The following is a 57,671-nucleotide window of genomic DNA, read 5'->3' as shown; positions in this document are numbered from 1 at the left end:
ATCGTTATAGGAAGCCACCGATGTAAAACTAGAAGACACCAATAAAGGCTCTCAATCTTAATTGAGGGCTTTTTATCTACGAAATTTTAAAAATAACCGTTCATTTTTTATATTGAATTAGATCTGCTTACTATCTATAGCTATTTAATTAGATTGACATTTTGCCTCGTTAATTATATTATAATTTTATTTTAATAAAGATGAATAACAACTTTAACTTGTACAAGAAAGAACATTGCTTATGAATTTATCTGGTTTATTCAAAATCAACCGAAAACGTGCAACTTTTGTCCTTTTATTATATTTTGTTTATGCAATTACCGGGACAATTGACTTTTACTTGTTTCAATTCGCTGTCAATGCTTTAGGAGCTGGAAATTTATCAGAATATATTAAGTGGCAGGTCTTTGAATTCATACCTGCTTTTCTCGGGATTACTATTTTGCCTTTGGCGACATACTTGTTTAACCAACAAATTCAAGACTATATTGATAAATTGAGATCAAAAATGGTTAGCCATTTTTATGCTGAAAATGACTTGAACGTGGCACAAATGCAAAATAATTTGCAAAATAATCTCGACATTTTAACGATAGATTATGCTCTGCCCTGGATAGATATTGTCAGCAATTTTTTAATCATTCTATTGTCCGTTGGGGCTCTTTTCAACTTAAACTGGACATTTGTCTTATTAACTGGGATTCTCGTTTTGATTAATTTGTATTTGCCCAAAGTAATGCAAAAAAAGACTTCTCAAGCTAGTACGCAAGTGGCTCAAAATAATGGTTCTTTTTTGACTGTGATTGGAGACTGGATTAGTGGCTTGAATGAATTGCGGCGCTACCATGCTGTTTCAATACTTAATCGGGAACTGGCAAAGTATGGTGAACAGTTGGAAAAGTCAAAGGTTCATCAGACTAAAACAAGAACATTTTCAAATACTGTTAATGGCTTTGGCAACACGATTGGTCAGCTTTCAATTGCTTTTTTGGCAGGTATTTTGTTCCTTTTAGGTCAGATTAAAATTGGTACGGTATTAGCTGCGACTTCGTTTGCCTATAGCATATTCTCGGCCGTCTCAGCAATTACAGTCGCCATGGTTAAGCTTAAATCAACTAAGACAATTAATGAAAACACGCAAAAAATGATTGCAGGGGTTGAAAAAGATAAAAGTTCTTCAGCTGAACTGATAAGTCAGATTGAAGTTAAAAATTTGGTACTTAAATACGACCATAGCCCAGAAATTGCCTATCCTAATTTTACGATTAACAAAGGTGAAAAAATTTTACTCACAGGCGACAGTGGTACAGGTAAGTCAACTTTATTGAAAGCCATTTTAGGTGAAATTAAACCTTATCGCGGTGAAATTATCTATAAAAATGATGCTGGCGATCAAATCACCCCGGATTTAAAGCAAATTGGCTATTTGGCGCAAGACCCGAAACTGTTTCCGGGCACGATTGCTGATAACATTGTGATGTTTCATCATGAACTTTTTACCAAAGTACCACAATTGTTAAATAAGGTTCAGTTAGAAGCCGATGTGATAAGATTCCCTGCGGGTGTTGAAACAGTAGTTGATTTGGATCAAGATAATTTATCTGGTGGTCAACGACAAAAGGTGATCTTGGCTCGTGAAGAAGTCTTTGATAATAACTTTGTTTTAATGGATGAAGCAACCAGTGCTATAGATAGCAAAGCAACCAAGAAAATTATTGAGTATTTGGTTTCGACTGACAAAACCATCGTTCTAATTGCACATAACTTGCAGCCAGAAATTCAGCAGCTGTTTGATAAAAATATTTATTTAGTAAATAACCAGGAAGGCAAAAAATGAATCTGAAAACTTTTTACCAGACCAATCGCTTGCGCTTTGTCCTCATTATCTTTCTTAGTTTAATGAATCCGGTTGCGATAATTACTGCTTCGTATCTGAACATGTGGCAACTTACGTCCCTTCATAACCACGACTCTAGAGCCTGGTTGGTAATTCTTTTGGTCACGCTATTAGCATATCTGCTCTCATATTTTTTTGATATGGGTTCGGATAATTTACTCGCAAGACAAGTGCAAGAGTTTAATGGTGGACTGCGAAAGAAGATTGTTAATCATGTATGCCGTGATCAAAGAGATTATCAGGTTTCAGAAGTTGAGAATAGATTAACTAATGATTTAAACACAGTAAATGACCAATACTTTAATTTAATACCGCTTATTTGCAATTTTACGGGTTATACTGCCTTTACAGCGATTGCACTCTTAACGATGCATTGGAGCTTGCTTTTTTTAACACTAATTTCGATTGCTGTTTCAATACTTCTACCAAAGGTAATGGATAAACCGATTCAAAAAGCAACAGAAAAATTATCAAGTCAAAACAAACAATACTTGGACTTGATTGAGAAATGGCTTAGTGGAATTGCTGAATTGGAAAGATATTTCGCCGGTGAAAAATTATTCAACGTGATGCACAAAGGCGCAAAAGATTTGGAAAGAGCAAATCTCAATTTGACCAAAAAGCAGCAAATTTTGGCAATTATTACCGGAAGTGCTTCTCAAATCATGGTTATAGTTCTGTATGTCTGGACAGGTATTTTAATCAATAAGGGCTCAGTTACATTCGGGGCTGTTGGGGTTATTGGTAGTTTCAGCACATATATTTCTTTTGGAATAAAGTATTTGCCCTACTACTTTGGTTTAATAAAAGGAACAACTAGTCTAAGAGAACAAATTACCGCTGCTACGTCGTCGATTGAGGTTGATAACAGCACGCAAAATGCCCCATATTCATTATGTACGAACAACTTGGAAGTTAATTTTGAAAATGGCGAAGCCCTAAAGTTCCCTGATATCAAGATTAATTATGGCGAAAAAATTCTGTTGACGGGTGATAGCGGTACTGGTAAATCGACCTTGTTAAAGTTGCTTTTAGGAATTATTCAGCCTAGTTCAGGCAAAATTCAATTTATGGACAAACAGGGTAGAGTTGTCACACCTGACCTGTCGAAAATTGGTTATATTGCGCAAGACCCCGTTTTGTTTCCTAGCACGATAAAAAACAATATTACGATGTTTGATGATAAGTTAGATGGTTTGGTGGAAAATGCAGTCGAGGATGTTGGCTTAGCGCCAGATATAGCCAAATTTGATGCAGGCCTTGATACTAAAATTAATCTGCACAAGTTAAATGTTTCTGGTGGTCAAAGGCAAAAAATTATTTTGGCCCGTTCCAAAATCCATGACAGTAATATTCTGCTCATTGATGAAGGCACAAGTGCGATTGATAAAACGGCAACAGTGGCAATCTTAAAAAAATTAGTCGAGCTGCCAAGCACCATTATCTTTATTGCGCATAACTTTGACGAGCGAATCACTGGCTTGTTTGATCGCGAAATTCAGTTAAGTAAGTAATTTGGTCCAAAGGTAGAAGCAGCTTAACATTAAGTTGCTTCTATTTTTTATTCTCAAAATTTCATAGCAAAATCATATCCTTTCATGTTTGAATATTGACCTGTTGTTGCAAAAAGTGATATTTACTTCCACTAACTCGGTATTCTAATAATTGAGATTACTGAAAGGAGAAACTATGCTTATTGAAACGCACAATTTAACTAAAAATTACGGTAATCGTCCTGCTTTAAATGGAGTTGATTTAAAAATTGGTAAGGGACAACTCATTGCTTTTCTAGGTACAAATGGAGCAGGAAAATCAACTACAATTAATATTTTGACTGGGTTATTAAAGCCAACTTCAGGTACTATTTCTTATGCAGCTAACCTGAAAATAGGTGTAGTTTTTCAGACTAGTGTTTTAGATGATAAATTGTCAGTTAAAGCCAATCTCTATTTAAGGGCAAGAATGTATAAAGAGTTTTCATCAGATTGGCTCGAAGAACTAGTTAACTTAATGGGGATTAGGAGATTCTTGCACCAAAAATACGGAACATTGTCTGGTGGTCAAAGAAGAAGAGTGGACATCGCCCGATCATTAGTTAATCGTCCCGATATCTTGTTTTTAGATGAGCCAACCACAGGGCTAGATTTACAAACAAGAATAGTGATTTGGCAACTCTTACAAAAGCTGCAAAAAGAGCAAGGACTAACTATTTTCTTGACGACGCATTATCTAGAAGAAGCTGAAAGTGCCGATCAAATGTATATTTTGGAAAATGGGCATGTCTTAGCCAGTGGAACAGTTAAAGAAATTAAAAAGCAATATGCGCCTACTAAATTACTCGTTAATATAAAGAATAAAGCGAAGCTGAAAACAAATCATGCGGTCATTCACCTTAAAAATAACCTAGTTGAAATTGATGCTTTGTCTTTTAAAGAAGTAACGAGCTTCCTAAATCAAAATCTGGATGAAATAACTGATTTTGAGTATCGTAAAGGATCAATCAATGACGCCTTTATTAAAATTACGGGAAAGGAGTTACAGTGATGCTTGCTCTATTACAAAGAAACATTAGAATTTATTTTGGAAATATTTTCGGCGTGATTATGTCTTGCTTAGGGGCATTGATTTCATTCTTTATCTATATTGGCTTTTTACAAAGAACTTTAGAAAAATCTTGGGGTAATATTCCGCATATTACCGAAATCCTCGATTTGTGGATGATTGCAGGTATTGTGACAATTGCGGGAATTACAACGTCTTTTCAGGCGTTAGGGCAGCTCGTTAAGGACAAAGAAACAAGAACAGCAGATGATTTGAGCCTGACCGATACTTCTCTGCCAACGCGAAATTTTGCTTATATTTTAGCAAGTATTTTTGTTAGTTTGATCATGCAAATAGTTACTTTTGCGATAATGAGCATTTATTTTACAGCGGTTGATAAAATTAGTATTCCTAATAATGCATATTTGTTAAGCAGTGGGTTTATTTTGCTGGGTGCTATTTCCGCGACCTTGGTAAACGGCGTAATTACGCTATTTATTCATTCTTATACTACTTTTAGTCGTTTATCATCTATCATTGGAGCAGCGGCAGGTTTTGCGGTAGCGACTTATATGCCATACGGAACATTAACTACTCATGCTCAAACTTTAGTTAAGTTAATACCAAGTAGTTATGAAGCTGCAGCTTTAAGAAGTATATTGCTATACAAAGTAAGCCCGAATTTTTTAACAGGTAATGCAAGAACTCAAATGTTTAATTATCTTGGGGTTTCTTATAAAATTTATGGCTATCGGTTAGCCAGAATGGATAATGCCTATATGTTGTTGGGGATGACAGCACTTTTGACTGTGATGATTATTGTTTTATCATTGACAATTGCTAAAAGTAAAAATAATGTTTGAAGAATTAACCGGTTATTTTAGAAATGTAAAAACTTGGTTAGTAAGTGAGCATTAGTAATATAAAATTTTCATTTATTATCTTATGTTTTGGTTTGCACATTTTGGTGCTTACAATTAACTGTTTACGTGTAAATATGATATTTTTGGGGTATTCTTAAATTTGAACTACCAAAGTAATGAATAGAGTATGAAATCGTCATTCTTACAAGATAGAAAGAAAGTGAAGCATAAGTGAAAATTAAATTTCAAACCGATGCCACTTTAAGCAAAGATGAAATTGAAGTTGCCATTAAAGCTATGCAGGAAACAGAAACTGTCAGTAAATTGATCAGTTATTTAAATAAGTTTAACGAAAGTCAGCGCGCATTAATCCCTGTTAAAACTGAGGATCGCATTATCACCCTTAAACAAAGGGAAATTATCAAAATCGAAGTTCAAACAACGACATTAATCTACTACACAACCAAAAATGTTTTTAAAGCTAAGGGGAGACTCTATCAGGTGCTAACTAATTTGAACGATGATTTTGTTCGAGTGTCTCGCCATGGTCTAATTAATTTAAATTATTTGGAGTCAATTGAGGTCGGCTTTGCGGGAAATATGGTTGCTAAACTAGCCAATAACTTAAAAGCTGATGTTTCAAGACATTATTTGCCAGAATTAGAAAAAAAGGTAGGTCTTTAAAATGAAGCTACTAAAAAAGTGTATTAGTTATTTCTTAACCGGAGTTGGCTTTGGTTCAACCAGCTATTTAGCTATCTTAACTTTTGTCTATCCTAAGGTTGCACCCACCCAAATTAGTTTTATATCCGTTTTCATCATGTCAGGTTTGATTGGCCTTTTGTCGATGATTTTTGAAACAGATCTGCCTTTTACAATTGCGCTGATTATTCACTTAGCGGGCAGTTTTATCTTATTTATTCTAATGATGATAATTAGTAATTTTGCTTTAAGCCAAGTGACAATTGCACTTTTCTTGCTAATCTACCTGATTGTTTGGGCGGTTGTAATCTTGATGCAGGTAAATACTGTTCATAAAATTAATAAACGAATTAAGAAGCGAAATAGCAATAAATCGTAAACAAAGTAGAATAAAAGAGCAAGGTCAACCACCAATTAAAACTGGGCAAACGTAAAAAGCAGGCAAAGCACATTTTTCAGTGTTGAGTCTGCTTTTTTGTTAATTCAAAAGTTAAAGCTACAATTTGTAAACATTATTTACTTATTGAGTGAAATAACTGAGTCACGTAGCTTTAATTGTGGATGATGGACAACCGAAGTAAACTTTTTCCCATCGATTAGCGCTAAGATTCCCTTACCAGCTTCTTCACCAACTGATGTGCGCTGGTAATTCATTGTTGTCAAACTAGGATTTAAGTAAGCTGCAGAGTCAAAATTATCAAAGCCAACAATCGAAATGTCTTGTGGAATTCTAATGTTTTTCTTTTTAAGTTTATCAGTTACTAGTAGAGCCAGCTCATCGTTGTAACAAGCAATTGCTGTTGGTGGCTGACTGCTATTTAAATAATCGTCAATCTTTTTACTAATAATACTGAATGAATCATGCGAACTATACATAATTAAATTGCTATTAGCCAAATTAGCATCATTATTCTGATAGGCCTGGATAAAGCCTTTCATACGTTCTACACCTTGGAGATCATCAGTCTGAAAGATCCCTAATATATTTTTATGGCCTTTATGTAAAAGGTAATTGATTAATTCTTCTTCAGATTCACGATCAGAATTAGTGATTGCAGGGAAATTAAATTCTGGGTATTCTGCATTAATGAATAAAAGTGGAATCTTGCTTTTTGCAATCCTTTGATAAATATCAGAATTTTGACAGGGTTTTGCACTCTCACTTGGCTCAACTATTAGTCCAGCAACTTGTAAGTCAAGCATTTTAATTAAATTAGAGCGTTCAGTTTTTGGATAATTATGAGTGTTAGCTATTAGAAGAGAATATCCTTTAGGATCAATAACGGTATCAATCTGAGAAATAATTTTGGGGAAAATGTAGTCTGCAATATGTGTACAAATTAAACCAATAGTTTTACTTTTAGGATTTACTTGCCACTTCTTGTTCCAATCTTGGATAAACATCCCACTTCCCTGAACTTTATAAATTAGATGCTCGTTTTGTAACTCAGTTAGTGCTTTTCTAACAGCATATCTTGTCGAATGAAAGCGATTAATTAATTCACTTTCAGTAGGAAGTTGTTGATTAACTTGATAATGTCCAAAAGTAATTTCATTTTTTAAAGTCTCCACAATGGCTATGTAATCACGTTTCAAAATATAAACCTCCAAAAAAATAGTTTGATAAAAGAAGCCATTACTCAAATTAGATATAAAAGATTAGATAAAAATTGTAATTCATTAGTCTAATTTTTTAGTATAAAAATAACAGTAGTTTCATAATCATTTCTATTAATTATAATATTAGTCATTTTATGGGATGAATTTTTGGAAAAATACAGCATAAAAAACAAATATTTTTTCTTTATAACAAAATATGCCTTAATATCAACACTTAACTTACATAAATATTATAAAATTTATTCGAATAAATTTCAACAGCTATTGCAGATAACAAATAAAAGTCATATTATGAAAGTGCTTTCGAGAAGGCGAAAATTAAAACTAGTTTTAGATAAAAGGAGGTACTATGAGTGAAAAAGAATAAAATTTCTAGTCGATTTATTTATTTCTTTGGTTCATTTGGTGGAATTTTATTTGGTTATGACATTGGAGTTATGACAGGTGCTTTACCTTTTCTTCAAAAAGATTGGCATTTAACAAATGCAACAGTTGTTGGTTGGATAACTTCAGCTGTTATGTTTGGAGCCATTTTTGGAGGAGCAGTTGCTGGCCAGCTTTCTGATCGTTTTGGACGACGCAAAATGATTTTGGCTTCAGCTATTGTATTTGCAATTTTTGCTTTACTTTCAATGGTTGCTCCGAATAATGGGGCACTTTATTTAATTATTGTCAGAGTCTTATTAGGTCTAGCTGTTGGTGCGGCTTCGGCTTTGGTTCCAGCATATATGTCAGAAATGGCACCTGCAAACGCCAGAGGTAGTCTTTCAGGCTTGAATCAAACAATGATTGTTTCAGGAATGTTGCTATCTTATATAATGGATTTCTTATTAAAAGGGCTTCCACAAGCTTGGGGTTGGAGAATAATGCTTGGCTTGGCCGCTGTTCCCGCAATTATCTTGTTTTGTGGCGTACTACGTTTACCAGAATCACCTCGGTTTTTAATAAAAAATAATCAGGAACAAGAAGCTAAGGCAGTTCTTTCAAGTATTCGGAAAAACCCACAGGAAGTTACCGATGAAATTAATGATATAAAATCCGCTTCACAAAAAGAAAATTCTGCAACTGAAGCAACGACCTGGGGTTCTCTTTTTAGTAGTAAATATCGTTATTTGGTTATTGCTGGTGTCGGTGTGGCAGCTTTTCAGCAATTTCAAGGAGCAAATGCAATCTTCTATTACATTCCGTTAATTGTGGAAAAGGCAACAGGAAACGCTGCAAGTTCAGCATTGTTATGGCCAATCGTTCAAGGTGTGATTTTAGTGATTGGTTCGTTGGTATATATAGCAATAGCTGAAAAATGTAAGCGAAGAACCTTACTAATGCTAGGCGGAACTGTAATGGGTCTTTCCTTTTTACTTCCTTCCGTTATTAATAGTATAGATCCTCATGCAAATCCAATGATGATTGTAGTTTTTCTATGTATCTATGTTGCATTTTACTCATTCACTTGGGCACCTTTAACTTGGGTTTTAGTAGGTGAAATTTTCCCATTGGCAATTCGTGGACGTGCTTCTGGATTAGCCTCATCCGTCAACTGGATTGGATCTTGGGCTGTAGGTCTACTGTTTCCAATGATGACGGCTTCAATGTCTCAAGAAATGGTTTTTGCAATCTTTGGCATTATCTGCATTTTAGGAGTCTTATTCGTTAAATTCTGTGTACCGGAGACCAAAGGATATACATTAGAGCAAATTGAGTCTATTGGAATGAATCACGGAAAAGATCTGATGGAGGACTAAAGAGAAATTGAATATTTCAGAAATTGTGCAACTAATAAAATCAGGTCAAACAGCACTTGGAATTGAATTTGGCTCAACACAAGTAAAAGCAGTATTAATTACAACTGATTTCCAGCCAATTGCATCAGGTAGTTATCTCTGGGAGAACACACTGCAAGATGGAATTTGGACATATTCACAAAAAGAAATTTTAACTGGCTTAAGACAAAGTTATGCACAATTAGCTGCAAATGTAAGCAGTAAATATCATGTCAAAATTGAACATATTGGTTCAATCGGTGTAAGTGCAATGATGCACGGATATTTGCCTTTTGACCAAAATGACAAGCTGCTAGTTCCCTTCAGAACTTGGCGAAATACGATAACTGGAGACGCAGCAAGTGAACTAACCAAATTGTTTAATTTTAATATCCCGCTGCGCTGGAGCATTGCTCACTTGTATCATGCTATTTTGCAAGATGAGAAACATGTAAAAGACATTGCTTATTTAACAACATTAGCAGGTTATGTTCACTGGCAATTATCTGGTGAAAAAAACATCGGTGTAGGCGATGCCTCAGGGATGTTTCCCATCGGTAAGAATGGTCAATTCGATCAGGAATGCTTACAAAAGTTTGGTGCCTTAGAAAAAGTAAAAAAGTACCCGTGGAAGATTGAACAAATTTTGCCACATGTATTAAAGGCAGGCGAAGTTGCTGGTCATTTAACTAAAGAGGGGGCAAATTTACTTGATCCAACCCAGACATTGCAAGCAGGAAGCGTGATGGCACCACCTGAAGGCGATGCAGGAACAGGTATGATTAGTACTAACAGTGTTCGTAAGCGCACAGGTAACATTTCTGTTGGAACTTCTGAATTTTCGATGGTTGTCTTAGATAAGCCACTTAAGAAAGTTCACCGTGACATCGATCTTGTTACAACACCGACTGGGGTGCCTGTAGCCATGGTGCATATCAATAATTGTTCATCTGATATCAATGCATGGGCACAACTTTTCCAGGAATTTGCTGAAAGGGTTGGAATTGACATCAGTACCGATCAGCTATATAGCGCTTTATTTCTAGACGCGACTAAGTCGGATCCCGATGCAGGAGGAATGGTTAATTACAGCTATTTCTCAGGGGAACCAATTACCAAGACGCAAGAAGGCAGACCGCTATTAGTCAGAACACCTAATAGTAAGTTTACATTGGCTAACTTTATGCTGGCTCAGCTATATTCGGCCTATGCACCACTTAGAATTGGGATGGACATTTTGACTAATGAAGAAAATGTCACAACTGATGTCATGATTGCTCAAGGTGGCCTATTTAAAACTCCCGTAATCGGGCAGCAAGTTTTATCCAATATGTTGAACTTACCAATCTCTGTTATGACTAACGCTAGTGTCGGCGGACCTTGGGGCATGGCAGTACTCGCGCAATATGTTGCTTCCGGTGCGTCCGAGCCATTAGAAGATTACCTAGATTCTAAGGTTTTTGTAGATTCCGAAATTATGACACTGAGTCCAGAGCCAGAAGGAGTTAAGGGTGCTGCTAAATACCTTGAGCGCTATAAATTAGCACTTCCTTTGGAAAATGAAGCAAAAGTTTTGAGTGATGAGGCGAAGTAAATGCTGGAACAACTGAAAAAAGAAGTATATGAAGCTAATATGCAGTTACCAAAACTAGATTTGGTTACATTTACCTGGGGCAATGTTTCAGGAATAGACCGCGATCAAGGATTATTTGTCATTAAGCCTTCTGGCGTGGATTATGATAAATTGCAACCTGAAGACCTTGTAGTAGTTGATCTGACGGGTAAAGTGGTTGAAGGTAAATTAAATCCTTCAAGTGACACTCCAACACATACGTATTTATATAATCATTTTCCTAAAATTGGTGGTATTGTGCACACCCATTCGCCGTGGGCAGTAGCCTTTGCGGCAGCTAAAATGGATATTCCTGCTCTTAATACAACGCATGCAGATACTTTTTACACTGATGTACCAGCTGCAGATGCGTTAACTAAAGAAGAAATCGAAGAAGATTATGAGGGCAACACTGGTAAAACCATCGTTCGCACTTTTAATGACCGTCATTTAGATTATGAAGCAACTCCTGGGAGTTTAGTTAGTCAGCATGGACCGTTTTGTTGGGGTGAAACTCCGGCTAAGGCAGTTTACAATGCTAAAGTTTTAGAAGTTGTTGCCGAAGAAGATTATCATACTTTGCAATTAACTAGGTCTGATAGCCATCTTCCTCAGTATTTATTAGATAAACATTATTACCGTAAGCATGGAGAAAATGCATATTATGGTCAGAATAATGCGCAATCAAAAACACATGCTAAAAGAAAGTAAAATTTATTATTTTAATTAAAAAGGAGAGTTTATATTATGTTAGAAGTACCTAAATATGAATTTTGGTTCGCAGTTGGAAGTCAACACTTATATGGTGAAGAAACCTTGAAGGAAGTTGCAGAAGATGCTAAAAAGATTGCAGATGGCCTAAATAAAAATGGAAATTTGCCATATAAGATTGTTTTCAAACAAGTTTTAACTACAGCGGATGAAATAACCAAGTTTATGAAAGAAGCTAACTATGAAGATAAAGTAGCTGGCGTCATTACTTGGATGCACACATTTTCACCAGCAAAGAACTGGATTCGTGGCACAAAACTTTTACAAAAACCATTATTGCACTTTGCAACACAATATTTAGATTATATTCCTTATGACACCATTGATTTTGACTACATGAACTTAAATCAAAGTGCCCATGGTGATCGTGAATATGGTTATATTAATGCCCGTTTACAAATGCACAATAAGATTATTTATGGCCATTGGCAAGATCCAAAAGTAATGAAACAAATTGCTGACTGGGAAGATGTTGCTGTTGCCTATGATGAGTCATTTAACTTAAAGGTTTGCCGGTTTGGCGATACGATGCGTGACGTTGCAGTTACTGAAGGCGACAAGGTTCAAGCTCAAATCCAATTAGGCTGGACAGTTGATTACTATGGCGTAGGCGACTTAGTTGATGAGATGGCTAAAGTTAAAGAATCAGAAGTTGATGATGAATATGCTGATTTAAAGTCTCGTTATATTATGGTTCAGGGCTCAATGGATGAAGCCGCATATGAAAAGACTGTTCGCTATCAATTGAGACAATATATTGCCATGAAACGCTTCTTAGAACGTGGGGGCTATACTGCTGTTACTAGCAACTTTGAAGACCTACACGGTTTAGAACAACTTCAAGGCTTATCGGCTCAGTTATTAATGCGCGATGGTTACGGCTTTGCCGGTGAAGGTGACTGGAAGACAGCTGCATTATTGCGGACAATTAAGATTATGACCCATAATCAAAAGACTGCATTTATGGAAGACTATACGTTAGACTTGCGCCCAGGTCACCAAGCAATTTTAGGCTCACACATGTTGGAAGTTGATCCTTCGATTGCTTCAGAAAAACCACGTGTTGAAGTTCATCCCCTAGATATTGGTGGTAAGGCAGATCCTGCACGTTTAGTCTTTTCTGGCTCTGAAGGCGATGCAATCGATGTCACCTTAGCTGATTTTAGAAATAACTTTAAGTTAGTTACATATGCAGTTGATGCCCATAAGGCTGAAAAAGAAACACCACATTTACCTGTTGCTAAACAATTATGGACTCCAAAAGTTGGCCTTGAAAATGGCTCAAAGCAATGGATTCAAGCTGGTGGTGGCCACCATACAGTCTTCTCATTCGCAGCAACTGAAGAGCAAATAACAGATTTAGCTACTCTATACGGCGTAGATTTATGTAGTATTAATTAGAAGTAACTAATCTGTACAAAGAATAAAATCCCTATATATTTCATGAAAAGCAATTAAATATTTATCTAAATACACTATTTCAATTATCTTGTTGAAGTAGTGTATTTTGCTAAAAAGAACAGGAGAATAAAAATGAAGGTAATTAAAGAATTTTTTGAAAAATATCAAGATCACGATGTTACCAAGGTAACTTTGGAAAATGACAATGGTGTTGCAATTTCGTGCTTATCAATGGGTGCAACTTGGTATGAGTTTTTAGTGCCACAAGAAAATGGCCAACAGAAAAATTTGATTATGAATTTTGCTCATTGTGCTGATTATTATGCAAATGGACTTTGTTGTTGTCAGGGAATTGGTCGTGTAGCTGGCCGAATTAAAAAAGGTCAATTCACTTTAAACAACAAGCAAGTTCAAGTACCAACAAATGAGAATGGAAATACTCTCCATGGTGGTAAAGGCGGTTTTCGCTTTCTGAATTGGTCGGTAGCAACAGAGCAGACCGATGATAGTGTCAGCGTCATTTTCAAAAAGATAATCGATGAAAACACGGATGGTTTTCCTGGCGACTTTAAAGCGACAATCACTTACACGTTAAATAATCAAAATCAGGTAACAATTTCTGAAAAGGCAATTAATGGTGGAAAGGCGACACTATTTAATCCAACTATTCATGTTTACTTCAATTTAAGTGATGCATCCAATCTAGATTCACATGAAATTAAAATCAATAGTCAGAAATACTTACAACTAGATTCTCAGTTGATTCCAACAGGCAAAATGTTACTGACCGCCAATACCCCATATGATTTTCATGAATTTAAAAACCTAGCTACTGCAATTAGAGAAAACGCTGGTTTTGATGATGCATTTGTTATTGATGGACCAGAAAATGAAATGAAGGAAGTAGCAATCCTGCGTGAAAAAGAAAGTGGTCGTCAAGTTAAGATTACTAGTGAATCAAACTGTCTAGTGATGTATACGATGTCGCAAGAACAACCAGGAGTCAAGTTTGTGCGCGATCAGGGGATTGTTGCTCAGCCAAGTGAAGCAGTTGCGTTAGAAGCGCAGGTTTTGCCTGATGCGATAAACCACGGTAACTTTGGCAATATTATTCTGCCGGCAAATGAAACTAAAACACATAAGATTATTTTTAGTTTTAGTAATTAATGGGCAGGCAATTTAGTTAAAACATTTTGGAAAAGCTGCCTTTAATTTGAATAACTATTGTTAATTCCAAAAGTTAGGATAATTCAATAGATCTTAGCTGAGGACTAACGCCGATATAAACTTGGTGTTAGTCCTTTTTTAACCATGATTATTTTAATATAGATGGCACAAACGATTATAAGATAGTTTGATCATAATAAAAGTCTCAAAGTTGTTTTAACTTCGAAGTCCATGTCAAAACTATAATTTAGCTCTTTTTTCAAAAGCATAATAAGATCCAGTACGTAAACAACGTGTGATGATATTGGCAATTTCATCAACTGGTGCGGAAGGGTTTGTCTCAATCCACCAGAGTATAACTTGCATTGCCGAAGAAGCAAATAGGTTAGCCTGTAATTGATGATATACGGTTAATTCTTTATCCAATGAATAAACATTTTCCTTAAATTTTTCGGCGAAGATTGTTTGCATTTTGTTAAAAACTTCATCTTCTAAGTTAGGTGACCACATGACTTTTAGCCATTCGCGATGATGATAAATTGGTAATAAAGCCTTGGGAAGATCTGCCTCATATCTTTTTAAGTCATAGTTTTTATTCATAAAAGAAAGATCGAGTCGCTGCGAAAAGTTCTCCAAGGTGCTATCGATAAAATGCTGTCGTAAATCGTATTTATCATTGTAATATTTATAAAAAGTCGATTTATTAATCATCATTGCATCTGTTAAGTCAAGAATTGTAATTTTAGAAAAGGTTTTTTGCTTAATGCAAGACACAAACCCACGCTCAATCATTATCTTTGTTTTCTTAATTCGTAAATCTGTTTTGTTCATTATTATTTCCCATTTCACTACTTGGATAAAGTCGATTTTTTAAGTTAAACAACGAAAGCACTATTATAGTTGATTAAACAACTTTTATCATCATTCTTCTGGTTTTTCGCTCCTTGTTTTAATGATACAACTAAGTTAGAAGAAAAGAGGTAAAAAATGAGTCATATCAACAAAATGGCCAATCAAATTAAAGCTTTGATTGGTGGCGAGTCCAACATTCAAGCAATCACGCATTGTTCAACTCGCCTTCGAATTAATGTTAAGGATACTAAACTAGTTAAGTTAGCCGAAATAAAAAAGATTGAAGGAGTGGTCGATGCTTTATTTAGTAATGGTCAGCTTCAAATAATAATTGGAACCGAAGTCCCTCGGGTTTATGATGCCTTCATGTCTGGGCTATCTGAAAAAACAAGCCCACAAAAAGATGAGCATACTAAAAACAAAGAAGGAATTTTTTCTAGCATAATCGATTTTATTTCTAGTAGTTTTACGCCGATATTGCCTGCCATAATTGGTGGAGGGCTACTTAAGGGAATAATTGCCATTTTTGTAGCATTTAATTGGCTTTCTGAGAAAAGTATAGATTACCAAGTATTGGCTTTAATTGCAGACGCAAGTTTTCAATTTCTTCCAGTTTTATTAGCTTATACTTCAGCGAAAAAGTTAAAGGCTAACCCCTACATTTCAGTCACTTTGGCTGGTGTTTTGCTGAGTCCTACTTTTCTTGGTATGATCAATAATCAAACAAAAATCGTATTATTTGGATTGCCAATTAGGTCAGTAAATTACACGTCAAGTGTTATTCCAATTTTATTAATTGTTTACGTACAATCAAAAATAGAGAAGTTTCTTAATCAAAAACTTCCATCCACAATTGGTATGTTTTTGACACCAACTATTTCAATTTTTATCAATGCGGTATTGGGCCTAATCATTTTAGGACCAATAGGAGCTTATATAGGAGATTATCTTGGTATGGCAATAGGCTTTATGAATAGTCACGTTCCCTGGCTTGCACCAACCATCTTGGGAGCTTTTTCACCACTATTTGTTATGCTGGGTGTTCATTATTCCCTTTTTCCAATAGCATTACAATCAATTTCACGTTTTGGCTATGATTCCTTTTTGACGCCTTCAGGTTTGGTGGCTAATATGGCTCAGGCCGGTGCCGGCTTTGGTGTTGCCATTAGAGCCAAAAATCAAAAGTTAAAGTTTACAGCATATTCTACTTCAGTAACTGCTTTACTAGGAATTACTGAGCCACTATTATATAGCGTAAATTTGAAACTCAAAAAGCCGTTATATGCAGCAATTATTGGTGGAGCTGTTGGAGGTTTATATGCCGGAATAACTTTTGTAACAGCTACTGCAATGGCAAGCCCTGGTATTTTAGCTTTGGCTTTATTTGCTAAAACACTTAGAAACTTACTTAATGCTGTAATTGCAATGGTAATTTCATTTACAGTTTCATTTGTATTATCTTTAGTATTTGCTCGAACAGATGGGCAAAAAAAGAAAGTCAAAAATGGTAAATCTGAGACGCTAGTTAGTGCCACTGACGGAAAAATTGTTCCTTTAGCTAATGTTAATGATCCACTATTTTCGACTGAGAAGATGGGTAAGGGCGTAGCTATTAATTCAGCTAATGGCGATATTTATGCCCCGATTGCAGGTACAATTACAGCAGTTTTTCCTTCTAAGCATGCTTATGGAATCAAAACTGCAGATAATCTTGAAGTTCTGATTCATCTTGGAATTGACACAGTTGAGTTAAAGGGAAAATATTTTACATCTTTTGTTAAACAAGGACAAGAAGTAGACCAAGGTCAAAAAATAGCTCATTTTGAGTCTAATTCAGTTAAAAAAGCCGGTTATAATCCCATAGTTATAATAGTAATAACAAATGATCAAGGTCAAATACCGCAAACTTGTGTAAGTGCTAACCAAAAAGTAACTAAAGGAACTCCCATTATTAAGCTAGAAAAGAAGTAACTATAGTGTATCAGATGAGAATATATACAATTAAATCAAAAGACAATGCCGAACAATATTTTAATGTTCAGTGGTCAAGACATATCGTTAGTTTAAGAAAATTTAATATTGTAGCTTGTTCAGTCTTTTTAGAAAATAAGCCAGATGCAAATGACTGCTATCGGATTGTTGCCATAGTTAAGGGAAAGAGTGAAGAGCAACTTTCGACTTCTAATGATGAATTTATGCAAAGTAATGAATTTAAACAAGATATGCAAGACTTTCCAATGCAGACAATTAAAAATGTTGAAACAATCAATTTGACTAGAAAGGAACTATAGCAGAAATAATGAAGAATGATTTTTTATATGGTGTAGGAACATCTGCTAGTCAAATCGAAGGCGCCTATATGGCAGACGGTAAAGGTTTAAGCATGGCAGATCTTTTACCGGTAAACAAAAACGAACGATTTAAATGTGTTAAAGATGGTAGTTTTGCTTTAGCTAATTATGATGCTAATAAAAAATATTATCCCGCACATAATGCAATTGATTTTTTTCATACATATGAGGAAGATATTGAACTTTTAGCTGGATTAGGCATTAATTCTTTCCGTTTATCCATTATGTGGTCACGAATTTTTCCTACAGGAGAGGAAAACGAGCCCAACCAAGAGGGGCTTGACTTTTACGTTAAAGTCATTGATGAATGTCTTAAAAACCATCTTGAGCCAATTGTGACTATCAGTCATTTTGATACTCCAGTTGAACTAATAAAAAAATACGGTGGCTGGTTTAATAGAAAACTGATTGAAGCATATTTAAGGCTATGCAAAGCGCTTTTTAGGACTTTTCAAGGAAAAGTTCATTATTGGATTACTTTTAATGAGATAAACATGATTTTGCAATTACCGTTTGTGGGTGGGGGGCTTTGTTTTAAGACCAGCGAGAATAGAGAGCAAAAAATGTATCAGGCAGCGCATTATCAACTAGTGGCTTCCAGTGCTGCAACTAAGTTAGCTCATCAAATTGATTCTAAAAATAAAATAGGCTGTATGCTTGCTGCTGGTGAAGTTTATCCTTATTCTTGTAACCCACAGGATGTTTTTGCAGCTTTGCAGAAGAATCGCGAACAATATTTCTTTTCTGATATTCAAGTACGTGGATATTATCCCTCATATGCTAATGAACTATTTAAACAAAAAAATATTAAGCTAGATATCCTGCCCCAAGATGAAGAAATACTAAAAAATACTGTTGATTTCGTCTCTTTGTCATATTATTCAAGTCGCTGCACTACAACAGATCCACAGGTACAAAAAAATGTTACTGATGGTAACGCATTTGAGTCTGTCAAAAATCCATATTTAGATACCTCTGAGTGGGGATGGCAAATTGACCCACTAGGTTTTCGGATTACGCTAAATAATTTATATGATCGCTACCAAATACCGATGATGGTGGTCGAAAATGGTTTAGGCGCAGTTGATACTTTAACTAGTGACCGTAAAATTCATGATTCTTATCGTATTAATTATTTAAAGAATCACTTAAACGCGCTGCAAGAAGCAAGAAAGGATGGTGTAGACCTATTGGGTTACATGGCATGGAGTGGAATTGATGCAATTAGTGCATCTACCGGCGAAATGCGCAAACGGTATGGCTTTATATATGTCGATTATAATGATAGAGGCCAAGGCTCAGGTAAGAGGTTTAAAAAAGATTCATATTACTGGTTTAAAACTTGGCTGGCAGAGGAACGTTAGTCTTAATTAAAAATGAGCTTAAACAAAAAAGAAGCTTCACGCTGTGATTCTATAGTGACGGTAAGCTTCTTTTTTACATATTTTTTTAGCAGAAAAACTAATTTTTCAGCATTAATCTAATATCTTTATTTAACCCTTAATTTGATCGTAAATTACGTTAGCGACATGTTTGCCGGAATAGAATACAAAGCCAGCTTCAGTTCCTGGCATATTTGGACCATATGTATCACCAATTAACATTCCCGCTGCATCGTTACCCGCAGCGTATAATCCTGTAATTGGTTTACCATCTTTATCCAATACCTTGTGCTCAGTATCAGTTTTGAGACCACCCATTGTACAAAAGGCGCCGATTCCTAACTCAATTGCATAAAATGGTCCATTTTCGACGGGTATCATGAAGTCCGCTTTTTTACCAAAGTCTAAATCTTGACCATCATGAGCAAGTCGATTATAACGCGTAACGGTCTTTTCTAAATCGACCAACCCGATCTTTTGGGCCAGTTCGTGAACTGAATTTGCCTTAGTCAGGTAAGGTGCATTCTCGGCAAAGGCTTGCTGAATTTCTTCCTTAAGGTGCGGTAAACGAGTATCGTGGTAATCCCAAGTACCCATTGGCTTATAAATGTGTTCGTCATTCAAATAATCAATCGTGCTTTGATCCAAAATGGTAAAGACCTTGCCCTGAGTAAAGAGGGCATTGCCAGCTAGGGCGAAGTTATCGACAACCTCTTCGTTAACAAACCGCTCGCCGTTTTCGTTGACCCAAAGAAGAGATTGCTGGTCTGCTGCTCCGTTTAATTCGGAATAACGGTAAACGTAACCTGGCTTGGTGTGGTCTTTGAGGTAACCTCCAAAGAGCATGGCAGTTCCCATCGCATATTTTTGTGCACCAGCAGCCCAAGCAAGTTTTAAACCATCTCCCGTATTCTTTTCAGAATTAACAGGGATTAATTGGTCCGGGTCATAATGGGTTTCGTTTTTAATTAATTCTTGATTGTTTAAATAGCCACCGGTTGCTAAAACTACTGCCTTAGTGGCAACGGTCTTTTGACTATGAGTAGCGAGATCTTCTAAAACTACGCTGGTAACTTGACCATCTTGATCTAAAATAACTTTGGTTACAGTAGTTGAGGTAACTACATCGGTTCCTTGCTCTTTTGCTTTCGGTTCTAAAACGTTGTGGATAACAGCCTTGCCTAATCCTTTGAATAAATGCCATGTGCGATAGCCGCTGCCTAAAGGAGCAACATCAAGATATTCTACGCCAAGATCTTTTAACCATTTAATGATATCTGCCGAAGCAGCAATGTATTCCTGCCAGACTTTTGTATCTGCACGATAATGAGAATAATTTAATTCCTCATTAAGGACATCTTCTTTAGTCAGCTTAACATGATGCTCTTTTTGCAAATATGAATCTACTGCAAATGCGCCTTCAATGTATTCACCACTGCCGCCAGTATTGTGCCCTTTTTCAACTACTAAAACTGACAATCCCCGGTGACTTGCCTGATAAGCGGCTGTAAAGCCAGCAGCACCGCCACCAACAACTATAACATCATAATCATTTTTGATTTCCATATCAAAATCTCCTTTTCTCACCAAAAATTATAACCGCTTACAGCGTCAGTATGTTATAGTTATTTCAGTCGAGACTAGGACATTAAAGTACGGGTAAAACAAATGGATAGTGAACAAATAAAAGTATTTTTAGCGGTTGCTCAACAAGGTAGTTTTGGTCGAGTTGCTGAGCAGCGTTATGTAACGCAAAGGGCAGTTTCGCGCCAAATTTCACGATTAGAAAATGAAATTGGCGTAAAACTGTTTAACCGTACTAATAATCGCATCAGTCTTACACCAGCTGGTAAATATTTTGCTGGGCGAGCACAAGAGTATTTAAATAATTTTGATCTAACGGTTTCTGAATTGAAGCACATCTCTAAGTCAACGGAGCAGACGCTATCAATTGGCTACTTTTCGATTTTTGACGCATACATTATGGAAAAAGAGATTATTAATTATCGGAAATTGCAATTGTCGCCGAAGATTTCCTTTTTTACGATGGAAGAAAGCGTTGAGCACTGCCTGGCGGATTTGGTATTAAACAAGCTCGATTGTGCATACATTAACCATTATGGTAGTTATGATATTCCACAGGCAGAATTGTATGAATATGTTTCGGTGTATTCCAACGAAATGGTATTAGGAATCAGTAAACAGAATAAGTTAAGTCAGAAAAAATATATTGATGAAAATGATTTAGACGGCGCGACGCTTTTTTATTACAGTAGTGAAAACTCTGATTTTATGCGCAAGACATTTGCTGCTACTTTAAATAAAAATGAGCATAATTATCAAATTGAACGTGTCTCTTCAATTGAGCAGCTACTAACAAACACTGCGTTAAACCAGGGGATTTCTTATATTCCCCGAGGACTAATTGATTACATCATGCAGCCTAACTCGGAAATTGTGTACCGGCAGTTTCGTTCACAACAACAAAATCAAGAGTATGCGATGCAATTAATTTACTTAAAAAATAATCGCTCTCGTGCACTTAAAAGTTTTGTGCAATCGTTAAAGCAGTTCAGGATATAAAAATAAGCTTTGCCCACTTTTGGACAAAGCTTTTTTATTCTAGTTTTTTATTCTTTTTTTGGACATAAAGGTAAACGGGCCAGCCACTCAGCGTTAATAAAATGCCAATGATTGCTAAAATTGGCTGTGTCAAAGTTGTGGTAATAACAACAAACAATGCACCGCAGATTGCCAAAATCGGTGGTAGCGGGTACCAGGGGATTTTATATGGCCTTTCTAAATCTGGATGTTTTTTGCGCAAAGCAAAGACGCCAGTAAACAAGAGAATTGAAAAGATCCACGAAACGTAAACTAGCATGTCAGTTAGTGAATCAAAGGTCCCTGAAAAAATCATAATGGTTGCGATGATGCATTCAAATAACATGCTGTTAGTTGGAACGATTGTTTGATTATTTAATTTGCCAAAATAGTTTGAGGCTGGCAGTTTCTTTTCTTTACCTAAAACATAGGGCATTCTGGAGCCTAATAAGAGGTGGCCGTTAATGGCACCAAAAACCGATACTAAAATTCCGGCAGCGATAATGGTTCCACCTAGGTGGCCGAATAACTTTTGGGCCGTTAACAAGGCAGTACTTTGATTGCCGACTACTTGATTCCACGGAATAACTTTGACATAACTCCAATTTAGTAAAGTATAAAAAATGGTTACACCAAACAAACCCCAAATGATGGCCTGGGCTAAGGTCTTAGCGGGATTCTTGATTTCACTTGCAAGGTTACCTATACTAAGCCAGCCATCATAGGCAAAAAGAACTGCTAGCAAGGCTTGACCAAAAGCTGCCGTGCTACTGGCGGTAGTCAAATGAGGGCTAGGCGCACCTGCTAGTTGATTAGGACCTTGATAAAAAAGCGCGAAAACGATAATAGCAATAATTGGTAACAGTTTAATTACCAAAGCTATTTTTTGCACCTGTGAACTTAACTTGGAGCCTAACCAGTTGATTACTAGCACTGTTAACATGACAAGCAAAGCAATAAGTGTTGTCGAACAATTTTTAAATTGTGGAATTTCTTTTAGTTGCGTTGCAAAGACAATTGAGAGGGCAGCAATGTTGGCTGGATAATAAATGATAATTAGGGACCAGCCAAATAAAAAAGAAACTTGCGGACCGTAAATCTTTTCGAGATATTTCACTGGACCACCATCTTCAGGATAAACGGAAGCAAGTTCTGCAATACTGAGGCCGGCCATTAATGTGATAAAACCAGCAAGTGGCCAAACTAAAATACTGAGCCAGGCATTGTGTGTTAGCGATGAGATATTTGCAATTTTGAAAAAAGCACCGCCCCCAATCATGGTTCCCATGACTGTTGCCAAAGCAGCGAAAAAGTTGAGTTGTCTTTTCATAATAATTACCCTATTTAAAAATTACAATAATTAATTGTAATTATAGGCTATGCTGTCCGAAATAAAAAGTTTGCTTACATTTTTTTCAATTTATTTTTAAGATTAAATATAATAATACTTAAATCATTAATTTGAAAGCAATTTCAAGTGTGCTATTATTCTTTTAGAGAGCTATTTGGCAAGGTTGCCTTTGGTAATAAGGAGAGAAAATGACTAAGATTACTGTTATTGGTAGTATTAATCTAGATACCAATTTGCGCGTTAAGCAAATGGTTAAACCAGGCGAAACGATTCATGCAAAAGAGCATTATTCTGCTGCTGGTGGCAAGGGTGCAAATCAGGCCGTTGCTGCTGCTCGCTCAGGCTGCGAAGTTAACTTTATCGGCGCGGTTGGAAATGATGCACCCGGAAAAGAAATGCTAGGGCTTTTAAAGCAAGAAGGAATCGATACTTCTGGTGTAAAAGTGATTAACAATGAATCAACGGGCCAGGCATTCATCACCGTTGATGATGCTGGGCAAAACTCAATCACAATTTATTCTGGAGCTAACTCTGGCTTTAATGCTGATGATGTAGCTGAAAAGCGTGACTTATTGGGCCAAAGCGATTATGTGATTGCCCAATTTGAGACGCCGGTTGAAGCCACAATTAAGGGCTTTGAAATTGCACACGCAGAAGGAATAAAATCTATTTTGAATCCGGCGCCAGCGATGACCGAAATTCCTTCTGCTTTGTTAAAGCAGACTGATCTTATCGCACCAAATGAAACTGAGGCGGCTACAATTACCGGTGTTCAAGTACGTGACGAAGAAAGTGCTAAAAAAGCAGCAGCGAAGTTGCATGCTCTTGGCGTCGAAGCGGTGATTATCACCATTGGTTCAAAGGGTGCCTTTTATGATTACAATGGTCAAAGTGAATTGGTGCCAGCGTTTAAGGTTAAAGCCGTTGATACTACAGCTGCTGGTGATACTTTTATCGGTGCAATGACTAGTATCCTTAAGCCTGATTTTTCTAATTTAAAAAAGGCAATTATTTTTGCCAATAAGGCGTCATCGTTAACCGTGCAGCGTTATGGTGCTCAGCCATCGATTCCCTATAAAAAAGAAATAGAACAAGTTGACTAGATTTTTCGTAGTTTACGGGTCTTTTGACTAGCATAATCGTTAGATTAGTAAAAAATAGTTTAACTTAGACGTGGTAAAAATTATAATTAAGATGAACTTGTTGGTGCAGCATGAATTTAAGCTGTCCAATTAGCACAGAAAGGACATCTATTATGACTACTAAAATTGGTATTATTGGCGATGGGCACGTTGGCTGCACCGTTGCACATGAATTAATTGTTTCAGGATTAGTTGATGACTTGGTAATGATTGATCTTAATGAGGGCAAGGTTAACGCTGATGCTGTCGACTTTGAGGATGCAATGGCTAATTTACCCAACCACGTCAATATTACGGTTAATGATTACAGTGCACTTAAAGATGCGGAAATTGTGATCAGTACATTGGGTAAGATTTCTCTTGAGTCAAAGGGCGATCGTTTCCAAGAGCTTGAATACAATAAGAAGCAATTGCAGCCAATCACTGAATCAATTAAAAAAAGTGGCTTTAACGGTATTTTATTGGTTATTTCTAATCCAGTTGATGCTATTACCAACCTTTATCAACAATTAACGGGCTTACCAAAAGAGCGGGTTATCGGAACGGGTACACTGCTCGATACTGCGAGAATGAAAAAAGTGGTTGCTCATAAATTTGATGTTGATCCCCGTTCAGTTAGCGGTTTTGCCTTGGGTGAACACGGTAATTCACAGTTCACTGCTTGGTCAACGGTTAAGGTATTAGAAAAGCCTATTTCTGAACTTGCTAAGTCCGCTTCTTGGGAACTGACAGATTTAGAAGATGAGATTGTCCGTGGTGGTCAAACCGTCTTCATGGGTAAGCACTACACTAATTATGGCGTTTCTGCAGCTGTTGTTAGAATTGCTCGGGCAATTCTGACTGATTCACGGACTGAATTGCCAGTTTCAAGTTATCAAGAAAAATATGGCACTTACATGTCATACCCAGCAATTGTTGGGCGGTGCGGTATTGTTGCTCGCGTTGAATTAAACTTAACGCCAGACGAAGAAAGTCTTTTGCAAAAATCCGCTGAAACAATCAAAGAAAAATCTCAAGCCTAGTTTAAATTGTAATTAGTATTACTGGGTAAAGCGTCCTTTAAAATGGACGCTTTTTTATTGCCCTAATTGCTTGAATTACTAGGAAGAGTCGCGCAAAGCAATTTCATTGACAAAAAGTAAGTATAAGAATAGCATTAACTTTATCAACTGTTTTACTTGAAGGAAGTGCGATTATGGCTCAAATTTTAAACACTGTACAATGCAAAAATGTCTGTTTGTCTAACTCATTTGTATTTAGTCGGTGGGGAAATTTGTGTGTCGCTTAAAAACGGTTTAATTAGCAATCTGCAGTTCTAGTGTAATTTGCGGATTATTGTTTTTATTTGTTAGGTAAGACCCATGAATCCTCGCGATGATTGGGTCTTTTTCTTTTGGAGTGGGGGAGAGAAAATGAGCTGGCAGATCATTACTCAAAGTTTGCCAATTTTTTTAAAAGCCTTTGAACTGACCCTCTGGCTTTCCTTAATTGGAATCTTAGGGGCAATTATCGTTGGTGTGATTAGCAGTTTAGTGCAGTACTTTAAAGTGCCAGTCTTAAGCCAACTATTGGCGGCTTATGTTGAGTTAGCGCGAAACACGCCGTTATTAATTCAACTATTTTTCTTGTATTATGCTTTTCCAGTAATTGGGTTAAAAATGTCAGCGATGACTTGTGGCATCATTGGCCTGATTTTTCTTGGTGGAGCTTATATGGCGGAAGGATTTACCGGTGGGTTCACTGGCGTTAGTGCGACCCAAATTGATGATGGCAAGGCCCTCGGGATGAATAATCTTCAGTTAGCCCGTTATGTGGTTTTTCCACAAGGTTTTGCCTTAAGCATGCCATCTTTAACTGCTAATATCATTTTTCTAATTAAAGAAACTTCGATTTTCTCAGTGATTGCAATTCCGGAATTAACCAATACGGCACTTGATTTAATTGGAATGTATTATCGTTCCAATGAATATTTGTTAATGCTGGTGATTGCCTACGCAATTATTTTAATTCCGGTAATCCTAATCTTGAACTACCTAGAAAGGAGAGTGCGCTATGGCACATTCGGCGATTGATGTCATTTTTACCGGCAACAATTTTGCCAGAATCCTCGATGGTTTATGGACATCTGTCTGGATTTCGGTAGTCAGTCTTGCGGTTGGTCTTATTTTGGGCACTTTATTTGGTATTTTACGTACAATGCCAAACAAAATTATTCGGTTTATTTTGCGACTTTATTTAGAATTTTTCAGAATTGTACCAACAATTGTTTTGCTATATTTGTTCTATTATATCTTGCCGCGTAGTTTTCATATCGATTGGCCAGCCAGCTGGATGGCGATTCTGGCTTTTGCACTGTGGGTCGCCGCGGAATTTAGTGATATTGTCCGCGGAGCACTTGAATCTGTTCCGCTTGTCCAAAAAGAATCGGGACTTGCGCTGGGACTTAGTCCGACGCAACTATTTCGGTATGTTTTATTACCGCAGGCAATGAAACTCGAACTGCCAGCTACGATCAACTTGGCAACCAGAGTTATCAAAACGACCTCTTTATTGATGATGATCAGTATTATGGATGTCATTGCGGTCGGGCAACAAATAATTGAAGCCAATAACCAAAAATATCCGACAGCAGTCTTCTGGATTTACGGACTGATTTTCGTCCTGTATTTTGTAATCGATTATCCATTATCGCTTTGGTCAAAAAAGTTAGCTGCAAAACAGAAATAGGTGGATTAAATGACAAAAGAAATTTTGCGCGTTGAAAATTTAAATAAGTATTACGGAGATCGGCATGTCTTGCATGATATCAACTTTACTCTCCATGAAGGGGAAGTACTAACCTTGCTTGGCCCATCTGGCTCAGGGAAAAGTACTTTGATCAGGTGCTTGAATGGTCTTGAAGAATACAATGATGGGGCAATTTATTTTAAAAACCAAAAAATCACGCCATCGGCCAAAAATTGGCAAAAATTGCGGCAGAAGATTGGCATGGTCTTTCAAAGCTATGACCTTTTTCCTAATCTAACAGTAATGGAAAACATTTTACTGGCACCGACAAAAGTGCAAAAACGGCCTGAAGAAGAAGTCAAAAAAGAGGCGGAAAAACTATTAGCTAGAGTAGGTTTAACTGGCTATGTGGATTCATATCCACGGGAACTGTCAGGTGGACAAAAACAGCGAATTGCGATCGTACGGGCATTAGCTATGCACCCAGAAGTGATGCTATTTGATGAAGTGACAGCTTCACTAGATCCAGAGAAGGTGCGGGGTGTGTTACAAATCATGACAAACTTGGCCAAAGAAGAGCACAAGACAATGATTATTGTGACGCACGAAATGAACTTTGCCCGGCAAATTGCTGATCAAGTCTTATTTTTAGAAAACGGACAGATTTTAGAAAATACTCCGGGAAAGGACTTTTTCGCACAACCGCAAACAGCACGTGCGCGTGCCTTTTTGGCTAGCATGGATTTTTAAGGAGCAAGCATGAAAGTTAAAACAAAAAATAAGGTAATTAGTATAATTGTTGTTGCCGTAGTTTTAATTATTAGCTTTTTTGGGTTTAAATCCTCTTTAAATGAAAGTACGGGTGGCAGCGATAGCAGCGTTAGCGCAATCAAAAAACGGGGCGTTTTGCGTGTGGCAGTGTTTGGTGACTTGCCCCCTTATGGTTGGGTCGACGACCACGGCTTTCGCAGGGGGTATGACTTGCGCTTAGCTAGAAAAATGGCTAAGGATCTTGGCGTAAAGGTAAAGTTTACCCAGGTCAATGCCAATAACCGGGTTGATACGTTAAATTCAAATAAGGCCGATATTGTTCTTGCCAATTTCACGGTTACGCCTGAGCGAAAACAAGTGGTTGATTTTGCCAGACCTTACATGAAAGTTTCGGTCGGAGTCATTTCACCTAAAAGTGCGCCACTTAAAAGTGAGGCGGCTTTGAAGGGAAAGTCGATCATTGTTAATAAAGGGACAACCGCGGAAAACTATTTCACGGCAAGAGGCGGCGTCAATTTGCTGAAGTTTGATTCCAAAACGCAACAGTTTAATGCCCTGAAAAATAAGCGTGCGGCGGCTTTAGCCGATGACAACTCGTATCTTTATGCCTGGGTAAAGCGTAATCCAACTTATACGGTTGGAATTAAAAATATTGGGCCAAACCAGTATATTTCGCCAGCCGTGAAAAAAGGCAATAACTCTCTTTTAGATTGGACCAATAAAGAAATTACCAAGTTGACCAACCAGAAGTTCTTTACCGATGACTATAATAAGGAACTAAAACCATATTTTGGTAAGGAAGTTAAGCCGAGTGACATTGTTTTAGATTAAAGATGCTGGTATAATAATTAAGTCTTGAAATATATTTTGGAAAATGTTATTGTATTAGACGTTAATCGATTAATCTATGACTTGCAATAAAGTCATGGCAAAGGAGTAATAAACATGAAACAAGGCATTCACCCAGATTACCAACAAGTTGTCTTTATGGATTCCGCAACAGGTGCTAAGTTTGTTGCTGGTTCAACCTTAAAGTCAAAAGAAACAGTAGATTACGAAGGTAAAACTTACCCATTAATTCGGGTTGAAATTACTTCAGATTCTCACCCATTCTACACTGGCAAGCAAAAGTTTGCTCAAGCAGATGGTCGAATCGAGAAGTTCAACAAGAAGTATGGTATGAAGAAGTAATATCTTTGATCTGGTGGAAGCAGTCCCATTGGGGCTGCTTTTTTACGTAAAACGTTAATATTACGCTGCTAACTATAACTAATAGTGTAATATTGATTTTAGCGGAATTTCTTTTTAGCTAGGAGAAAATTAGATGAAAATGCAACTGGCAGAAATTGCTAAAGCAATCAACGCGAATTGTGAGGGCAACGACCAAACTGTTATTACTTCCGTTGCCTTTGACTCAAGAAAAATCGCTGAGGGCGGATTATTTGTCCCGTTAGTCAGTGATCGGGATGGACATGACTTTGTAAGCAGCGCAATTAATAATGGGGCTAGTGCTACTTTGTGGCAAAAAGGTCACCCTAATAAGCCCACAGATATTGCCGTCTTAGAAGTTGATGATCCATTAACAAGTATGCAAAAATTGGCGCAGTATTACCTAAATAAGGTTAATCCGACCGTAGTCGGCATTACTGGTTCAAACGGTAAAACCACTACTAAGGATATGACTGCGGCGGTTTTGGCCAAAAGATTTAATGTGCATAAGACAGATGCTAATTTTAACAATGAAATTGGCGTTCCAATGACCATTTTGGATATGAAGCCAAATACTGAAATTTTGGTTTTGGAAATGGGAATGGACCATGCGGGGCAGTTGCACCAACTTAGTGAATTGACTCATCCGGATGTTACTGTAATTACCATGATTGGTGAGGCTCACATTGAATTTTTAGGTTCACGTGAAAAAATTGCTGATGCGAAGATGGAAATTACCGATTTCCTGCGTGAGGATGGCGAACTTATTTACAATGGTGACGAGCCGCTTTTACGTGAGCGAGCTGAAAAGATTGACCAGTCAAAAGTTACTTTTGGTTTTGGTAAAAATGATACAGTGTATGCAACGGGTTTTAGAAGTTATAAACACCACGCCACATTCACGATTAACCAATCAGACTGTAAGTTTACTATTCCAATGATTGGTAAGCATAATGTTTCAAACGCCCTGTCTGCTCTTTGCGTTGGTCGCCATTTTGGTGAAAGCGACGAAGAAATTGCTACTGCTTTAGCTAGCTTTACCCCAACTGCCAACCGGATGGAATGGGAAAAAGGTGATGTGGGTGAGGACATTATGAGTGATGTCTATAACTCAAATCCGACTGCTGTCCGTGCCGTTTTAAGCAGCTTTGGTCAGATCCAGGTTCCTGAAGGTAGCCGGCGCATTGCTGTCTTGGGTGACATGCTCGAATTAGGTGACAGATCAGCTGAGCTTCATGCTGGTCTTGCAGATTGCCTTGATCCGCAAGTGATTAACGAAGTATATTTATATGGCTCAGAAATGAAAAATTTAGCTGATGCTCTAAAAGAAAGTTACGAGCCAGAAAATCTACATTATTATAAAAAAGATCAGATGCAGCCAATGATAGCTGATCTGAAAAATGATATTAAGCCGCACGACATTGTTGTCCTGAAAGGATCACATGGTATGCACCTCGAAAAAGTAGTGGAGCGGCTTAGATAAGGAGAACTTAGTGAAATTTTCGGAATTAGGATTAAATGATGAGCTTCTAAAAGCAATTAAACGTTCAGGCTTTGAAGAAGCAACACCAATCCAAGAACAAACAATTCCTCTTGCTTTAGCAGGCAAGGACGTGATTGGCCAAGCTCAAACAGGTACTGGTAAGACAGCTGCCTTCGCTTTGCCAATTTTACAAAACTTAGACAAACACAATAAGGTAATTCAGGCGTTAATCATTGAACCAACGCGTGAACTTGCTATTCAAACACAAGAAGAACTTTTCCGCTTAGGCCGTGATGAAAAAGCGCGTGTTCAAGTAGTATACGGTGGTGCAGATATTGGCCGCCAAATTCGGTCACTTAAAAACCATGTTCCAGCTATTTTAGTTGGTACCCCTGGACGTTTGCTTGATCATTTAAAACGCAAGACCATTAATTTGGAAAACGTCAACACAATTGTTTTGGATGAAGCTGATGAAATGCTTGACATGGGCTTTATTCAAGATATTGAAAGTATTTTGGGCTATGTCAAAAACCGTAAGCAAACATTGCTTTTCAGTGCGACAATGCCAAAACCAATTCTAAATATCAGCGAAAAATTCATGCATGACCCTGAAATCGTGCGGATTAAGACTAAGGAATTGACGGCTGACTTAATTGATCAATACTTTGTCCGGTCAAAGGACTCAGAAAAATTTGATATTATGTGTCGTTTAATTGATGTTGAAAGTCCAGATTTAGCGGTTATCTTTGTTAGAACTAAACGCCGCGTTGATGAAGTAACGCGTGGACTGCAAGCTCGTGGGTATAACGCTGCCGGAATTCACGGCGACTTATCCCAGGCTCGCCGAATTAGCGTTTTGAAACGGTTCCGTTCTGGTAAATTAGATATCTTAGTTGCTACCGATGTTGCAGCACGTGGACTTGATATTTCAGGTGTTACCCATGTGTACAACTATGATATTCCTCAAGATCCAGATTCATATGTTCACCGCATTGGCCGTACTGGTCGTGCCGGTCAAAACGGTAGTTCAATTACTTTTGTTACGCCAAATGAAATTGGCTACATGCGGACAATTGAACAACTTACTAAGAAAAAGATGACACCTCTTCGTCCACCATCAGATGACCAAGCTTTCCGTGGCCAATTAAAGGTTGCCAAATCCAAGATTGAAGACCTGATGAAGGAAGACTTGACCAAGTATACCGACGATGCTAGTGAGTTGTTAGAAAACTATTCTGCAATTGATCTTGTTTCTGCATTCTTGAAGAACTTATCTAAGGACTCATCAAACGTTGAGGTTAAGATTAGTTCAGAAAAGCCGTTACCTTATAAGGGTGGCGGTCGTCGTGGCGGCGGCCGTGGTCGTGGCCATTATAGTCGCGGTCGTAATGGCGGTGGCCGCGGCGGCTATCGTGGTGGTGACCGCGGTCATGGTGGTCGTGGCAACTACCGTGGTGGTCGCTCGAACCGTTCCGGTGGCAGCCATAATTTCGTAATTAAGAACAAAAAAGATTAATAATTTTACTAAAAAAGAGTTGTGGTCATGTGCAGCTCTTTTTTTGTATTATAATTTTCTCAAGTGAGGTAAGAAAAAATGATTTTTGGCGTGGGCATTGATGCAGTTGAAGTTGAACGAGTAGCCAAGATTGTCGCTAAGGGTGATGGTTTTGCCAAAAAAGCTTTAACCCCGAAAGAATTCGCACAGTATCAAAAAATGGTTGGTAAACGAAAAGTTGAATATTTAGGCGGCCGTTTTTCACTGAAAGAGTCTTTTTCAAAGGCAATGGGTACTGGCTTAGGGGAAAAAATCGGTTTAATGGATGTTGAAACCCTATGGGATGAAAACGGGCACCCGGTGACAACTTCGCCAAAATTCGATGGTCAAATTTTTTCGAGTATCACTCATGATAATCATGAAATAATAACTTTAGTTGTATTGGAGAAGTGAATATGGTTCCTGGAATACATCGTCCGGCAGCTGTTTATGTCGATTTAAGTGCAATTAAGCAAAATATTGAGCAAGAGTTAAACCACCTTGAGCCTGGGCAAAAATTATTTGCCGTAATTAAGGCTAATGCGTATGGTCATGGTGCCGTTAAAGTTGCTCAATTAGCCGCTAAAAATGGTGTCAGTGGTTTTTGCGTAGCAATTTTAGATGAGGCCCTTGAACTTCGCCGAGCGGGAATTACCCAGCCAATTTTGGTCCTGGGAGTTGCCCCTGAAGAATACGCTACTTTGGCGGCCAAAAATGATATATCACTGACCGTGCCTGACTTTGAATGGCTAAATACAGCAGACCAAGAGCTTAACAATACCGGTTTGCAATTGAAAATTCATCTGGCGGTTGATTCAGGAATGGGGCGGATTGGTTTTAGCGAGGATGAGGAATTTCTCCAAGCTAATGACTTTTTGCTTGATAACCCGCACTTCGAAGTAGAAGGTTTGTTCACGCACTTTGCTTCCGCGGATAGCAGTGATGATACCTACTTTAAAACCCAGGTAGAACGGTTCAGGCATCTTAAGAGTTTACTGAAAGTAAAACCTAAATGGATTCATGTGGATAACACGGCAGCCAGTATCTATGGTAAAAAGGTGCACAGTGATTTAGTTCGGTTTGGTATCGGGCTTTATGGCCTTAACCCATCCTCAAATCCAAGTACTCCGGATTTACCAGCACAAATTAGACTAAAGCCAGCATTATCTTTGGAGAGTGAACTAGTTCAGGTTCACACCATTCACAAGGGGCAAGGTGTTGGTTATGGTTCAACTTATATTGCTGATTGTGACCAAATTATCGGTACAATTCCACTAGGTTATGCAGATGGGTTTATCCGCAAATTTCAAGGCTTTAAAATCCAGGTCGGAGACGAATATTGTCCAATTGTAGGGCGGATTTGCATGGATCAGCTGATGGTACGTTTACCCTATGAGATACCGACCAAAACTAAAGTAGTTTTGATTTCAAATGATCCTACTGCTCCGAATAATATTAAGGCTGCGGCGGATTATGTTGATTCAATTCATTACGAAGTGGCTTGCTTACTAGACGACCGCTTGCCACGCATCTACCGTGAAGGATAAATTGGCTAGATATTTTTATTTAGTATTTCTAGCTTAAATGATTAAATAAATATCAGTCAAAGACTTAGAGGTACAATTTAGTCATGATGTATTAACTTATTTACTTGAAGAAAATAGTAAGGGTAGCCATCTGCCATCTAAATCTGTGTCCTTTAAAAGTTAAAAGCATACAAAAAGCGACTAATTTCTCAAACTAAGAGAGGTTAGCCGCCTTTTTGCTATTAGAAAATAGTTAATCTAACAAAGTTTTGCTAGTTACAATTATTGATAATTAATCATCAATTGGCTTACTCATGAATACGCCAGGATTTTCATCACTCATAATCGTCATCCCTGCCTGCAAATCTTCAATTTCTGCTACTACGTAGCTCTTTGCTTCCAAGCGCTTCACGATCAATTTCATCGTGTCTTCTGTTACTCCGGCTGGCAAAGTAAAGAGAATTCGCCGAACAAAATTGTCATTAACCTCGGCCGAGGAGGCATCGAGACTCATTACACCAGCAATTTCTGAATATTTACTAATTGCTTTTGCCATTTTAACTAAATTACCCCGAGAATTATCGGTTAAAACCGTCAAAACATATGACCCAGTCTTGATGTTCCAAGCATCAGATAACATATCAAGCAAGCGGGAGTGCGTTAAAATACCATAAAATTTATTTTCTTCGTCTAAAACCGAAATGTATGGTAAATCCTTAATTGTGAAGAAAACTTTAAAAAATGGTGAATTAACTTTAATTGTTTTGGTGGCGTTTTTGAGCAGGTAGGTAACCGGCAAACTCATGTCTTTACCCTGAGATTTATGGCGGTAGATGTGCATCTTATAAATGTTTCCGCGGAAAATCGTCCCAGTATCATCTAAGATAGGCACACACCGATAGCCAGAGTCTTCTAAAATTTTAAGTGCTTCTTCAAGTGTTGCGTGTTCGTTAACTGTAGTTAGATAATCTTTTTTGATAACTAAAGATTTAATCAGCATGAAACTGCCTCCATTTTAAAAATAATCTGATTAGTCAACCATCACTCAAATGGTTTTTATTAATTTTATTAAATAAAAATTAGAATAATTTTATTGAACAAATAGAGTTTAGCACGAGCTTGCCAAATTAAAAAGCTTTTTTACCGACTGAAATCAAAGTGTAATAGTCTTGGGCAATTTGCTTTTGGCTGGATGTGCTATTATTAAGTGCGACTAAAAGTAAGGGGTAATTTGATGAAAATAATTGCTGGCCTGGGTAATCCAGGCAGAAAATATGATGGTACAAAGCACAATACTGGTTTTATGGCAGTTGACCATTATTTACGGAAAAATGCGCTTGAACTTGAACGGGAAAAGTTCGAGGGTAAATATACAAAACAAAAAATTAATGGTGAAGATATTATCCTGCTTGAACCACAAACTTATATGAATGATTCTGGACGATCGGTCGCTCAGTTTGCCCGTTTTTTCAAGGTTGAGCCACAAGATATCTTGATTATTCATGATGATATGGATATGCCATTGGGCAAAATCCGCATTCGTGCAAATGGTAAATCAGGCGGTCATAATGGTATTAAGAGCATTATCCGTGATCTAGGTTCTAGTAATTTCAACCGCTTGAAAATTGGAATTCGGCACCCAGATAATGTTACTGAAGCTAGTGTTATTTCGTGGGTCTTGTCCCCGTTTAATGCTGAGCAAAAAGACTTAATGGATGCTGCTTTTGAAACTAGCAGTGAGGTCATTACCGATTTTATTGCTGGTAAAAGCAGTCAGTTTTTGATGAATAAGTATAACTAAATCATGCGTTTGACAGACTTAATCGAAAAAGATCAGGATTTAACCGCGTTTATTGCCAAAGCGGTACAAGTTAAAAATTCACTAATCACGGGCGCTAATGCCGGTGCTTTTAGTCTGCTCTTATGTCAGATTGTAACGACACTCAAGCAGCCTTTAATATTAATTGAGGAAAACGAAAATAAAGCTCAGAAACTGTATAGTGAATTAAATGCGGTTATGCCGGATAATACTGTTCAAATTTTTCCACTTGATGCAACAATTGCTACGCAAACCGCTGTTAGTTCTCCTGATGAATTGAGCAGCAGAATCCAAACGCTGAACTTTTTGTTAAGCAAACAAATGGGAATTGTGGTAACGACGCCGCAAGGAATGCAGTATCAACTTTCACAGCCTGAACAATATCAAGCTACTAGAAGAGCCTTTACCCCGGGTAAAGAGTTTGAATTATCTGAACTAACTAACTGGTTAATTCAAGCAGGTTATCGGCGGGAAAACTTGGTTGCGCGGCCGGGTGAATTTGCTCTAAGAGGAGATATCCTTGATATTTACCCGCTTGATCGCGAAAATCCGATCAGAATCGAGTTCTTTGGTGACGAAATCGATACGATTAAGGAATTTGACCTAGCAAGTCAGCGTAGTCAAAAGCAGGTAGAAGAAGTTACGATTGGGGCAGCGCAAGACCGTGTATTTACAGCTGCTGACTTTAGTCGTGCGGCAAAAATGATTACGAAGGCAATGGGCGATGCTCCCGCTCCAAAAGAGGCCGTCAAAGACCACTTTACCCAAATTCTGGATGAATTAAATGGTGGGACTTTACCGCAAAATTATGCTTTTTTAGTTGATTTTTTACTAGCAAAACCAAGTAGCTTACTGGACTATTTAGATTCGGATGGACTAATTTTACTTGACGATTGGCCGTTAATTGATCAGGCGGTAAAGACAGTTGACCAACAAAATGCCGGCTTTATTGATGATGAATTAAAAACGGGTGCAATGTTGCCAGGGCAGCAGTTACGGGCTGACTTTCACCGCATTTGGTCCAAGGATCAGCATCACCACATTTATTTTTCACTCTTTCAGCGTAGCATCGGCCGCGTAAGACTTGGACAGTTATTTGATTGGCAGACACGTGAGCCGCAACAGTTTTTCAGTCAAATGCCGCTAATCAAAACTGAAATTGAATCGTACCAAAGAAACGGCCAAACGGTTGTCTTACAAGCAGATAATCCTAAACGGGCACGGCAGATTAGTCAGACGATGGCCGAATTTGGGATGGATATTCCGGTGGTTAATGCGGCAGATATTTCTGAGCAGCAAACACAAATTATTGTGGGTTCATTCACCAGCGGCTTTACGCTGCCAAATAATAATTTAGTTTATCTAACAGAACATGAACTGTTTAATAAAACCACCCATCACAATCGCCGAATTAAAACACTGGAAAATGCCCAACGTTTGCGCAATTATACGGAACTTAAGCCGGGCGATTATGTTGTTCACGTCAATCACGGAATTGGTCGCTTTGAAGGAATTAAGACCCTAGAAAATAATGGGGTTAAACGTGATTATATTACAATCACTTATCAACATGGCGATCAGCTATTTGTGCCAGCGGATCAACTTAAATTAGTTCAAAAATATGTTGCTTCGGAAGGTAAGACGCCGCATGTTAACAAGCTAGGCGGAACTGAATGGGCTAAAACCAAACGCAAGGTTCAATTGAAGGTGGAGGACATTGCGGATGACCTGATTGATTTATACGCTAAGCGTGAATCTGAAAAGGGCTTTGCATATTCTCCCGATGATAGTTTGCAACGCGAATTTGAGGATGCTTTTCCGTACGTAGAAACACCTGACCAATTGCGCTCACTGAAAGAAATCAAGCATGATATGGAGCAAGATAAGCCGATGGACCGCCTATTGGTGGGGGATGTTGGCTTTGGTAAAACCGAGGTGGCATTGCGCGCTGCTTTTAAGGCTATTCAGGACAATAAACAGGTAGCTTTTTTGGTACCAACTACCATTTTGGCCCAACAACACTATGAAACAATCCAAGATCGGTTTAAAAACTTTCCGGTCAATTACGCTGTTTTATCCCGCTTTCAAACTCCAGCTGAAGCTAAAAAAATCACAACGGGGTTAAAGGATGGCAAAATTGATCTGGTTGTTGGAACGCACCGGTTATTATCAAAGGATGTCCAATTTAAAGATCTCGGATTGCTAATCGTCGATGAAGAGCAGCGCTTTGGCGTTAAACATAAAGAGCGGCTAAAGGAATTAAAGGCCAATATCGATGTCTTGACTTTGACGGCAACGCCAATTCCGCGAACGCTTCACATGTCAATGGTGGGAGTGCGTGATTTATCTGTTATGGAGACACCGCCATCTAACCGTTATCCGATTCAAACTTATGTGATGGAACAAATTCCTAGCGTCATTAAGGATGCCTGCTTGCGCGAAATGCAACGCGGTGGGCAAGTCTTTTACTTGCACAATCGCATTGATGATATTGATGAAGTTGTTAGTCATTTAGAAGATTTGATGCCAACGGCTAGGATTGTGAGTGTCCATGGGCGCATGAGCAAGAACCAGATGGAAGATATTCTGTACCGTTTCTTGAATCGTGAATTTGATATTTTGGTGACCACCACAATTATTGAAACAGGCATCGACATGCCCAACGTTAATACAATGATTATTGAAGACGCCGACCATTATGGGTTAAGTCAGCTATACCAGTTGCGTGGCCGCATTGGCCGGAGCGCACGGCTAGCCTATGCTTATTTCTTGTATCAGCCTAACAAGGTGCTCACGGAAATAGGGGAAAAGCGGCTTGATGCCATTCGTGATTTTACTGAGCTTGGTTCGGGTTTCAAAATTGCAATGCGTGATTTGTCAATTCGTGGAGCAGGCAATATGCTAGGCGCCCAGCAGCATGGCTTTATTGATAGTGTTGGGTATGACTTGTATTCACAGATGCTGGCAGATGCCATTAAAACGCGTAAGGGCAAGAAAAAGCTTAAAAAGAGTAACGCAGAAATTGATCTGGGCTTGGAAGCATATATTCCAGAAAGTTATATCGCTGACCAGGAAGAAAAGATCGAGTTCTACAAGAAAATTAAGGCGGCTGATGTTGATGAAATTGCACAAATTCAGGATGAGTTAATTGATCGCTTTGGTGATTATCCGGAGCCGGTTGAAAATCTCCTCGCAATTTCAAAATTGAAGACTGAGGCGGATTTGGCGCAGGCTTTAACTATTACTAAAAGCAATAATCAAGTCAAAGTTGAATTTGATAAAGAGGCAAGCCGAGAGCTGGAAGGACCGAATATTTTTAAAGCCTTGGAACATGTGAGTTTAAAGGCTAGAATTAACTTATCGCCACAAAAACGGTTAATTGTTTTATTGGAATTGCCAGCTAAGATTCAGAGCAGACAGCTTTTTAATGAATTAACAACATTTATGGCCGGCGCTAATGATATTATTCAAAGATAATTTGAGGTAAAAAAATGAGAATAGATAAATTTTTAAAAGTTTCCCGTTTGGTCAAAAGACGTCCTGTAGCTAAGGAAATGGCCGATCAGGGTCGAATCAAAGTTAATGATAAGGTCGTTAAGTCGAGTTACGATGTCAAGATCGGTGATGTTATTGAAGTCGGCTATGGCGCTAAAGAAGTAAAAGCCAAGGTCTGTGACATTAAGGAAACAACCAAAAAAGCAGAAGCAAGTGAACTATACGAATTAGTTGATTAATTACTTTGTTATTTAATGACTTTTATAAGTGGTCTTGCTATAATGAAATTAGTAATTTTAGTAATAGAAGGAAAAAATTATGAAAGGACCACGTATTTACAATTCGCTTAGTCCAGAAGAGCGAGTTGCACGCTTGAGAAAAAAGCAGGAAAAACGGGAAAAAGAAGTACATCGTGTTCGACGCAACAGGATTATTGCGGCTTTTTTAGTTTTGTTTGCCTTTTTAGGCATTCAACTAGCGGTTACGCATGCGCAAACTAACCGCATTAATGAGCAAGTGCAAACGTCTAAGAAATCGTTAAAGCAGATTAATAATCAGAAAAAGATTTTATTGGCTAAACGCGATGACTTGAAGGATCCTGACTACGTGGCCAAACTTGTTCGCTTCAAGTTCTTGTATTCTAAACCAAATGAAACAGTTTATAATTTACCTGAGGACAAAGATAACAATTAATGAAATACCAAGTAGGACAGCGCGTTACTGGTAAAATTAACAACATTACCGATTTAGGTATCTTCGTATCGCTACCGCAAAATACTTCGGGCCTTATTCACCATAATGATTTTGGCGATAACTGGCTGCATGAAAAACGCCACTATCAGGTCGGAGAGACGATTAGGGTAGTCGTAATTAATAACTTTAAAGGTAAAATAGGATTATCAAAAACGCGGATTAATGATCCTAGTTTAATTGACCATACTAATGAATTTTCAACCACCAAAAAAGAAGACTTCTTAACCGTTTTAGCTAAGACAGTTGCTGATGCCGAAAAGGAAATTAACAAATTACAGCAAGAATTGACCGATTATGCTAGTTGATGATTTTTTTAAGCGTCATGGGTTGCCCCTTGAGAATAAGATGCTCGTAGTTGCTACTAGTGGCGGCCCCGATTCGATGGCACTGCTAGATATGTTGGAGGAACTTCAGTCGCAGTATCATTTAGCCATCATTGCGGCCCACTTGGATCACCAATTACGTGCTGATTCCGCTCGTGAAAGTGAAGTAATTGCAGCTTATTGCCGTGACAAGCCAATTAAGGTGGTTAATGGGTTGTGGCCGACTGCTTTACATCCCCAAAAAGGAGTTGAAGCTGCCGCCCGCGAATATCGGTACCACTTTTTAGTGCAAGTGATGCAAGAAAACAATGCCGATTATCTCTTGACTGCACATCATTGTGACGATCTTTTAGAAAATATTTTATTGAAGTTTATTCGTTCGGGAAATCCCAGTGAAATGAATAGCTTACAGGCGGTAACTAAAATGAAAGACAGGACGCTCTTGCGTCCGTTTTTGTCTTTAGAAAAAGAAACGCTGCTGAAATATGATCAGGAAAAGCAGATTCCGTATGTGATTGATGAGACCAACAATGAAGACGACGTTTTGCGCAACCGTCTGCGCCATCACTTTGTTCCATTATTAAAACAAGAAAATCATCAAATTGGTCAGAATGCTCTGCGCTTTACTAACCAGCTTAATTTGGTAGATTCATTGGTTGAGTTAGAATTTAGCCAGCTCGGACAGCCAGAGAATTTTTTAGGAATTGCTTACCGCATCAAAACTTCGCGGCTTGCCTCTTTATCTAAAAAACAACAGCTTTTTTACTGGCAGTATTTTATTTGGCAAAAGTTTCATATTCGCGTCAATGAGCATTTAGGCGAGTTTAACCTAATTACTTACCAAGCCTATTTTTATCTTTACCAAAATAATTTGCCACCGCAAGAAAAACTGCATCATGTTAGTGTAGGGCAAAAGTTCGGTTTTAATAACCGCCACTGCTTAATTACAACCAGGCCGTGTACTTCTGGCAAGCTAGTTGGACGATTTTATGCTCCAGCTAGTGCAGCTCTAGTCGTTGGTTCATTAACTCCCGGCACGCGGCTGGAGTTAATATCAGGGCAGCACGTTAAAAGCAAGAAAAAATTTGCTGCTAAGGGAATCCCCAATGTTTTACGCCCATACTGCTTGGCAGTGTTAGCAGATGAGGTGCCCGTTTTTGTTGAAAAAACATATGTTAAGCAAAATAAGCGAACTGAATTGCAGCAATATTATTTATATGACAATATTTAATAAGATATTTTAAAATATTAGAGCATCGCTGAAATTTGTGTTAAACTTTTATTCGTATATCCTTAGGAACTTTGCGGAGGTTTTTTATGAAAAATAACCGGAATCGGCTGTTTTCAAACGGCTTGTTCTATATTGTTGTTTTCCTGTTATTATTGGGGGGAATCAACTGGGCACTTGGTGGAACTGATAATTCCGGTGGTAGTGAAAACATTAGCTACTCGGAATTTGTGAAGGATTTAAATGACGGAAAAGTTAAAAACTTTAATGTTCAGCCTTCCAATGGTGTTTACACTGTATCAGGCAGTTACAAGACTGCTCAGGGTACCAAGGGACAGTCAAAAAATAGTTTTGACTTCTTTAATGGTAATTCTGGTTCTAAAGTAACGCGTTTTTCGACAACGATGTTGCAAAATGATTCAAGTGTTTCGAATGTTCAAAACTTAGCTGAAAAGAGTGGTACGAAGATGACCACTCAGGGCGAATCACAGTCTGGCAATTGGATTTCCACGATTGTGATGCTTGTGCCAACCATTTTGTTCATCGTGATGCTTTGGATGATGATTAGTCAAAGCAGTGGCGGTGGCCGTGGTGGTAACGGCGGCATCATGAATTTTGGTCGCTCACACGTTAAGCCAGAAGATCCGAAGAAAAATAAAGTTCGTTTCTCTGATGTTGCAGGTGAAGAAGAAGAAAAGCAAGAATTGGTTGAAGTGGTTGAGTTCCTTAAGAATCCAGCCAAATTCACCAAGCTTGGTGCTAAAATTCCGTCTGGTGTTTTGCTTGAGGGTCCTCCGGGTACTGGTAAGACCTTACTTGCGCGGGCAGTTGCTGGTGAAGCCAATGTACCATTTTTCTCAATTTCTGGTTCAGACTTTGTAGAAATGTTTGTCGGTGTTGGTGCCAGTCGTGTACGTGATTTATTTACCAATGCTAAGAAAAATGCACCAAGTATTATCTTTATCGATGAAATTGATGCAATCGGTCGTCGTCGTGGTAGCAATGCTAGCGGTGGTGGTAACGATGAACGTGAACAGACCTTAAACCAGTTGTTAGTTGAAATGGATGGTTTTGAGGGCAATGAAGGTGTTATTGTTATTGCCGCAACTAACCGGTCCGATGTATTGGATCCAGCTTTGCTTCGTCCTGGTCGTTTTGACCGGAAAGTCTTGGTTGGTACTCCGGATGTTCGCGGACGTGAAGCTATTTTACGGGTTCACGCTAAGAACATGCCGTTAGCTGACGACGTTGATTTAAAGGAAATTGCGCGCCAAACACCAGGTTTTGTTGGTGCCGATTTGGCTAACCTGTTGAATGAAGCTGCATTGCTTGCTGCTCGGCGCAATGGCAATGAAATTACTGCAAGTGATTTAGATGAAGCAGAAGATCGTGTCATTGCCGGTCCAGCTAAGCGTAATAGCATGATTTCTAAGAAAGAGCGTCAGCGAGTTGCCTTTCACGAAGCCGGTCACTCCATTTGTGGGCTGGTCTTAAGCGATTCACGGACAGTTCGTAAAGTTACTATCGTACCTCACGGACGGACTGGCGGGTACAACCTGATGTTGCCAAAAGATGACCAGTTCCTGTTGACTAAGAAACAATTAATGGAACAAATTGTCGGTTTAATGGGTGGTCGTGCAGGTGAAGAAGTTGTTGTTGGTGACCAATCAACTGGTGCCTCAAACGACTTCGAGCAGGCAACGCAAATTGCTCACAGCATGGTTGTTAATTACGGTATGACCGATTCTTTAGGAATGGTTGAGCTCGAAAAAGAGGGCGAAACTAATCCATACGGCTTTAAACCATATAGTGAAGCAACTTCTGCTAAGATTGATGAAGCAGTGAAGAAGATTCTTGACGAAGCTCATGAACAAGCGGTTGAAATTGTTAAGAATAACCGTGAAAAACACCGCATCATTGCAGAAGCCTTGCTGAAGTATGAAACTTTGGACGAAAAGCAGATTATGTCACTCTACACTACTGGAAAAATGCCTGAAAAGACGGTTGAAGAATATCCAAGTGAGTCTAAAGCGTCAACTTATGAAGAAGCAAAAGCTGCTGCTGAAAAGAAAGAAAATCATAAGGCAGATGGTGCAGATTCATTGCCACCAAGTGAGCAAAAACAAGAGCAAATTTCTGAAGAGGAAAAATCCGAAACTCCTTTAGAAAAGAATAAAGAAGCAGAAGAAAGAAATCCTGAGAATCCAGAAAAGCTTGAATTTCCTGAGGAAAATGGTTCAGAAAAAGCAGATAATGCTGAGTCTGGACAAAACAAAGATTCTAATTTAAGTGATGACGATCACTCTGATGATCATTCACAAAATTAATAATTAATAGGGCCTGTGTTGGGCTCTATTTTTTTAGGAGAATAAAAATGAGCGACTATTTAATTAAAGCAATTGATAAAACTAAAAATTTACGTTTGTTAACGATTAATGCCAAAAATTTAGTACAAGAAGCACAAACTAGACACGACACTTGGTCTGCTTCTTCTGCCGTTTTAGGGAGAACTTTAGTTGCTGGTGTATTGCTAGCAGGGGCTGAATTGACTGATCAAGAGGAGTTAACTGTTCGCCTGCTTGGCAATGGTCCTGTTGGACCAACGATTGTTACGGCTAAGTCTGACTTAACGGTTAAAGGTTATGTGAAAAATCCGCATATTGCATTACCGCCGAAGGATGATGGTCATATTGATGTTAAAAAGGCAGTGGGCGAAGGTTGGCTCGAAGTGACCAAAGATTTAGGTTTGAAAGAACCATACACAGGGCAAGTACCAATCGTTTCTGGCGAAATTGCCGAAGATGTTGCATACTATTTAACAAAGTCGGAACAAATTCCTTCTGCTGTTGGACTGTCCGTTTTTGTTAATCCCAATAATTCAATTGGCGCTGCTGGTGGTTTTATGTTGCAAGCCTTACCGGGAGCAAGTGATTCTTTAATCGATCATACAATTGAGCGGATTAACAATTTGCCAGCACTGTCTAGTTCATTCTTAGATGGGATGACGCCTGAAGAGTTAGCCAAGTTAATTTTGGGTGATGACTGCAAGATTTTAGCAAAAGACGATGTTGCATTTAAATGTGATTGCTCGAAAGAAAAATATGCCCAAATTTTGGTCACACTCAAAACGAGTCAATTGCAAGAAATGATTGCCAAAGATCATGGTGCAGAATTAACTTGCAATTTCTGTGGTAACAAGTATAACTATACAGAAGAGGAGTTAAAGGCAATTTTAGCTGATAAAAAGTAATATTTAGTTCGACAAAAGTTAGTGTTAAATAACGATATTTTTATAAAAAGGTAAAAGTCATGATATTCAACTACTTGAAAAAATTAATTTTAAAAATCGGTGTTGCTCGGGTCATGGCTTTTATTGTGCTTTTAATTATTAGTTATGCGGTGTATTTTTTACAGCCTTATTTGATTAATCAGTTATTTGCGCAAAAGCAAACGCAAACTAACAGGGTAATTGTTCTGTTATTACTAGCAATTTCACTTATGATGATGCCGCTAATTAATTGCCTCAATAACGGTTTTATCCAGGCTGTGCGCAAATATTCCAAACAGGAACTATGGGCAGATATTACTAAAAAGCCGCTGAGTTATTTTGCTAGACAATCGGTTGGCAAAGTCCAGAGCTATATTAAGGATGTATCCTTTGCTTGTCGCGAATTAGAACAAACTAGTTTAGCTGTTGTAATTCAAATGGCTGTGATGTTAATTTTATATACGATCCTGCTTAGTCTGCAAAATATTTGGCTGGGGTTGGCTTACTTATTGTTTTTTATTGGTTACCTATTAGTTTCGATAATGATGGCAAGGAAAAATCGGCAAAATGTGGCTTCTTCTTTAAGTAGTGCCTCTAAAGTTAATGAGTATATTGTTGATTATTATCGTAATGTTGAAACAATTATGTCGAGTGACGCAGCTAAATATGAACAGGACAAGATGGACAAAATTCTTGCCCACGAGCAAAGTTCATTTATCAAAGTCCAAGCAATTACAAACAAGGCAGCGCTGCTGCAACAATTAATGATTGTTGTCTTAGCTTGTGTGATTGCAGGAATTAGTCAATTTTTATTAGGCACTCATGACTCACAGTCTCTTTCAATTGTGTTGATTTTATTGTATTCCATCTTAAATTTGTCCGGTTTTGGTACACAATATTTGGCAATTGAGGAACTGTTAAACCGGATTCGGGCAGGGCTTGCTGAACTTGAATACGGTAAAGCAGAAAAAGTTCCACTCACTTGCTTCCACCTGGATGGCAGTAAACAAGAAATTATCATTAATGGCATCAGTTATTCATATCACGGACAACACCCGGTTTTAAGTAATTTAAAGCTCAATTTTAAAAAGGGCGAAATGTCGGCGCTGATTGGGCCGAACGGAGCGGGAAAGAGTACCTTGCTAAAAATTATCAGTGGCTTTTATCAACCGGATAAAGGGCAGATTATTCTTCCGTTTAGTGATAGGCCTACCATAATGTATGTGGCGCAGGATGCCTCCTTGTTTAATCGGTCCCTAATGGCTAATATCTGTTATCCAGACCATCAAGTTGATCTTCAGAAAATTTACGGCTTAGTCCAGGAAATTGGGTTAGATTCACTGATTAAATCCCCGACTGATTTAATTGATAAAACGCCTGGAGATTTTAAGAATAAAATTTCAGGCGGTGAGGAACAAAAAATCCTCTTTATGCGGGCGATCATCACTAAACCACAAATTTTGTTATTAGATGAATTTACAAGTAATTTGGATGAAAAATCGATTGCTACCGTCTATAAAATGCTTAAACAATATATACCTAAGAGTACGATTATTAGTGTCATTCACCGGACAGCCGAACTTCGCTATTATAAACATGTGGTGGAGTTGTAAAAACTAGGGCTAGCACTTAATTATTCCTTAAAATTAGGGTGCGGCAATTACTAAATTTGATTATAATGGAGAAGTTGAATCGAAATAGAATAAGGAGTGTAACTAAATGCTAAACGTGTATATTGTGCGTCACGGTCAAACTGATACTAATAAAACCTTAGCCATTAATGGTTCAGGAACCAACCTGCCCTTAAACGAAACGGGAATTAAGCAGGCTGAAGCTTTACGTGATAGTTTTGACATTAATAAAATTGATTATGTCTACGCCAGCCCCTTAACTAGGGCTAAGCAAACGGCTGAGATATTGAATCAAAATAAGCACAACATTATTTATGATAACCGGCTTAAGGAAATGAATTATGGTAATTGGGACGGAAAATCTGCTGTAGATATTCGCTCGAAATACCCACAGGCCTTTGATGATTTAGGGTATTTTACTGAAAATTATACTAATTATTGTACCGGTGAAAGTTACGAGCATTTAGCTGCACGTTTAACCGACTTTTGGCATGACCTGGTTCAGCGGCATGTGAATGAATCAGTTGCATTGGTATTCCATGGTACTGCTTCGCGGTCGATGGTACAGAACATTTTAGGAAGTAAGAAAATTTCTAAAATTGGTGAAATGCAAAATGCTGGTGTCACCAATATTTCAGTTGACGATCATAGTAAAGAAGCCTTTTTGCGTTACTACAATCGGGTTGCACCGTGCAATTTCTTTATTGAATAATCAAAAATTAAATTACTTAAATTTTAGCATGCATAATAGCCAGAAATTTTGCTTATAAGATCCTTTTTGTTATGATGTTAAAGTATTTGAAAGGATGATTTGGTGAATAATAGCTGGAAAATTCGCGAAATAACCATCCCAAACCGGGTTGTTGTAGCGCCGATGGCCGGAGTATCGAATTCGGCTTTTCGGATGATTTGTAAGGAATTCGGTGCCGGCTTGGTTGTATGCGAGATGATTTCTGATCATGGAATTATTTATCGCAATAAAAAAACAATGTCGATGATGCAGGTTGATCCGCGTGAACACCCAATGAGTATTCAAATTTTTGGTGGTACAGAGGAAACCCTGCTTGAAGCGGCACAATATATTGATCAACACACGGCGGCTGATATTATTGATATTAATATGGGGTGTCCGGTGCCAAAAATCACTAAGACCGATGCGGGGTCGAAGTGGCTTTTGGATGCTAACAAAATTTATCAAATGGTGCACGCCGTAGTCCAAAATGTTTCTAAGCCCGTTTCCGTTAAAATGCGGATTGGTTGGGATCGTAAACATATTTTTGCGGTTGAAAATGCCTTAGCTGCCCAAGAAGCGGGTGCCAGTATGATTGCGATGCACGGCAGAACTCGGAAACAAATGTATGCCGGTGAAGCAGACTGGGAGACGCTTCATGAGGTAGCTCAAGTACTTGACGTGCCATTTGTTGCTAACGGTGACATTACAACACCTGAACTTGCTAAAAAGGCCTTAGATGAAATTGGCTGTACCGCCGTCATGATTGGTCGCGCTGCTTTAGGTAATCCGTGGATTGTCAAAGATATGGTGCATTATTTGGACACTGGTGAAAAGCTCGCACCTCAGACGGTTCGTGAGCGGGTAGCAACTGCTAAACACCAGTTGAAGGGCCTAGTAGATCTTAAAGGTGAAAAAATTGCTGTCCCAGAGTTTAGGCAACAAGCAGCATATTATTTGAAGGGAATTCCCCGTTCAGCCCGTACTCGTGCTAAAATAAATGAAGTTTGGACGGCACAAGAGGTTTATGACTTACTTGACAATTTTGTTGAGGACTATGAAGCAAGGCAAGCACAAAAGGCTGTTAGAAGCGAAAATAGAAAGATAATGGAGGAAAAGTAATTGGCTAAAAGTGAAATGAACGACCAATTAATCGTTCGCCGCCAAAAAATGGAAGAATTACGCGAAAATGGGATTGAGCCATTTGGCATGAGAAAATTTGACCGGCAAGATTTGGCTCGAACTTTAAATGAAAAATACGCACAAGATGATAAGGATGAGTTAAATAGCGAGCTCCCTAAGACCAAAGTTGCTGGCAGAATGTTGGCAAAAAGAGGTAAGGGTAAAGTCGGTTTTGCTGATCTTTATGACAGAACTGGTAAGATTCAGATTTACGTTCGTAAAGACATCGTCGGTGAAGAAAACTACCAGATTTTCAAAAAATCTGATATTGGTGACTTCTTAGGTATCGATGGCGAAGTGATGAAGACCGATACTGGTGAATTAACCATTCGGGCTTTGCACGTAACTTTCTTATCTAAAGCTTTACGGCCTTTGCCAGATAAATACCATGGTTTGAAGGACGTTGAACAAATCTACCGTCAACGTTATTTGGACTTAATTACTAATCATGAAAGTTATAAACGTTTTGTTAACAGGACTAAGATTATTCAAGCAATCCGTGATTTCTTAAATGGTAAGGACTTCTTGGAAGTTGAAACGCCAGTTTTACACAATATTCCTGGTGGTGCTGAAGCTCGGCCATTTATTACCCACCACAATGCTCTTGATATTGACTTATACATGAGAATAGCACTTGAATTGCCTCTTAAGCGCTTGATTGTCGGTGATATGGAACGGGTCTACGAAATTGGTCGTGTGTTCAGAAATGAAGGTCTAGATACTCACCATAACCCAGAATTTACTGAACTGGAAACCTATGCCGCATACTGGGACTTCCACGATGTGATGGATGAAGCAGAAGGCATTATTCGGGCAGCTGCTAACGTTGTTACGGATGATGGTAAGGTAACTTACCAGGGTACCGAAATTGATCTTGGCAAGCCATTCCGTCGTGTTCACATGGTTGATTTGATTAAAGAAAAAACTGGCGTTGATTTCTGGAAAGAAATGAGCGTTGAGGAAGCAACTAAGATTGCTGAAGATCATGATATCAAGGTGGAAAGTTTCTGGAAGGTTGGTCACATTATCAACGCTTTCTTTGAAAAATACTGTGAAGAAACAATTGTTGACCCAACCTTTGTCTATGGTCACCCAGTTGAAATTTCACCACTGGCTAAAAAGAATGCTGATGATCCTCGTTTCACTGACCGTTTTGAAATCTATATCATGGGCGAAGAATACGGCAATGCCTTTTCTGAGTTGAACGATCCAGATGACCAACGTGAACGTTTTGAAGCGCAAATGGATGAACGTGAAGCTGGTAACGATGAAGCCGACATGATTGATGAAGATTACTTGCGGGCAATGGAATACGGAATGCCGCCTACAGGTGGTCTCGGCATCGGTATTGACCGTTTGGTAATGCTCTTAACTGATGCGCCTGCCATTAGGGATGTTTTGCTCTTCCCAACGATGCGTCCAGAAAAGGTTGAAGATATTGACCGTGAAGTTCAGGAAGATTTGAAGAAAAAAGATCATTAACATAACATGTCTGTAAAAAGCAAGCCTTTAATTTTAATGGTTTGCTTTTTTGTAACCAATTAATAGATAATGGCAGTAAGTCACTTTTTAACACTAAATTTAACTGAAAGAGAAAAATCATAAATGACAATTGTGTATTTTGTTCGGCATGCAGAACCAGACTTAAGCAATCACAACGACTTAACCAGGCAGTTATCCAAAAAAGGGTTGGCTGATTGCCAAAAGTTAGTAGAATATTTTAGCAATCAAAACATAAGTGCCATTTATTCCAGCCCATATAAACGCGCGGTTGAGACTATTCAGCCCGTTGCCAAACAAAAAAAGTTAAAAGTTAAGCGAATTGAAGCTTTTAGAGAAAGAAAAGTCGGTGATAGCTGGATTTCTAACTTCCATGAATTTTGTGAATCCCAATGGGCTAATTTCGATTATAAATTGCCTAAAGGCGAATCTTTACGACAAACGCAACAAAGAAATATTAAGGCCTTGGAATTTGTCATTAAGAATCACGAAAAACAGCGTGTAATTATTGCTAGTCATGGAAACGCTATTGGTACGGTTATTAATTATTTTGACCCTACCTTTGACTATTTAAAGTTTAAGTCTATTCAACCGATTATGCCTTTTATTGCTAAATTTTCGTTTTCGGATTCATTGAAACAATATCGAATAATTAAATTGTTATAAATTTGCTAAAAAGACAAAGGAAAATATGCCATTTACTCATAGCCCATTTCAGTATAGTATTTAGTGATTTTTTCTCTTAATATGATCTGTAAATCTTTGGTAGCATCAAAGAAGAAGTACCAGTTTTGTAAAAGCCGTAACCAAGTACTTAATTTATGCCATGACAGCAGATCGTCTTTTTGCAATTCCTGATATCTCACTATGTCGCTTTGATTAATAAGTTCAATGAAGTTGCTAAGGGCAATTTTGTTAGCTTTAACACCTTGGTAAAATGCAAAAGCGAGTCTTTGCTCTTCATCATCGACAAAAGGTGCTTTCATATTTTTAAAAATTGTGGGAATTATTTGCATAAGCTTATTTTGATTTTGCTCAAAAAATTTGGGATGACTTAAAGCTGCACCAAGAAAGTCGCTGCCGTGGGCAATGCTATGGGCCCAGCCTTTGCCTTCAACATAGCCGCGATAATCTTTTTCGCGCAGGAGGTAGTCAATGCTCCATGCAAAGAGCTGCTTGCGCTGCTCGTTCGTCAAAATTTCCGTTTCCTGATCTGTTTCGAGTATGACGGAGCCTAATAAGGCACTGAATGATCTTAAAAAAACATTGTCATTTTGTGGTTTAGCAATATCTTTAAAGAGCTTCTTTTCTGTTATAAATGTATTAATAATAGTTTGTTCTTGCTCATGAGTAAATGCGCGTTCTAAAAAGCCGCGGGCAAATAAAGTATAGACAAGATCATCGCGAATAACTGGATCTAAGTTACCGATATTGCCCAGCAACAATTGCACTTGATTATCCGTAAATTTTAATTCGCCTTCGGGGCATCTGACTAATTTTTCTAGACTATGTTTCATTGTTATCACCAACCTCAATACAGAATTTTTCATTAATTATATATCTTGATCAAGTATTAGAGCTATAGGTAAGGGTAATTATTACTAAAAGATCGTAGAAGTTCAAAGTTTTTTCCTTTGCTGACCCCCAAAAACGCTAGGTTTGATGTGCCAGTTGCAATTTCGTGAATTTTTTTGTCAAAAAGGTTTGCAAATCAGATGGGGTTTGCTATAATAATATTTGTCTTGCGGAAGTAGTTCAGTGGTAGAACATCACCTTGCCATGGTGGGGGTCGCGGGTTCGAATCCCGTCTTCCGCTCTAAAAAATAAAGACTCACCGCGCGGTGAGTTTTTTTGTTAATCGGGAAATAGCTCAGCTTGGTAGAGCGCTACGTTCGGGACGTAGAGGTCGCAGGTTCGAATCCTGTTTTCCCGATATTTTATTTACCCCTATTGCAATGTCATTTGACATTTACACTTTGAGTTTTGTTAATTGGTCGTAGTTGAAAAAATAAAATAAACTTTGACTAGATGTTAAAGAAATAAATATTATTAAAGAGGAAACATCAATGGACAAGTATACGAAAAGCTTGATTTTAGGCTTAACGGTAGGAATCTTTGGCTTTGGTTATAGTTTGCTAGTCGATCAAAAAATTGTTTTTCCCAATAATGTAGTTAAGACCATAACTGACGCAATTGTGATGGGGCTTTTTGCCTTCTTAGTAGAAATAGTATTAAATCATTTTAATCAGCCCAAAAAATAAGTTTGCTATTGCAAACTTATTTTTTTATATCAGTCTAAGTAGAAGCCAATGTTTTAGAATGTAAATTCGCATCAAAAGTTAGTCTCTGCTATAATGAGAGCAATGTTTTTAAGTACAAAACGATTAACAAGCTTGAATCAAATTATTTTACATTTTTGCAAAAAAGTTTATAGTGTATACACGTCATTTTTAAAGGTGGTGCTATGATGAAAAAATCTTATACTAGAAGTGCAAATCAAGTCTTAGAAATTGCACGTGAACAAGCACAAAGTTTTCATCATCGCTTGATTGGTACTGAACACGTACTGCTTGCGATGGTAATTGAATCTGATGGCGAAGCAGGCAAGAACTTGCGCGCTTGGGGTGCAACGCCAACAGCTATCCGTGAAGAAATTGAGCGTTATACTGGTTATGGTTCAGCTGGCAAAACCACTTATATGGAAATGTCGCCGCGTTTAAGCATGGTATTGGCTTATGCCGGTACATTAGCTGAGCGAGAAGGCTCTTCGAAGATTAAGACCTGCCATATTTTGCTCGGACTAGTTCTTAATGATCAAATTTTAGCGTCGACCATTCTGCGTAATTTAAATATCGATTTGAGTGGCTTGCGCAATGATCTTTTCCATAGCTTAGGTGCAGACTACGATAGTATTGAGGATAACGATCAGCCTGATAACGGTAATGGTTGGTCCAACTTTAATGGTCCCGAACTAAATAGTCAATCTAATTCCAACAGTAGTACGCCTACCCTGGATCAAGTTTCAGTTAACCTGAATGAGCGAGCTGAAAACGGGGAAATTGACCCGGTAATCGGTCGTGACCGTGAAGTTGCTCGGGTAATTGAAATTTTATCTCGTCGTAATAAAAATAATCCTGTTTTAATTGGTGAACCTGGTGTGGGAAAGACAGCTGTGGCTGAAGCGATTGCTACAGCAATTGTGAACAAAAAAGTACCACACGACTTGATGGATAAGCAGGTTGTTTCTCTTGATTTAGGTGGTCTTGTTGCCGGTACAAAATACCGGGGCGAATTCGAAGACCGAATGAAGAAAATCATTAAAGAAATCACTGAAGATGGTACGATTATTCTTTTTGTCGATGAAATGCACACATTAATTGGTGCAGGTGGTGCAGAGGGCTCAATTGATGCAGCCAATATCTTAAAACCATCATTAGCACGTGGTGATATTCAAATGATTGGTGCAACAACCTTTGATGAGTATCAAAAATACGTTGAAAAAGATCAGGCTTTAGCTAGACGTTTCCAGATCGTACGGTTGAATGAACCTTCAAGAACTGAAACTAAGGCAATTTTGTCAGGATTAAAGCCGAAGTATGAAAAATTCCACCACGTCAAGATTACCGATTCCGCAATTGAAAATGCAATTGATTTATCAAGTCGTTACATTTCTAACCGTTATTTACCCGATAAGGCAATCGACTTAATTGATGAGGCAAGTGCCGCAGTTAAAATTAAGTCAGGTAAGGGTTCAAACAATCAATTAATTCAGATTAATGAACAAATTAAAAAGGTCATTGAGCAGAAAAATGAAGCTGCCGTTAACCAGAACTTCGTTAAGGCGGCTCAATTGCAGGATCGACAAAATAGTTTACAATTGCGCCAAGATCAGCTCTCTAATCGTCTAGATCAAGCTACTAGTAAAAAGTCAACGGTTCAGCCAGAAGATGTTGCTAAAGTAGTTTCTAATTGGACGGGAGTGCCTGTCACGCAGATGAACCGTGATGAAACTAAGCATTTAGCTAATCTGGAAAGCGATTTGCATAAGCGGATTATTGGTCAAGATAAAGCAGTATCAGCTGTTAGTCGTGCAGTTCGCCGTAGTCGTAGCGGCATTAAGGATGAAAATCGACCAATTGGTTCCTTCTTATTCTTAGGACCAACGGGAGTTGGTAAAACTGAATTAGCTAAGGCAATTGCTGCTTCTATTTTTGGCTCAGAAAACAACTTGATCAGAATTGATATGTCTGAATACATGGACCAAATTGCTAACAGTAAGTTGATTGGTTCTGCACCGGGTTATGTTGGCTATGATGAGGGTGGCCAATTATCTGAACAGGTCAGACGTCATCCTTATTCCGTTGTTTTATTGGATGAAGTTGAAAAAGCGCACCCAGATGTTTTCAATTTGCTATTGCAAGTTCTTGATGATGGTTTCTTGACTGATTCTAAGGGACGCAAGGTTGATTTTAAGAACACAATTGTGATTATGACCTCTAACCTTGGCTCACGGTCTCTGTTTGAAACTAAGGAAGTTGGCTTTACGGCTGATAATTCAAGTCAAATTGAAATGCGAAAAGATCGTGTACGGCAGGCTCTAAAACAGTTCTTCCGTCCAGAATTTTTAAACCGAATTGATGAAACAATTATTTTTGACGAACTCGATCAAAAGCAGCTTCGTCAAATTGTTACCTTGTTGACCCGTAAGTTAATTAACCGGTTAAATAAACAAGGTGTTCAATTAAAAATTTCCCGTGCCGCTTTAGATAAGATTGCTAAAGACGGTTACAATCCTGAGATGGGGGCACGACCACTTCGCAGAGCTATTCAAAAGGATATTGAAGACGAAATAGCTTCAATGCTAATCAAGGGCGACCTTAAAGAAGGCGACTTGCTCAAAATTGGTTGTAATCATAATAAATTAAAGTTTGACATTGTTAAGGCAAATGACAAAAGTCTTGTTGGCTCTAAGTAAAATTGATTGACAAGTCTATTAAAATTTGCTATATTTATGCGTGATTAAAAAGGCTGATTTTCAGGATTTTGCTGATATATTGTCCAGCAGAATAATAAAGGACAAAAACGACTACAGTTGTTTTTGTCTTTTTTATGCTTAAAAATCCCGCTTTTTGAAATTGTAACCAAAATGTAATATTAGCTTTCTCTGACAGAAAGGATGTTTTCTCCTTGTTAAATGGACACGTAGTGAATTTTGGTCAACATCGTACAAGACGTAGTTTCTCTCGTATTAAAGAAGTATTGAAACTACCTAACTTGACTGATGTCCAAACTGAATCATATAAATGGTTTTTGGATGAAGGTATTAAGGAAGTCTTCGACGACATTATGCCAATTAGTGACTTTTCAGGTAAGCTTTCGCTTGAATACGTTGGCTATAAACTGCAAAAGCCAAAGTATACTGTTGATGAGGCACGTGATCATGATGCAACTTATGCTGCACCAATGCATGTAACCTTAAAGTTGACTAACCAAAAAACCGGTGAAATTAAGACCCAGGATGTTTTCTTCGGCGATTTACCATTAATGACCGAATCCGGTTCATTTATTATCAATGGTGCCGAAAGAGTTATTGTTTCGCAATTAGTTAGATCACCAAGTGTCTACTACTCCGGTGACTATGATAAGAATGGTCGGCAAATCTTTGGGACCACAGTTATTCCTAACCGTGGAGCATGGCTTGAATACGAAACTGACGCTAAAAATGTGTCATATGTTCGTGTTGACCGTACCCGTAAGTTGCCTTTGACGGTTTTAATTAGAGCATTAGGAATCGGCTCTGATGGTGAAATCACTGACATTTTCGGTGATAGTGACACATTACAATTTACTTTAGATAAAGATGTGCACAAGAATCCAGCTGATTCCCGCGTTGCCGAGGCGTTGAAGGATATTTACGAACGTCTGCGTCCAGGAGAACCAAAGACAACCGATTCTTCACGTTCGCTACTTTACGCTCGCTTCTTTGATCCACGCCGCTACGACTTAGCACCTGTTGGTCGTTACAAGGTTAATAAGAAGTTATCATTAAAGAATCGTCTTTTTGGTCAAACTTTAGCTGAAACTCTAGCTGATCCAGATACTGGTGAAATCATTGCTAAAAAGGGTACTGTTGTTACTCATGAAGTAATGGACGGTTTGGAAAAGTACCTTGACCGTGATGACTTCAAGATGGTTACTTATGAACCTTCTAAAGAAGGTGTCTTGCCAGATCCAATTAACGTGCAAGAAATTAAGGTTTACTCAAAGGTTAACCCAGAACGTGTTGTTAAGTTAATTTCTAATGGTCATATTGCTAAGGATGTTAAGTACTTAACTCCAGCTGATGTTTTGGCATCAATTAACTACTTCTTCTTATTACAAGATGAAATTGGTAATACTGATGATATTGACCACTTGGGTAACCGTCGTATTCGTCGTGTTGGTGAATTATTGCAAAATCAATTTAGAATTGGTTTAGCAAGAATGGAACGTGTTGTTCGTGAAAGAATGTCAATTCAGGATCCTTCAACAGTTACACCACAGCAATTGATCAATATTCGGCCAATTGTCGCTAGCATCAAAGAATTTTTCGGGTCATCACAACTGTCACAGTTTATGGACCAACACAACCCGCTTGGCGAATTAACGCATAAGCGTCGTATGTCTGCTTTAGGGCCTGGTGGTTTGACTCGTGACCGTGCTGGATACGAAGTCCGGGATGTTCACTATACTCAATATGGTCGTTTGTGCCCAATTGAAACACCAGAAGGACCAAACATTGGGTTGATCAACTCGCTTGCAACATACGCAATTATTAACAAGTACGGTTTTATCGAAACACCTTATCGGCGCGTTTCATGGAAGACACACAAGGTTACCGATAAGATTGACTACTTAACAGCTGATGTTGAGGATAACTACATTATTGCCGGTGCTAACACTAAGTTAAATCCTGATGGTTCATTCAAGGATGACTTAATTTTGGCAAGACACAAGGAAGATAACGTCGAAGTTAGTCCAGATAAGATTGATTACATGGACGTTATTCCTAAGCAAGTTGTTTCTGTTGCGTCTGCATGTATTCCATTTTTGGAAAACGATGACTCTAACCGTGCATTGATGGGTGCCAACCAGCAACGTCAGGCAGCACCTTTAATTAATCCACACAGTTCACTTGTTGGTACTGGTATGGAATATCGTGCCGCTCACGATTCTGGTGCAGCTATTGTTGCTAAAGCTGCTGGTACAGTTGAATATGTTGACGCTAACACAGTTAGAATTAGACGTGATGACAGTACTTTAGACAAGTACACTCTTGAAAAGTACCGTCGTTCAAACAATTCTAAGTCATACAACCAAACACCAAACGTTAAGTTGGGTGATCGAGTTGAAGAAGGCGAAGTAATTGTCAATGGTCCAACAATGGATCACGGAGAACTTGCTTTGGGACAAAACCCAGTTATTGCCTTCATGACTTGGAACATGTACAACTACGAAGATGCCATCATGTTATCAGAACGTCTGGTTAAAGATGATGTCTATACTTCAATTAGTATTGAGGATTATGAATCTGAAGCACGTGACACTAAGCTAGGACCTGAAGAAATTACTCGCGAATTACCAAATGTTGGTGAGGATGCTTTAAAGGATCTCGATGGTCAAGGAATTGTTCGCATTGGTGCTGAAGTTCATGATGGTGATATTTTAGTTGGTAAGGTTACACCAAAAGGGGTAACTGAATTATCAGCAGAAGAAAGATTGCTACACGCCATTTTTGGTGAAAAAGCACGTGAAGTTCGTGATACTTCCCTTCGTGTACCTCATGGTGGTGGCGGAATTGTTCGCGATGTCAAGGTTTATACGCGTGAAAATGGTGATGAACTTTCACCAGGTGTAAACACCTTAGTTCGCGTTTACATTGCCCAAAAGAGAAAGATCCAAGTCGGAGACAAGATGTCTGGTCGTCACGGTAACAAGGGTACGGTTGCTGCTGTTGTTCCTGAAGAAGACATGCCATACTTACCAGATGGTACTCCAGTTGATATTTGTTTGAACCCAATGGGTGTTCCTTCACGTATGAACATTGGACAGCTGTTAGAACTGCACTTAGGTCGAGCAGCTAATAGTCTTGGTATTCACGTTGCCACTCCTGTATTTGATGGAGCCAGCGAAGATGATGTTTGGGATACTGTCCACAAGGCTGGTATCGATAAAGATGGTAAAACAGTTCTTTATGATGGTCGGACTGGTGAACCATTCCATAACCGTGTATCTGTCGGAATCATGCACTACTTGAAGCTGACTCACATGGTTGATGATAAGATTCACGCTCGTTCAATTGGGCCTTACTCATTAGTTACGCAACAACCTCTTGGTGGTAAAGCACAATTTGGTGGTCAGCGTTTCGGTGAAATGGAAGTTTGGGCACTTGAAGCTTATGGTGCTGCTTATACTTTGCAAGAAATTTTGACTTACAAGT

Annotated in this window: 49 protein-coding genes and 2 tRNA genes (2 of these 51 running past the window's edge); 45 read left to right on the top strand and 6 right to left on the bottom strand. The window is 38.2% G+C overall.

Going from position 1 to position 57,671, the window contains the following annotated elements:
• The 7 genes from rsgA to J3U71_RS01005 all read left to right on the top strand — a co-directional run.
• Positions 1–26 carry the 3' end of a ribosome small subunit-dependent GTPase A gene (gene rsgA, locus J3U71_RS01035; RefSeq protein WP_267392355.1) on the top strand. 1,003 nt of this gene lie to the left of the window's left edge, so the window shows 26 of its 1,029 coding nt (coding positions 1,004–1,029); its start codon lies off the left edge, out of view; the stop codon is at positions 24–26.
• A 215-nt stretch (positions 27–241) separates the two neighbouring features.
• The gene (locus J3U71_RS01030; protein ID WP_267392354.1) at positions 242–1,837 is read left to right on the top strand and encodes an ATP-binding cassette domain-containing protein; all 1,596 of its coding nucleotides are present in this window, start codon (positions 242–244) and stop codon (positions 1,835–1,837) included.
• The gene (locus J3U71_RS01025; protein ID WP_267392353.1) at positions 1,834–3,411 is read left to right on the top strand and encodes an ATP-binding cassette domain-containing protein; all 1,578 of its coding nucleotides are present in this window, start codon (positions 1,834–1,836) and stop codon (positions 3,409–3,411) included. The genes J3U71_RS01030 and J3U71_RS01025 overlap by 4 nt, the downstream gene beginning before the upstream one ends.
• Before the next feature lie 175 nt (positions 3,412–3,586).
• Entirely contained in the window at positions 3,587–4,441 is an 855-nt protein-coding gene (locus J3U71_RS01020; RefSeq protein WP_220268421.1) for an ABC transporter ATP-binding protein, read from the top strand.
• Complete coding sequence (locus J3U71_RS01015) at positions 4,441–5,301, top strand: ABC transporter permease (RefSeq protein WP_267392352.1); 861 nt, start codon at positions 4,441–4,443, stop codon at positions 5,299–5,301. The genes J3U71_RS01020 and J3U71_RS01015 overlap by 1 nt, the downstream gene beginning before the upstream one ends.
• A 231-nt stretch (positions 5,302–5,532) precedes the next feature.
• Positions 5,533–5,985 carry a LytTR family DNA-binding domain-containing protein gene (locus J3U71_RS01010; protein WP_267392351.1) on the top strand — a complete coding sequence of 151 codons (453 nt, stop codon included), beginning with the start codon at positions 5,533–5,535 and terminating at the stop codon, positions 5,983–5,985.
• 1 nt (position 5,986) lies between these two features.
• Complete coding sequence (locus tag J3U71_RS01005) at positions 5,987–6,382, top strand: DUF3021 family protein (RefSeq protein WP_267392350.1); 396 nt, start codon at positions 5,987–5,989, stop codon at positions 6,380–6,382.
• A gap of 137 nt (positions 6,383–6,519) precedes the next feature.
• On the opposite strand, the gene J3U71_RS01000 is transcribed toward J3U71_RS01005, so the two are convergent.
• Complete coding sequence (locus J3U71_RS01000) at positions 6,520–7,599, bottom strand: GntR family transcriptional regulator (RefSeq protein WP_267392349.1); 1,080 nt, start codon at positions 7,597–7,599, stop codon at positions 6,520–6,522.
• A gap of 377 nt (positions 7,600–7,976) precedes the next feature.
• On the opposite strand from J3U71_RS01000, the gene J3U71_RS00995 reads away from it, so the two are divergent.
• The 5 genes from J3U71_RS00995 (at position 7,977) to J3U71_RS00975 (ending at position 14,334) form a co-directional block, all read left to right on the top strand.
• Entirely contained in the window at positions 7,977–9,365 is a 1,389-nt protein-coding gene (locus J3U71_RS00995; RefSeq protein WP_267392348.1) for a sugar porter family MFS transporter, read from the top strand.
• Between the two features lie 7 nt (positions 9,366–9,372).
• On the top strand, positions 9,373–10,977 hold the full coding sequence (locus tag J3U71_RS00990) for a xylulokinase (RefSeq protein WP_267392346.1): 1,605 nt from the start codon (positions 9,373–9,375) through the stop codon (positions 10,975–10,977).
• A complete protein-coding gene (locus J3U71_RS00985; RefSeq protein WP_267392345.1) occupies positions 10,978–11,706 on the top strand; it encodes an L-ribulose-5-phosphate 4-epimerase in 729 nt (242 codons plus the stop codon).
• A gap of 36 nt (positions 11,707–11,742) precedes the next feature.
• Positions 11,743–13,167, top strand: coding sequence for an L-arabinose isomerase (gene araA / locus J3U71_RS00980; protein WP_267392344.1), 1,425 nt, complete (start codon positions 11,743–11,745; stop codon positions 13,165–13,167).
• A gap of 132 nt (positions 13,168–13,299) precedes the next feature.
• Entirely contained in the window at positions 13,300–14,334 is a 1,035-nt protein-coding gene (locus J3U71_RS00975) for an aldose epimerase family protein (protein ID WP_267392343.1), read from the top strand.
• Positions 14,335–14,574: 240 nt separating this feature from the next.
• On the opposite strand, the gene J3U71_RS00970 is transcribed toward J3U71_RS00975, so the two are convergent.
• The gene (locus J3U71_RS00970) at positions 14,575–15,165 is read right to left on the bottom strand and encodes a TetR/AcrR family transcriptional regulator (RefSeq protein ID WP_220268410.1); all 591 of its coding nucleotides are present in this window, start codon (positions 15,163–15,165) and stop codon (positions 14,575–14,577) included.
• A gap of 156 nt (positions 15,166–15,321) precedes the next feature.
• Between J3U71_RS00970 and J3U71_RS00965 the strand changes: the two genes are divergently transcribed.
• From J3U71_RS00965 to J3U71_RS00955, 3 genes are read left to right on the top strand one after another with little or no spacing between them, the layout of a single operon-like run.
• A complete protein-coding gene (locus J3U71_RS00965) occupies positions 15,322–17,157 on the top strand; it encodes a beta-glucoside-specific PTS transporter subunit IIABC (RefSeq protein WP_267392341.1) in 1,836 nt (611 codons plus the stop codon).
• Positions 17,158–17,171: 14 nt separating this feature from the next.
• The gene (locus J3U71_RS00960; protein ID WP_220268408.1) at positions 17,172–17,477 is read left to right on the top strand and encodes a hypothetical protein; all 306 of its coding nucleotides are present in this window, start codon (positions 17,172–17,174) and stop codon (positions 17,475–17,477) included.
• An 8-nt stretch (positions 17,478–17,485) separates the two neighbouring features.
• Positions 17,486–18,901 carry a 6-phospho-beta-glucosidase gene (locus J3U71_RS00955; protein WP_267392340.1) on the top strand — a complete coding sequence of 472 codons (1,416 nt, stop codon included), beginning with the start codon at positions 17,486–17,488 and terminating at the stop codon, positions 18,899–18,901.
• Positions 18,902–19,030: 129 nt separating this feature from the next.
• Here the strand turns inward: J3U71_RS00955 and J3U71_RS00950 are convergent, their stop codons facing one another.
• Entirely contained in the window at positions 19,031–20,485 is a 1,455-nt protein-coding gene (locus tag J3U71_RS00950; protein ID WP_267392339.1) for an FAD-dependent oxidoreductase, read from the bottom strand.
• A 102-nt stretch (positions 20,486–20,587) separates the two neighbouring features.
• Between J3U71_RS00950 and J3U71_RS00945 the strand changes: the two genes are divergently transcribed.
• Entirely contained in the window at positions 20,588–21,502 is a 915-nt protein-coding gene (locus J3U71_RS00945) for a LysR family transcriptional regulator (protein WP_220220084.1), read from the top strand.
• 34 nt (positions 21,503–21,536) lie between these two features.
• Here J3U71_RS00945 and J3U71_RS00940 read toward each other — a convergent pair whose 3' ends face one another.
• Positions 21,537–22,850, bottom strand: coding sequence for an APC family permease (locus J3U71_RS00940; RefSeq protein WP_267392338.1), 1,314 nt, complete (start codon positions 22,848–22,850; stop codon positions 21,537–21,539).
• 209 nt (positions 22,851–23,059) lie between these two features.
• Between J3U71_RS00940 and rbsK the strand changes: the two genes are divergently transcribed.
• The 11 genes from rbsK (at position 23,060) to alr (ending at position 33,284) form a co-directional block, all read left to right on the top strand.
• On the top strand, positions 23,060–23,974 hold the full coding sequence (rbsK, locus tag J3U71_RS00935) for a ribokinase (RefSeq protein WP_267392337.1): 915 nt from the start codon (positions 23,060–23,062) through the stop codon (positions 23,972–23,974).
• Positions 23,975–24,126: 152 nt separating this feature from the next.
• Positions 24,127–25,035, top strand: coding sequence for an L-lactate dehydrogenase (locus tag J3U71_RS00930; RefSeq protein ID WP_103752335.1), 909 nt, complete (start codon positions 24,127–24,129; stop codon positions 25,033–25,035).
• Positions 25,036–25,425: 390 nt separating this feature from the next.
• Positions 25,426–26,085: an amino acid ABC transporter permease gene (locus J3U71_RS00925; protein ID WP_220232245.1), complete on the top strand. Its 660-nt coding sequence runs from the start codon at positions 25,426–25,428 to the stop codon at positions 26,083–26,085.
• On the top strand, positions 26,066–26,740 hold the full coding sequence (locus J3U71_RS00920; RefSeq protein ID WP_220232244.1) for an amino acid ABC transporter permease: 675 nt from the start codon (positions 26,066–26,068) through the stop codon (positions 26,738–26,740). The genes J3U71_RS00925 and J3U71_RS00920 overlap by 20 nt, the downstream gene beginning before the upstream one ends.
• A 9-nt stretch (positions 26,741–26,749) precedes the next feature.
• Positions 26,750–27,490, top strand: a complete 741-nt coding sequence (locus J3U71_RS00915) for an amino acid ABC transporter ATP-binding protein (RefSeq protein WP_267392336.1) — start codon at positions 26,750–26,752, stop codon at positions 27,488–27,490.
• Positions 27,491–27,499: 9 nt separating this feature from the next.
• Positions 27,500–28,342 carry a transporter substrate-binding domain-containing protein gene (locus J3U71_RS00910; protein ID WP_220234759.1) on the top strand — a complete coding sequence of 281 codons (843 nt, stop codon included), beginning with the start codon at positions 27,500–27,502 and terminating at the stop codon, positions 28,340–28,342.
• Positions 28,343–28,456: 114 nt separating this feature from the next.
• Complete coding sequence (locus J3U71_RS00905) at positions 28,457–28,702, top strand: type B 50S ribosomal protein L31 (protein ID WP_103752340.1); 246 nt, start codon at positions 28,457–28,459, stop codon at positions 28,700–28,702.
• A gap of 133 nt (positions 28,703–28,835) precedes the next feature.
• Positions 28,836–30,203, top strand: a complete 1,368-nt coding sequence (locus tag J3U71_RS00900) for a UDP-N-acetylmuramoyl-tripeptide--D-alanyl-D-alanine ligase (protein ID WP_103752341.1) — start codon at positions 28,836–28,838, stop codon at positions 30,201–30,203.
• A 10-nt stretch (positions 30,204–30,213) separates the two neighbouring features.
• On the top strand, positions 30,214–31,719 hold the full coding sequence (locus tag J3U71_RS00895) for a DEAD/DEAH box helicase (RefSeq protein ID WP_103752342.1): 1,506 nt from the start codon (positions 30,214–30,216) through the stop codon (positions 31,717–31,719).
• A gap of 78 nt (positions 31,720–31,797) precedes the next feature.
• A complete protein-coding gene (acpS, locus tag J3U71_RS00890; protein WP_220268398.1) occupies positions 31,798–32,151 on the top strand; it encodes a holo-ACP synthase in 354 nt (117 codons plus the stop codon).
• 2 nt (positions 32,152–32,153) lie between these two features.
• Complete coding sequence (gene alr / locus J3U71_RS00885) at positions 32,154–33,284, top strand: alanine racemase (RefSeq protein WP_267392335.1); 1,131 nt, start codon at positions 32,154–32,156, stop codon at positions 33,282–33,284.
• A 271-nt stretch (positions 33,285–33,555) separates the two neighbouring features.
• On the opposite strand, the gene cbpA is transcribed toward alr, so the two are convergent.
• Complete coding sequence (gene cbpA / locus J3U71_RS00880) at positions 33,556–34,263, bottom strand: cyclic di-AMP binding protein CbpA (protein ID WP_103752345.1); 708 nt, start codon at positions 34,261–34,263, stop codon at positions 33,556–33,558.
• Between the two features lie 234 nt (positions 34,264–34,497).
• Here cbpA and pth point away from each other — a divergent pair, with 234 nt between their 5' ends.
• From pth to J3U71_RS00815, 13 genes are all read left to right on the top strand, one after another.
• Positions 34,498–35,064 (top strand): aminoacyl-tRNA hydrolase, encoded by a 567-nt coding sequence (pth, locus tag J3U71_RS00875; RefSeq protein ID WP_220234756.1) that lies wholly within the window; start codon positions 34,498–34,500, stop codon positions 35,062–35,064.
• Between the two features lie 3 nt (positions 35,065–35,067).
• Complete coding sequence (gene mfd / locus J3U71_RS00870; RefSeq protein ID WP_267392334.1) at positions 35,068–38,559, top strand: transcription-repair coupling factor; 3,492 nt, start codon at positions 35,068–35,070, stop codon at positions 38,557–38,559.
• A gap of 14 nt (positions 38,560–38,573) precedes the next feature.
• Entirely contained in the window at positions 38,574–38,816 is a 243-nt protein-coding gene (locus J3U71_RS00865) for an RNA-binding S4 domain-containing protein (protein ID WP_103752348.1), read from the top strand.
• A gap of 76 nt (positions 38,817–38,892) precedes the next feature.
• On the top strand, positions 38,893–39,270 hold the full coding sequence (locus tag J3U71_RS00860) for an FtsB family cell division protein (protein WP_103752349.1): 378 nt from the start codon (positions 38,893–38,895) through the stop codon (positions 39,268–39,270).
• Entirely contained in the window at positions 39,270–39,635 is a 366-nt protein-coding gene (locus J3U71_RS00855; protein ID WP_220220070.1) for a S1 RNA-binding domain-containing protein, read from the top strand. Before J3U71_RS00860 ends, J3U71_RS00855 begins: the two co-directional genes overlap by 1 nt.
• A complete protein-coding gene (gene tilS / locus J3U71_RS00850; protein ID WP_267392333.1) occupies positions 39,625–40,884 on the top strand; it encodes a tRNA lysidine(34) synthetase TilS in 1,260 nt (419 codons plus the stop codon). Before J3U71_RS00855 ends, tilS begins: the two co-directional genes overlap by 11 nt.
• 86 nt (positions 40,885–40,970) lie before the next feature.
• The gene (ftsH, locus tag J3U71_RS00845) at positions 40,971–43,208 is read left to right on the top strand and encodes an ATP-dependent zinc metalloprotease FtsH (RefSeq protein WP_267392332.1); all 2,238 of its coding nucleotides are present in this window, start codon (positions 40,971–40,973) and stop codon (positions 43,206–43,208) included.
• 47 nt (positions 43,209–43,255) lie between these two features.
• The gene (gene hslO, locus J3U71_RS00840) at positions 43,256–44,131 is read left to right on the top strand and encodes an Hsp33 family molecular chaperone HslO (RefSeq protein ID WP_267392331.1); all 876 of its coding nucleotides are present in this window, start codon (positions 43,256–43,258) and stop codon (positions 44,129–44,131) included.
• Positions 44,132–44,190: 59 nt separating this feature from the next.
• Positions 44,191–45,762 carry an ABC transporter ATP-binding protein gene (locus J3U71_RS00835; protein WP_267392330.1) on the top strand — a complete coding sequence of 524 codons (1,572 nt, stop codon included), beginning with the start codon at positions 44,191–44,193 and terminating at the stop codon, positions 45,760–45,762.
• A 106-nt stretch (positions 45,763–45,868) separates the two neighbouring features.
• Positions 45,869–46,492, top strand: coding sequence for a histidine phosphatase family protein (locus J3U71_RS00830; RefSeq protein WP_220268385.1), 624 nt, complete (start codon positions 45,869–45,871; stop codon positions 46,490–46,492).
• Positions 46,493–46,594: 102 nt separating this feature from the next.
• Entirely contained in the window at positions 46,595–47,632 is a 1,038-nt protein-coding gene (gene dusB, locus J3U71_RS00825; protein ID WP_220268384.1) for a tRNA dihydrouridine synthase DusB, read from the top strand.
• Complete coding sequence (lysS, locus tag J3U71_RS00820) at positions 47,633–49,174, top strand: lysine--tRNA ligase (protein WP_220268383.1); 1,542 nt, start codon at positions 47,633–47,635, stop codon at positions 49,172–49,174.
• A 123-nt stretch (positions 49,175–49,297) separates the two neighbouring features.
• Positions 49,298–49,858: a histidine phosphatase family protein gene (locus J3U71_RS00815; protein ID WP_220268382.1), complete on the top strand. Its 561-nt coding sequence runs from the start codon at positions 49,298–49,300 to the stop codon at positions 49,856–49,858.
• Positions 49,859–49,890: 32 nt separating this feature from the next.
• On the opposite strand, the gene J3U71_RS00810 is transcribed toward J3U71_RS00815, so the two are convergent.
• Positions 49,891–50,709: a DUF2785 domain-containing protein gene (locus J3U71_RS00810; protein WP_267392329.1), complete on the bottom strand. Its 819-nt coding sequence runs from the start codon at positions 50,707–50,709 to the stop codon at positions 49,891–49,893.
• A gap of 227 nt (positions 50,710–50,936) precedes the next feature.
• On the opposite strand from J3U71_RS00810, the gene J3U71_RS00805 reads away from it, so the two are divergent.
• The 5 genes from J3U71_RS00805 to rpoB form a co-directional block, all read left to right on the top strand.
• A tRNA-Gly gene (locus J3U71_RS00805) sits at positions 50,937–51,008 on the top strand.
• A 43-nt stretch (positions 51,009–51,051) separates the two neighbouring features.
• Positions 51,052–51,125, top strand: a tRNA-Pro gene (locus J3U71_RS00800).
• 133 nt (positions 51,126–51,258) lie between these two features.
• The gene (locus tag J3U71_RS00795) at positions 51,259–51,453 is read left to right on the top strand and encodes a hypothetical protein (RefSeq protein ID WP_220268380.1); all 195 of its coding nucleotides are present in this window, start codon (positions 51,259–51,261) and stop codon (positions 51,451–51,453) included.
• Positions 51,454–51,659: 206 nt separating this feature from the next.
• Positions 51,660–54,167 carry an ATP-dependent Clp protease ATP-binding subunit gene (locus J3U71_RS00790; protein ID WP_220233089.1) on the top strand — a complete coding sequence of 836 codons (2,508 nt, stop codon included), beginning with the start codon at positions 51,660–51,662 and terminating at the stop codon, positions 54,165–54,167.
• Positions 54,168–54,379: 212 nt separating this feature from the next.
• On the top strand, positions 54,380–57,671 hold the 5' portion of the coding sequence (gene rpoB, locus J3U71_RS00785; protein WP_220232231.1) for a DNA-directed RNA polymerase subunit beta. 350 nt of this gene lie beyond the right edge of the window; 3,292 of the gene's 3,642 nt are visible here — the first part of the coding sequence; its start codon is at positions 54,380–54,382; its stop codon lies beyond the right edge, outside the window.

The sequence above is a fragment of the Lactobacillus sp. B4015 genome (genome assembly GCF_026536055.1).
GTDB classification, from domain to species: Bacteria; Bacillota; Bacilli; order Lactobacillales; family Lactobacillaceae; genus Lactobacillus; species Lactobacillus panisapium.
This window is presented reverse-complemented; position numbering and strand designations above follow the sequence as displayed.

Coding starts and splice junctions, on each gene's coding strand:
- J3U71_RS01030 (WP_267392354.1), top strand. CDS start 242: ATGAATTTATCTGGTTTATTCAAAATCAACCGAAAACGTGCAACTTTT.
- J3U71_RS01025 (WP_267392353.1), top strand. CDS start 1,834: ATGAATCTGAAAACTTTTTACCAGACCAATCGCTTGCGCTTTGTCCTC.
- J3U71_RS01020 (WP_220268421.1), top strand. CDS start 3,587: ATGCTTATTGAAACGCACAATTTAACTAAAAATTACGGTAATCGTCCT.
- J3U71_RS01015 (WP_267392352.1), top strand. CDS start 4,441: ATGCTTGCTCTATTACAAAGAAACATTAGAATTTATTTTGGAAATATT.
- J3U71_RS01005 (WP_267392350.1), top strand. CDS start 5,987: ATGAAGCTACTAAAAAAGTGTATTAGTTATTTCTTAACCGGAGTTGGC.
- J3U71_RS00985 (WP_267392345.1), top strand. CDS start 10,978: ATGCTGGAACAACTGAAAAAAGAAGTATATGAAGCTAATATGCAGTTA.
- araA (WP_267392344.1), top strand. CDS start 11,743: ATGTTAGAAGTACCTAAATATGAATTTTGGTTCGCAGTTGGAAGTCAA.
- J3U71_RS00975 (WP_267392343.1), top strand. CDS start 13,300: ATGAAGGTAATTAAAGAATTTTTTGAAAAATATCAAGATCACGATGTT.
- J3U71_RS00970 (WP_220268410.1), bottom strand. CDS start 15,165: ATGAACAAAACAGATTTACGAATTAAGAAAACAAAGATAATGATTGAG.
- J3U71_RS00965 (WP_267392341.1), top strand. CDS start 15,322: ATGAGTCATATCAACAAAATGGCCAATCAAATTAAAGCTTTGATTGGT.
- J3U71_RS00960 (WP_220268408.1), top strand. CDS start 17,172: ATGAGAATATATACAATTAAATCAAAAGACAATGCCGAACAATATTTT.
- J3U71_RS00955 (WP_267392340.1), top strand. CDS start 17,486: ATGAAGAATGATTTTTTATATGGTGTAGGAACATCTGCTAGTCAAATC.
- J3U71_RS00950 (WP_267392339.1), bottom strand. CDS start 20,485: ATGGAAATCAAAAATGATTATGATGTTATAGTTGTTGGTGGCGGTGCT.
- J3U71_RS00945 (WP_220220084.1), top strand. CDS start 20,588: ATGGATAGTGAACAAATAAAAGTATTTTTAGCGGTTGCTCAACAAGGT.
- J3U71_RS00940 (WP_267392338.1), bottom strand. CDS start 22,850: ATGAAAAGACAACTCAACTTTTTCGCTGCTTTGGCAACAGTCATGGGA.
- rbsK (WP_267392337.1), top strand. CDS start 23,060: ATGACTAAGATTACTGTTATTGGTAGTATTAATCTAGATACCAATTTG.
- J3U71_RS00930 (WP_103752335.1), top strand. CDS start 24,127: ATGACTACTAAAATTGGTATTATTGGCGATGGGCACGTTGGCTGCACC.
- J3U71_RS00925 (WP_220232245.1), top strand. CDS start 25,426: ATGAGCTGGCAGATCATTACTCAAAGTTTGCCAATTTTTTTAAAAGCC.
- J3U71_RS00920 (WP_220232244.1), top strand. CDS start 26,066: ATGGCACATTCGGCGATTGATGTCATTTTTACCGGCAACAATTTTGCC.
- J3U71_RS00915 (WP_267392336.1), top strand. CDS start 26,750: ATGACAAAAGAAATTTTGCGCGTTGAAAATTTAAATAAGTATTACGGA.
- J3U71_RS00910 (WP_220234759.1), top strand. CDS start 27,500: ATGAAAGTTAAAACAAAAAATAAGGTAATTAGTATAATTGTTGTTGCC.
- J3U71_RS00905 (WP_103752340.1), top strand. CDS start 28,457: ATGAAACAAGGCATTCACCCAGATTACCAACAAGTTGTCTTTATGGAT.
- J3U71_RS00900 (WP_103752341.1), top strand. CDS start 28,836: ATGAAAATGCAACTGGCAGAAATTGCTAAAGCAATCAACGCGAATTGT.
- acpS (WP_220268398.1), top strand. CDS start 31,798: ATGATTTTTGGCGTGGGCATTGATGCAGTTGAAGTTGAACGAGTAGCC.
- alr (WP_267392335.1), top strand. CDS start 32,154: ATGGTTCCTGGAATACATCGTCCGGCAGCTGTTTATGTCGATTTAAGT.
- cbpA (WP_103752345.1), bottom strand. CDS start 34,263: ATGCTGATTAAATCTTTAGTTATCAAAAAAGATTATCTAACTACAGTT.
- pth (WP_220234756.1), top strand. CDS start 34,498: ATGAAAATAATTGCTGGCCTGGGTAATCCAGGCAGAAAATATGATGGT.
- mfd (WP_267392334.1), top strand. CDS start 35,068: ATGCGTTTGACAGACTTAATCGAAAAAGATCAGGATTTAACCGCGTTT.
- J3U71_RS00865 (WP_103752348.1), top strand. CDS start 38,574: ATGAGAATAGATAAATTTTTAAAAGTTTCCCGTTTGGTCAAAAGACGT.
- J3U71_RS00855 (WP_220220070.1), top strand. CDS start 39,270: ATGAAATACCAAGTAGGACAGCGCGTTACTGGTAAAATTAACAACATT.
- tilS (WP_267392333.1), top strand. CDS start 39,625: ATGCTAGTTGATGATTTTTTTAAGCGTCATGGGTTGCCCCTTGAGAAT.
- ftsH (WP_267392332.1), top strand. CDS start 40,971: ATGAAAAATAACCGGAATCGGCTGTTTTCAAACGGCTTGTTCTATATT.
- hslO (WP_267392331.1), top strand. CDS start 43,256: ATGAGCGACTATTTAATTAAAGCAATTGATAAAACTAAAAATTTACGT.
- J3U71_RS00835 (WP_267392330.1), top strand. CDS start 44,191: ATGATATTCAACTACTTGAAAAAATTAATTTTAAAAATCGGTGTTGCT.
- J3U71_RS00830 (WP_220268385.1), top strand. CDS start 45,869: ATGCTAAACGTGTATATTGTGCGTCACGGTCAAACTGATACTAATAAA.
- J3U71_RS00815 (WP_220268382.1), top strand. CDS start 49,298: ATGACAATTGTGTATTTTGTTCGGCATGCAGAACCAGACTTAAGCAAT.
- J3U71_RS00810 (WP_267392329.1), bottom strand. CDS start 50,709: ATGAAACATAGTCTAGAAAAATTAGTCAGATGCCCCGAAGGCGAATTA.
- J3U71_RS00795 (WP_220268380.1), top strand. CDS start 51,259: ATGGACAAGTATACGAAAAGCTTGATTTTAGGCTTAACGGTAGGAATC.
- J3U71_RS00790 (WP_220233089.1), top strand. CDS start 51,660: ATGAAAAAATCTTATACTAGAAGTGCAAATCAAGTCTTAGAAATTGCA.